The sequence below is a fragment of the Lysobacter antibioticus genome (assembly GCF_000731095.1).
GTDB lineage: Bacteria > Pseudomonadota > Gammaproteobacteria > Xanthomonadales > Xanthomonadaceae > Lysobacter > Lysobacter antibioticus_B.
Map to the genome: position 1 here is coordinate 1 of NZ_JMTZ01000003.1, position 57,671 is coordinate 57,671.

Below are 57,671 nucleotides of genomic sequence, written 5' to 3' on the forward strand. Positions count from 1 at the left end.
GTCGCGATGCCTGCGTTGTCCTTCTGCAGAAATTCGAAGTTGACCGTATTGCCGGCGCCGAAGCTCAACGCCCCGGCGTTATTGAGCACGACCGTATCGCCGCCGCCGGCGCCGCCGTCGAGCACGCCGCCGAAGCCGCTCAGGTCGGCACCGTCATTGAGGGTCAGGGTGTCGTCGCCGTCGTCGAAGGCGATCGCGCCGCTGCCGGCAATCGCACCGGACACCGTCATCGTGTCGCCGCCGGCCGTGCCGGCGAAGTTGCCGTCCACGTTCAAGGTGGCGCCGTTAGCGACCGTGCTGGTGGCTACGCCACTGACGCTGCCGGCGACGCCGATGTCGAGCGTGCCGCCGTCGACGTTGACGGTGGTGAAGTCCGACGCGGCCGGGCCGTCGATGTTCAAGGTACCGGTGTTGGTCTTGGTCAGGGTCTCGAAGTCGGTGGCGCCGCCGAGGGTTGCGTTGCCGGCGAAGTCGGCGGTCAGAGTGTCGATGCCGGCACCGCCGTCGATCGGCGTGGCCAGGCCGCTCATGTCGGCGCCATCCTGCAGGATCAGATGATCGTCGCCGTCGAGCATGTCGATGACGCTCGATCCGCTGACGTTGCCGGCCACGGTGAAGCTGTCCGCGCCCGTAGTGAAGCCGAAGGCGCCGTCGACGATCAGGTTCGCGCCGTTGGCTACGGTGGCGGTGTTGACGCCGCCGATATCGCCGCCGGCGCCGATGTCGAGGGTGCCGCCGTCGACGTTGACGGTGGTGAACGCCGAGACGGCCGGACCGTCGACGTGCAGGGTGCCGGTGTTGGTCTTGGTCAGGGTCTCGAAGCCGATCGCCCCGCCGAGGGTCGCCGTGCCGGCCAGATCGGCGACGAAGGTATCGCTGCCGGTGCCGCCATCGACGGCATTGCTCAGTCCTGAGAGATCGGCACCGTCCTGGATCGTGAACGTGTCGTCGCCGTCGAGCAGGTTCACCGCGCCGTTGCCGGCGACCGTGCCGGCGACGGTGAAGCTGTCGTTGCCGGTGGTGCCCAAGTAGCTGCCATCCAGGTTCAAGGCCGCACCGCTGGCGATGGTAGTGTTCTGTGCGACCACGCTGCCGGCGGCGCCGACGTTCAAGCTGCCGGCGAGCACATCGACGGTGACGAAGTCCGAACCCGCCGGGCCGTTGATGTTCAGCGCGCCGACGCCGGTCTTGCTGAGCGTCTCGAAGCCCTGTACCGCACCAAGATCGGCGCTGGTGGCGATGTCGGCGTTCAACAGATCGGTGCCGGCACCGGCCGCGACCGTGCCGACGATGTTGGTGCCGTCGTGGATGCTCAGGGTGTCGTCGCCCGCGCCCAGGTCGAATACGCCGCCGTCAGTGTCGAGGCTGCCGGCGACATCGAGGACGTCGCTGCCATCGCCCAGGTCGCCGTTCGCCGACAGGCTCGCGCCGGCAGCGACGTTGACGGTGTTGCTGCCGGCGCTGCCGCTGATCGCCGTCGCGGCGCCGCCTGCCGCCTGCAGGCTGCCGTCGACATTCAGTGTGGTGCCGTCGCCCATCGTCAGGGTCGGCGTATCCAGGCTGTCGGCGACGGTCAGGGTGCCTCCATTCAAGGCGGTGCCGCTGCTGAACCCGTGTGCGCCCGTGAGGAGCGCCTCGCCGCCGTTGTCCTTCTGCAGCGCTTCGAAATTGGCGATGTCGCCGCCGTCCAGCGTCAGCAGGCCGGCGTTGTCGAGCACAACCCGGTCGTCGCCGGCATCGCCGTCGATCGGATTCAGCAGCCCGGCGATGTCGGCGCCGTCGCCCAGCATCAGGGTGTCGTCTCCCCCGCACAGATTGACGCTGCCGCTACCGCTGACCGTGCCGGACACGCTCAGAGTGTCCGCCTGGCTGCCGCAGCCGAAGGCGCCATCCACGTTCAATGTGGCGCCGGCGGCCACCACGGCATTCAGCGAATTGCCCGCGGAGGCGACGATGCTGGCGCCCGCATGCACGTCCAGGCGGCCTTCGAGCACTTGCACATCCTGCAGGTCGGTGGCGCCCGGGCCGGTGATATTGAGCACGCCGGTGCCGCTCTTGGTCACGCCCTCGAAGTTCTGCAGCGCACCGAGGTCGGCGCTGGTGTTGATGTCGTAGGTGCGGGTATCGACGCCGGCGCCGCCGTCGATCGTGCCGATCACCACGGTGCCGTCGTGAACCACGAAATTGTCGTCGCCGTCGCCCAGCGCGAACACGCCGCCCCCCGTGTCGAAGGTGCCGAGCACGTCGAGCACGTCGTTGCCCGCGCCCAGGTCGCCGTTCGCCAGCAGCGTGCCACTCGCGCCGACACGGACAGTGTTGATGCCGGCATCGCCGGTCAGCGCGGCCGCACTGCCGGCACCGGCCTGCACGGTCCCGTCCACGTTGAGCGTGGTGCCGTCGACGAGGGCGACGGTCGGCGTCTCCAGCGTCCCGTCCACGTCCAGCGTGCCGCCGTCGATCGTCGCGCCGCCGGCGAAACTCTGGCTGCCGGTCAGCGTCGCGGTACCGGTGTTGGTTTTCTGCAACAGTTCGAAACCATCGGTGTTGCCGGCATCGAAGTCGAGCTGGCCGGCATTGTCGAGTACCAGACTGTCGTTGCCGCCCAGGCCGCCGTCGATGGCGTTGTTGAGCACCGCGCCATCCTGCAGGGTCAGGCGATCGTCGCCGCCGCACAGGTCGATGGTGCCGGTGCCGGCCACGGTGCCGGCCACGGTCATCGTGTCGTTGCCGCCACCGCAGCCGTAGCTGCCGTCGACGACCAGGGTCGCCCCGTTCGCCACCGTGGTATCCAGCGTGCTGCCAGGCGCGGGGACCACGCTGCCGGCCGCGGTGATGTTCAAGGTGCCCGCAGCGACCGTCACCGCCGTGAAATCCGAGCTCATCGGCCCGTTGATGTTCAGCACGCCCGAGCCGGTCTTGCTCAGCGTCTCGAAGCCCTGCACGGCGCCCAAGTCGGCGACCGTGTCGATATGGGTGTCGAAGGTATCGTTGCCGGCGCCGGCCGAGACGGTGCCGATGATGTTGGTGTTCTCGTGGATGGTCAGGGTGTCGTCGCCGTCGCCGAGCGCGAACACCCCGCCGGCGGTGTCGAGGCTGCCGGCGACATCCAAGACGTCGTTGCCGGCGCCGAGGTCGCCGTTCGCCAGCAGCGTTCCGCCCGCGCCCACGCTGACCGTATTCGCGCCGGTACTGCCGCCGATCGCGGCGGCGGGGCCGACGCTGCCGCCGACCGTGCCGTCCACGGCCAATGCGGTGTCGTCGGCCAAGGTAATGGTCGGCGTCTGCAGCGTGCCGTCGATATCCAACGTCCCCGCGTCGATCGCGACGCCGCCGCTGAAGCTCTGGCTACCGGTCATGCTGGCGGTACCGGTGTTCTGCTTGGTCAAGGTCTCGAAGCCGGCCGTCTGGCTGCCGTCGAAGACCGTCGCCGAGGCGTTGTCCAGGATCAGCCGGTCGCTACCGCCCGCGCCGGCGTCCACACCGCCGGAACCGCTCTCGATAACTGCTCCGTCCCGCAGCGTCAGCACGTCGTCGCCGGCGCCCAGGCCCAAGGTGCCGGCGCCGGTGCCGAGCAGTCCGGCCAGGGTCATCGCGTCGTTGCCGTCGCCGAGGTCGCCGGCCGCGCGTAGCGTGCCGGTGAGACCGACATCGATCGTGTTGACGCCGGCGCTGCCACTGACGGCCGTCGGCGTGTTGCCGGCGGCTTCGACGATGCCGTCCACGTCGAGCACGGTACCGTCGGCCATCGACAGGGCCGACGTCTCCAGCCGGCCGTCCACGTCGAGCGTGCCGCCGTCGAGCTCAGTGGCGACGGCGAAAACGTGATCGCCGGTCAGAGTCAGCGCGCCGGTGTTCTGCTTGGTCAGAATTTCGAAGGTGTCGATGCTGTCGCCGTCCAGGGCGTAGCCGAGCGCGGTGTTGACCACCAGGGTATCGGTGCCTCCGCCGGAGGTGCTCACGCCGCCGCCGAGCATTTGCGCGCCGTCGTTCAACACCAGCGTGTCGTCGCCGTCGCCGAGCTGCAACGTGCCCGTGCCGGTATCGAGGATGCCGGTAAGGGCGATCGTGTCGTTACCGCCGCCCAGGTCGCCGGCGGCGCGCAGCGTACCGGCGGTGCCGACGGTGACGGTCTGAGCGCCGGCATCGCCGCTGAGCGCGACCTGAGTGCCGCCCGCGGCCTGCACCGTACCGTTCACCCTCAGCGCGGAGGTCCCGGTCATGCCCACCGTCGCCGTCGCCAGACCGCCGTCCACCTGCAAGGTGCCGGCGGCGATGGTGGTGGCGCCGATGCTGTTGCCGGGCGAGGTCAGCACGCTGGTGCCGCTGCCGATCTGGGCCAGCGTGCCCGGCCCGCTCAGGGTGCCGCTGAAGGTGAAGGTGTCGTTGCGGTTGAGCGACAGGGTCGACGTCGGCGAATCCACGATTACGTTGCCGACGCCGGCATTGCCGGTGGTGCCGCCGTTGCCGATCACCAGGTTGCCGTTGTTGATGACCGTATTGCCGGAATAGGTGTTGTTTCCGGTCAGGATCCAGGTGCCGCTGTCGTTCTTGGCCAGGGTGGTGGCGCCGGTGCCGTTATTGCCGATAGTGCCGCCCATCGTGTTGTTGCCGGCATTGGTGCCGCCCAGGGCGATGGTGCGCGCGGTGTTGGTGCCGCTCAGCGTCACCGGCCCGGTGTTGGTGAACTGCAGCGCGCCGGTGCCCGAAGACTCGATGAAGGTGACACCGGGAGCCAGAGTGAACTGTCGGTTGGTGCTGTCGCCCGCGCCGGTGTAGCGCAAGGTGGAACCGTTGCCGATCACCAGGTTGGCGGCGGCGGCGGACGAGGCGCCGATGCTGCTGGCCAGACCGCCGTCGGCCATCTGGTCGACGCTGAGCACGCCGCCGCTGATGGTGGTGATGCCGGTGTAGGTGCTGTTGTTGTTGCTCAGGCGCCAGGTGCCGGTGCCGGTCTTGGTCAGCGAAGTGACGCCCGCGCCGTTGTTGTTCAACTGCGCGGCGAACAGGTTGTCACCGGTGTTGGTGCCGGTCAGGGTGAACGTGCGGGCGACGTTGGCGCCCGCCAGGGTCACCGGCGCGGTGGAGGCGAAATGGGCGATGCCGGTGCCGGACGCGTCGAGCGAACCGCCGCTGGTACCCAGAGTGAATTGCCGGTCGGTGCTGCTGCCCGTACCCACGTAACGCAGGGTGCCGCCACTGAGCGTCAGATTGGCGGGGTCGGCGGCGGAGGCGCCGATCGAGCTGTTGACCCCGCCGTTCTCCAGGCAGTTGACCGCCAGCACGCCGGCATTGATCGTCGTCGTGCCGGTGTAGCTGCTGTTGCAGCCTGACAGTGTCTGAAGACCGGGGCCGTTCTTGATCAGGTTGCCGGGGCCGGCGATCGCGCCGGCATAGATCTGACTCAAGCCGTCGCGGATAGTCAGCGTGCCGGTGCCCAAGGCGATGTTGCCGCCCAGGGGGCCGCCGCCGGTCAGAGCGCCCGCGTTGACGTTGAAGTTATTCAGATCCAGCAGTACGCCGGCGCCATTGGTCATCACGAAGGCGTTGGTGGTGCCGAAAGCCGTGGCCGAGCCGGCGCGCAGGGTGCCGCCTCTTACTTGTGTGTTGGCGCCGTAGGCGTTGTTGCCGGACAACACCAGCGTGCCGGGGCCGTCCTTGTATATCTCGCCGCCGCCCGTAACCTGGCCACCGAAGCCGAGCGTGCTAGCAGCGTTGGTCACGTCGATGACGGCATAGCCCGTCAACTGAAAACCGCGATCGATGCTGACGGTCGCGCCGGTGTAGTTCAAGTTGCCGTTGCTGAACACCAGATTGGTCGACGCGCTGCCGGAGGCACCGATGCCGCTGGCCTGACCGCCATTGGCCAGGCAGTCGGTAGTCAGGCTGGCGGCTTGCAATGTGGTGGCGCCGGTGTAGGTATGGTTGCAGCCGTTGAAGATCTGTACGCCGCCGCCCGAACGCCAGACGCCGCCGGTGCCGCTGATCGTGCCCGAGTAATTGCCGTTACCGCCATTGATGCGCAACGTGGCCGAGCCGAGGGTGACGTTGCCACCGTTGGCGCCGCCGCCGTTGAGCGGGCCGATCATATTGTCGAAATTATTCAGATCTAGGGTCACGCCGGCGGTATTGGACAGGTTCATGGCGCCACCGGCGCCGAACGCATTGGTCGCTGTTCCTGCACGCAGCACGCCGCCGGTCACGTTGTTGGCGCCGGTATAGGTATTGGCACCCGACAGCACTAGGGTGCCTGCGCCAGATTTGGTGAATGCGCCCGCCCCCACCGCCGTGCCGCTGACTGTCAGCGTCGTAGCCGAATCGCTCACATCGATGCCAGCGCCGCTCGCGCCCAGGGTGAAACCGCGATTGATGCTGGTGGTCGTGCCGGTGTACTGCAGGCCGCCTCCGTTGAGCACCAAACTGGCCGAGGCGTTGGTGCCCGCGCCGATGCCGCTGACCTGGCCTCCGTTGGCCAGGGTATCGACGGACAACAGGCCGCCCGTGACCGTGACGATGCCGGTGTTGTTGTTGGTGTCGTTGGCCAGGGTCAGCGTACCGGCGCCGCTCTTGGTGAAATCGGCGCCGTCGGCACTGGTCAACAGGCCTTGGAAGGTGAGATTGGTCGCGGCATTAGTCACCTCGATGCCGCTACCCAGGATCGCGCCGGACTTGCCGATGGTGAAACCGCGATCGCTGGTCGTGGTACCGCCGGTGTAGCGCAGCGTGCTTCCTTCCAGCACCAGATTGGTTGGACCGGCCGCGGATGCGCCGATGCTGCTGGCCGCGCCGCCGTTGCCGATGTTGTTGACCGCCAGCGTACCCTGCACCACGCGGGTCGGACCGGTGTAGCTGTTGCTGGCATTGGTAAGCGTGACCAGTCCGGTACCGGACTTGGTGAAACCCGTGGCCCCGCCGTTGTCGACGATCTGCGAGGCGATGGTGAAGTTGCCGGTGCTGTTCTGCTGCACCGCCAGGTCGCCGCCGCTGGCGCCCGTCAGCTGTCCGCCGGTGATCGTCTGATTGGTATTGAGCACCGTGGGCGCAACGATGATGGTGCCGTCCACGCCGAGAGTGTTGCCGGGCGACACGGTCACGGTGGTCGACACCGGACGGGTATAGCGCAGTCCACCGAGCTGCTTGGTGCCGGTCACCGTGCCGAAGAAGCCGGCGGTGTCGGTGATGAACTCGTTGTCGAGCCAATTGGCGGCATTGTCTTTCTGGGTGTAGTCGGCAAGGGTGAAGGCGGTGATGTTGCCGCCCACCACCTTGGCGTAGTCGGTGCCGTTGACCGTCGCCCAGCCGCCCAGGGCCGTGTTGGTGGTGGTGATGTTGCCGCTGGTCGGCAGGTTGAAATTGATCAGGCCGCCGGTGCGGTTGATGGCGCCCAGGTTGAGGGTCGCGCTGCCGCCGCTGCCGGAGGTGACGCCGATGGTGTTGTTGCTGGCGGTGACGTTCAGGCCGTTGAAGGTCTGGGTATTGGCTTCGCCGGCCGCGCCTGTCACGTTGAGCGTACCGCCCATCATGTTCAGCGTGGAGGCGCCGGCGATGATGCCGCTGGTCGGGCCTCCCGCGGTGCTGAAATCCAGGCGCAGCGTTCCGCCACCGACGGTGGTGGCGCCGGTATAGGTACTGGCACCGGTCAGGGTCTGGGTGCTGGCCCCCAGTTTGGTCAGACCGCCGCTCCCGGTGATGCTGCCGGCATAAGTCGAGGTAACACCCGTGGCACCGTTCAGAGTCAGGAGGGCGCTGTCCAACTCGACCGTGCCGCCGGTGCCGGACAGCGTGTCGAAAGTCCTGTCGAACCCGTTCAAGTCCAGCGTGCCGCCGTTGACCTGGGCCGCAGCGGACGCGCCGAAGGCGGTAGCGGTGCCGGCGCGCAATACGCCGTTGTCGACGATGGTGGTCCCGGTGTAGGTATTGGCGCCGGTGAGCAGCCAGGTCGCGGCGCCGCCGCTGCGCAGGCTGCTGTTGCCGGAGATCACGCCGGTAATGACGTTGTCCGCGCCGGTGTAGCTGCCGGCAAGGGTGGCGCTGGTGGTGAGGGCCATCGAGCCGCTCAACGTCAGTGCGCCGGTGCCATCGTTGGCGAGCGTGCCGACGCCTATCTGCCAATCGCGATCGCTGCTGGCACCTGCACCGGTATAACTCAGGGTGCCGTTCGCACTGAGGTTGACGATGCTGCCGGCGCCCAACGAACTGACGACGCCGCGGTCGGCGAGAGTGTTGACCACCACCCGCCCTGCATCGCGGATCACCGCCCGGCCGGTGAAGGTGTTGGCGTCGCCGAGGCGAACGGTGCGGCCTGCCTGGGCGACGAACCAGGCATCGCGGGCGTTGTTGCTGCTGATTACGCCCAGCAGTTCCATGTCGGCGGTCAAGGCCTGGAACTGAGCGGAGTTGCCCGAGCCGCCGCCCAGGGCGATGTTGCCGGTCAGGGTCAGAGTGCCCGTCCCGCGGTTGCGCAGATACGCAGCCTCGCCGCTCGGACCCGCCGGCGGATTGATTTGCCAGCCGCGGTTGGAGGTGTCGCCATCGCCGAAGTAGTCGAGAACGGCGTTGGTCTGGCCTGGAGCACCGATGGTAATGATGCCGTTCGCGACGGTGGTGGGCGCTCCGAGAGAACTGGCGATGCCCAGGTCGGCGATGGAGGTGAAGCTGGACGCGGCCCCACTGGAGAAAGTGGTCCTGCCCGTGTAGTTGCTGAAGTTGTTGGTCAGTGCCAAACCGAAGAAATTGGCGTTGCCGCTGCCGGTATAGAAGCCGCTGCCGGCGCCGCCACCGGAGATCGCGACGGTCCCGGTGAGCGAAACCGTCCGTCCTGCCAGACCGCCCCCGGTGGTGCCCACGCTCAGTTGGGTAGCGTTGGCCATGTTGACGACATTGGCGATGTTGCCGAGGGCGCCGTTGCCGCTCGCGGTCAAGCTGCCGGCGTTGACATTGACCGCGCCGGTGAACGTGTTCGCACCACTCAGGGACAGGCTGCCGGTGCCGGCCTTGGTCAGGCCGGCGCTGCCGGCGATGACCGAACCGATGGTGGTGGTGACGCCGGCATTGGTCGTAACGGTGGGCGTCGCGCCGGCCAGGGTCAGGGTGCTGCCGGTGAGGGTGTAGCCGTTGCTCAGGAAGGTCAGATTGTGAGCGGTTATCGGCACGCCCAGGGTTACCGTTCCGGCGGTTCCGCCGAAGAACGCATCGTCGAGCGCAGCGTTGCTCCAGGCGCTGAAAGGACCGCTGACGCCGTCGCTGTTCGGGCTCCAGAACGGACTGGCGAGGTTCCAGGTTCCGCTGCCGCCGGTACCGACCGCCGTGCCGTTGAAATCCCAGTACCGGTCTGCCGCCCATGCTGGCGCATACAGCGCCAGCAAGGCGAAGAACACGCCTAGCTGCAACGGCCAATGGCGCGCCGGCGGCGTGCCCTCGACCTGGTCGCGGTCGAGCGTCAGCGCCAGCGCGCCCGCGCGCTTGCGCTGGTCGACCCCGCCCGCGCTCTTGCGGCGGGACGTGGCGAGCTCGGAAACGACCACCCAGGTGTTCAGTGCCTGCGACCAGAGGATGCGGAAGATGCGGTTCATGTGTTTCTCCATGTGAGTCGCGTGCGCGTGCGCATAACGGACGAGGCGCCGTCGGCTACGTCGGTGACCGTCTTGCAGATACGGATAAGTCGATGGCCGGTGAGGCCGGCACGCCAGGGTGAATCAAGTCGGCGAAGTGCGGCTACAGCGAGTCAGGTGCGGCGATCACGGCAGCGGCCTGAGCAAAATTAGCGACAAGCAAAAGCACGATGCACGGCACCGCAACGGCACTGGCCTCCCCTGCCAGGCGTAATCTCTTGTTGTTGTCGAGCTTGCGACACTTGCAAAATGGCAAGCGTCGAAAGCTCGCGTCATGCCGAATTTAAATCAATAACGATCCAAGACACGATGCCGACCGTCGAACGCCAACCACCGTCAATCCTCGCGGTGAGAAAGCGTTATTTTCGGTGAGCGTCGGATAGGAATGCGCCCGACGCTGCAACGAGATGGTGCAGAACAGCGATTCATACAGCCCCCTCCATCAGTCTCCATATCCGATGGAGCCGCGATGTTGTTTCAGTGCTCGAAATCTTCGGTATGGCTCAATAGCGCGGCGATGACCGGCCGATGCCGGGCATAGGCGGCAGCGAAGCGTTCGCCCGCGACTTGACGCAGTTCCGCGGCGACCTTGGCGCCATCGTGTTCGGACAACTGCAGACAGACGGTGTGGATGCGCTGCGACAGTTCGCTGACGACCTGCCATTCGTTGGCCGCGGCAGCGCCCTCCAGCCGCTGCACATCCGCGGCGACGCCGCGGTAGAACACCCGTGCCACATGCCGGACCTTGTCCGGGTCGTGTTCGAGCAGTTCGCAGAACTCGCCCATCTGTGCGGACATCGCTACCCCCGACACGATCAGTTTCGTGCCATTGATCACATTCTAGGCAGGCGGTCGGCGACCCCGGAATAGGGAAAAGTCTTAGAGCCAGGGGCTTGGAAGTGTCGGCAAACCACTGGCGCGGTGTCGTCGAGGAAAGCCCGCTGCGCTCGGCTTAGCCCCTTATCGCCGCGGACTGCACCGGCATGGGCGAAGCCGTTTGCAGCGGACTTTCATCGTTGACCTCGACCAGGGCGTGCGCAGCCGGCCGAGACTCTACGGACGCGATCAGTGCCTGATGCTGCCGACGCCAAGCGAATCGGGCGGCGACTTCCGCTCGGCGATGCCGCGTCCTACGAACTCCTCGGCGCGATCCAGGGTCCGCACGATTCGCGGCCGCCGCTGGCGATAAGCATCGGCGAAGCACTCGCCCGCAGTGTGGGTCAGGCCGGCCGCCGCTTCCGCGGCGTCGTGCTCGCCTACCTGCAGACAGCTGACTTGAATTCGCCATGCCAATGCACGAACGGTCGACCACTCATTGGCGGCCGCAGCCTGCTCCAGGCGGTGCAGATCCTTGATCGCCGAACGGTAGAACTCCCAGATCACCCGCCGCACTTTGTGCTGGTCGTTTTTCAGCAGTCGGGCGAGCTCGGGAAAATGGACGGTCATCGCCTGCTCCTGGGGACATGAGTGGGCCTGCGTCCGCTGCCGATGAGCCTGGGGCCCAGACGAGTCCGTCGTCCGGCCTGCCAGGCACCCGAAGCATGATGAATGCAGGGCCCGGCGGCGGGAATTAGGAAAAATCTTAGTGCTCGGCAATGCCGGCAGGTGATGCACGGACCTCAGGAAGTGCGGCTCGATCGCGCCGCCATCGGTGCGGCATGCGCGGCATGCGCGGCGTGCGCGGCATGCGCGGCATGCGCGGCATGCGCGGCGTGCGCGAGTCCGGGCCGAGCGCGGCGATCTCTATAACAGGTAGTCGAGCCCATGCTGCTCGAGATAGTGGCCGAGCTCGTCCTTGGACCTCAAGCCGAGCTTGCGCAACGCGTTGTATTTGTGCGTCGTCACGGTTTTGTAGCTGCGATTGCTGTCGATGGCGATGGCTTGCAGGTTCTCGCCCCGCGCCAAGGCGATCATCACCGTCCGCTCGCCCGTGGTGAGCTGGTGCCATGGATGCTTGCGCGCGATATCGAGATCGACCAGTGGGTCGACATAACTGTTTCCAGCCACGACCGCGCCGATGGCGTCGATCGCCACTTGCGGGCCGCTGGCCTTGGAAACGAAAGCGCGGGCGCCGAGATCCAGCAGCGCCTGGGCCAGACAGGGATGCTCCTCTCCGGTGTAGATCACCACTTGCAGCGAGGGCTGCGCGGCCAGGATCGCCTGCAGCAGCGGGGCGCTGTTCAATCGACCCGGCATGCGCAGGTCCAGGACCAGATATTCCCAGGATTCGGCCTGCAAACGGGACAGCAGGCTGTCGCTGTCGGTGACCGAATCGACCAGAACGCGGCCCTGGCCGAGCGCGGTTTTCAGCATTTCCGCAAGCGCGACGATGATGATCGGGTGATCGTCCGCGATCAGTATCCTTGCCGGCAACGCGTTCGCCTTCATGTTTCACCCGCCTCATCCGGATACGCCAGGTACGCGAGGACGCGCATCATCACCCTATCCAGTTCGTCTCGCGTGCTTGCGAATGTTTGTCCGAGACAGTCGCCCGGAGAGCCGGCGGACACCGCCCGTTCGATCGAGGCTAACCCCTGCGCTGCGGCCGTCTCGCCGATCTGCAGGCAGCCCGACTTCATCTTGTGCGTCAGCGCCCCGATCGTCGCCCAGTCGCGGCTTGCCCAGGCCCGGTCCAGTCGCTGCAGGTCCTCGCCGGTACAGCGGGCGAAAACATCCAGCACCCTGCGCACCCGGGCGGTATCGCCTCGCAACAGACGGCTCAAGGGCTCGAAATTGGAGGCCTTCATCGCAATCCGAATCCGCCTCCCGCCCAGGTTGAGAACGGTGCATGATATAGGCAAGTCGTCCGTTCTTTGATCGCTGCGCGCATATGCTGGCGTTCTAAGACAACTCGTCGCGATTGTCCATGACGGAGACCACGTTTGCCCAACTCGCCGTACCCGGTCGGATTGAGGGCTCTGGTCGTCGACGACGATCCGGTGATGCTCGAGATCATCTCCGCGCTGCTCGGCGACGCCGGGCTGCTGCTTCCGGAAACCGCGGACAAAGGCGAGCTCGCCCTCGAACGGTTGGCGGCCCGCCCCTTCGACCTGCTGATATGCGACCTCAACATGCCAGGCATGGACGGGATCCGTTTGCTGAGCCATGTTGCCGCGCTGTCGCGCCACCCCGCGGTCATCCTGCTCAGCGGCGAGGATTCCCGCGTGCTCGACGTCAGCCGGCAGTTCGCCGAAGCCAAAGGCTTGACGATACTCGGGGTGCTGGGAAAACCGGTCGATCTGCAGTCCCTGACCACGGTGTTGGCGCGATATCGTCCGGCGGAAGGCCGCTCGTGGCAGGACGCGCCCGACGTGGCGATCGACGGCGACGCCATCCGTGGCGGCATCGACGGAGGCGCGTTGCATCTGGCCTATCAACCCAAGCTGGAACTGGGCAAGCGCTCGTTCGTCGGTGCCGAAGCGCTGTTGCGCTGGCAGGACCCGAAGCTCGGTGCGGTTCCACCGTCGGACGTGGTGCGGGCCGCGGAAAACGCGGGCCTGGTCGATCTGCTCACCCTGGCCGTCCTTACCCGGGCGGTGGCCGATCGCGCCGCACTGATGCGCAACGGCATCGACATCAATCTCGCCTTCAACGTATCGATGCATAACCTGCACAACCTGTCGATCATCGACCGGATGTCGGAGATCGTCGCCGCGGCCGACGATCGGCCGGATCGTTACACCCTGGAGGTCACCGAGACGCACCTCATGAAGGAGCCGGCGCATGTGATCGAGGCCTTGATCCGCTCTCGCCTGCGCGGCTTCAAGGTCGCCATCGACGATTACGGCACCGGCGCGGCGACGATGCAGTTTCTGATGCAGCTGCCGAGCACGGAGTTGAAGATCGACCGCAGCTTCGTCGCCGCCGGGCCGCGCAGCGAGCACGGGCGCGTCCTGTTGCAGTCCGCCATCGAACTGGGCCTTAGCCTCGGTCAAACCGTCACCGTCGAAGGCGTGGAGACCGATCAGGAGGATAGGCTGGCGCGCGAACTCGGTGGCCATCTGGGCCAAGGTTACCTGTATGGGCGTCCGATGGAACTGAGCGAACTGATCGCATGGGCGTGTACGCATCCGGTCGGCGTTCCTGCGAACCCAGGCTAGGTCCGTGCGCCACCTACCCTGGGATCAATGAGCGTATCTGCGCAGACTTGAGCGAGACGGAACGGGGCGCCTATGCGGACATCACCCGCCCGTCTGCTCACCGGCCGTCATCACGACGGGCGCTGACCGTGCACGACATCCTTGGAACGCGGTCAGTGCACTCGATGCCTGCAGAGGAGTCCGAATCAGGAACAGCCCTCGCCGGGGGCATGGCAAGAACTGCTCATCGAGTGCGGGGCCACTCTATGCGGCGATCGCAGTCGCAGATAGTCCCGCAACGACAACATCGGGTTGACCGTTCGCGAACGCTCGCGGGATGCGATCTTGATCGCACCGAACGATCCACCGGCATCGCTGCTTCGGCCTTGCGATCGACTGCGATGTTTCGCAAGCCCTGCATCATGCAAGCGCGATCGGCGCGCGAACGAGGCTGTCGTGGGCGAGCCGCTCGCTGAGGAACCCGATCAGCGCTTGTACCTTTAGCGACGATCGCCTGCTGGAGGGATACACCAACGACACCGGGCCGGCGGGCGGCGCGCAGTCGGGCATGACGACCTTCAATCGACCGGTGGCTATCGCATCGGCAATCACATAGTCGGGCAACAAAGCCAAACCCAGACCGGAGCGCGCGGCCTGTAACAGTTGGAAGCAACAAGGGCTGCGGATGCGTTCGCGAACGCGGGCCGTCCTCAGCTCGCCCTCGACCAGTAACTGCCATCCAGCCGACGTCCCGTTGCCCGAATTGACGAGGCAGTCGTGATAAGCCAGTTCGCCCGGGAGTTTCGGAGTACCTCTCGCGGCCAGGTACTCGGGGCTGGCGCAAATCCAAGAGCGCGTCGCACCCAAGCGTTTGGCGAGCAGGCTCGAGTTCGCGAGGTGACCGATGCGTATCGATAAATCGTAGTTCGTGCCGTTGCCGCCCGCATCGCATTCTTCGACGCCGAGGTCGATCCTGAGGCCGGAGTATATCGAAGCGAATTCGTTGAACAGCGGCGCCAACACCTGCGCGCCGTAGAAATGCGGCACCGAGACCCGCAGGGTGCCGTGGATCCCTCCGTTGAAGCCGGCGGCCAGATCGTTGGCGGCCTCCACCGATTCGATGATCGACACGCAACGCTCGTAGTAGGCATTGCCGACGTCGGTAACGCTGATCCTGCTGCCGCTGCGATCGATCAGTTGAGTTCCGAGCTGCAGCTCGATCTCGCTGATGCGGCGACTGATAACGGATTTCGAAGTGCCGAGCTGGCGCGCGGCGCCGGTAAAGCTGGTCGCGTTCACGACCGCGACGAACGCGAGCATCTCGGAGAAGCTGATCAGCGCAGGGTTTCTGCGCGGGGCGATCTCGTAGTTCACGTTCATTGCGGCATCCATCGAATGAGCGGAAGCCGGTGCAGCCCTGCCCGGCGTCTCGCTGCGGCGATGCTTCTTCATTCTTCATAGAAGCAGCAGACAAGGCGGAACGCTCGTGACCGAACGACGAATCGTCGCGATCGATTCCGATCGGATTAAGTGCCCCGCATCGCCTTCACCGGTGCAAGCGACGGTCGGCTTTGTTCCGACCCGCCTGTCAGCGAATTCTTAGTTCGAGCGGATACTAATGCGATGAGCATCACGATTTGAATTGGGAAAATTCTTAGGCGATCCCCGTCGCCAGTGCACATGCGCCGGCCACGGCGCGGCTGCGAATCCGCCAACCGGGTGTTGCCGATGCTTGGCCAGGCAGCCCGGATACCCGTTGCCACGTGGAAGTGGCGTGCCGGGGAGCGCTGCCGGCGCGATGGCGGCAGCATCTGCCGTTGGCGTCACCTTCTGCCGATCCATTCGGCCAACAGGTCCAACAATTCGTCGGGGTCGATCGGTTTGGCGACGAAGTCGTCCATGCCCGCATCGGCGCAGCGTTTGCGGTCTTCCTGCATCACGTTGGCCGTCATCGCCAGGATCGGGACTCTGGGCTGCGGCATCAGCCGGCGGATTTCCCGGGTCGCGGTCAGCCCGTCCATGACCGGCATCTGCATGTCCATCAGGATGATGTCGTAAGCCTGGGCTTGGGCCATGCCCACCGCGATGGCGCCGTCGTCGGCCACGTCGACCCGCAGTCCGGCATCGCTCAGGACCGCCCGCGCCACTTCCTGGTTGAAATCATTGTCTTCCACCAGCAGCACGCGCTTGCCGATGAGCGCGCCGTGCCGGCCCTCCTCTTGGGTCGGCCCCTCGGAAGCCTCTTCTTCGGAGGCTCCTATCATGCCGACCACCGAATCGATCATCTGCGAAGGTTCGATCGGCTTGATCAGCCGCACACCGCCCACGTCTCCCGTCTGCGCTACCGACTCCATGCGCTTGGCGCTGGCAACCGCGATGAGACGGATCGTTCGCGACGGTGCGTAGGCTCTGATGCGTTCCACGACCGACGGCCCCTCGAGGCGCGGGATATCCAGGTCCAGGACCACGACATCGAACGGTCTTTCGGATTCCACCGACGATTTGAAAGCGGCCAGCACGCTCCTGCCGTCGCAGACGGTCGCGACCGTGAACCCCAGGCCGGTCAACATTCTCGAGAGTTCGCCATGGCATTCGGCGACCAGGATGCGCCGGCCCCGTACCGTCGCAGGCAGTTCCTCGGCGTTGAGCTGCAACTCGCCGCGCCCCAATCGTGCGGTGAACCAGAAGGTGCTGCCTCGGCCGAGCTCGCTGTCCACCCCCACCTCGCCGCCCATCAGCTCGACCAGGTTCTTGCAGATCGCCAGGCCAAGTCCGGCGCCCTCGTACTTGCGCGTGGTGGAGCTGTCACCCTGCTGAAACGCCTCGAATATCAAACCGACTTGATCGAGATCCAAGCCGATGCCCGTATCGCGTACGGTGAAACGCAGCAGCATGTCGCGCTCATCGCGTTGATCGACTCCGACCGATATCCGGATCCCGCCACGGTCGGTAAACTTGACCGCGTTGGTGGCGTAGTTGATCAGCACCTGGCCCAAACGCAAGCGGTCGCCCATGAGCGCCGCGGGCACGTCGGACGCCACATCGAATTGGATCTGCAGCCCCTTTTCTTCCACCTTGTCCCCGACCACGCTCGCGACGTCGCCCAATAGCTGCGATAGCGTGAAGTACGATTGCTCGATGGTCAGCTTGCCGGCCTCGACCTTGGAAATATCCAGGATGTCGCTGATGATGCTGAGCAGGTGCTGGCCTGCGCGCTGGATCTTGTCGAGGTAGGCGCGCTGTCCCGGGTCGGCGCTGTCCTTCAGCGCGAGATGCGACATGCCGAGAATGGCGTTCATCGGCGTGCGGATCTCATGGCTCATATTGGCGAGGAACTGGCTCTTGGCCGCATTGGCCGCATCGGCCATGGCCTTGGCCTGTCTCAGATCCTCTTGCGCCCGCACCAGTGCGGTGATGTCCTGGGTCGTGCCGCTGACCTGCAAGGGAGCACCGTCGAGGTCGGAGTACACGCGGCCGCGCGTAGTCAGCCAGCGCGTGTTGCCGCCCGGCAAGACCACGCGGTATTCGACCGAAAGGCGTCCGGCCCGCCGCGCATCGTCGACCGCGGCCTGCAAGTGCGCGCGGTCATGCGGGTGAACCAGCTTGAAGAACGCCTCGATCGAAATAGGCGTCCCCTGAGGAATGCCGAACATCGAGAAATTCCGGTCGGACCCGGTCAACAACCCGGTCCTCATGTCATACTGCCAAGTCGCCAGATCGCCACCCTCGATGGCCAGGCTCAGGCGCTCCTCGCTCTCGCGCAATGCAGCTTCGGCGCGGCGGCTCTCGGTGATGTCGTCCAGGGTGAACTGCAGTATCTGTCTGCCGCGATGGCTGAAGGCCATCAAGTGAACCATGGCATCCCAGGTCTGGCCGTTCGGCCGCCGATGCCGCCACTCGAAGGTCTCCATGCCCTTGGTGAGCGCGGCTTGATCGTAATGCTCGATGGCCGTCGCCGAGTCGGTCCCATCGTACTGAGTCGGGTCCGATACATCGAGCGGCGTCTTGCCCAGGAGTTCTTCGCGGCGGGCATAGCCATACACCTTCACCGCGGCTTCGTTGCAGTCGATGAAGCCCGCGCCGTCGGGGTCGTAGACCACCATCGCCCGGTGCGAGCCCTGGAACAGCAGTTTGTTGAAGGCCTCGCTCTCTTTCAACGAATCTTCCGCGAGTTTGCGCCGGGTCACATCGCGCACGATCGCCAGCACGCCGTCCTGATTGCGCAGTTGTATCCCGTGCATCACGATTTCGGCGAAGAACGGCGTCTTGCCGCCGCGCAAATGCTGCCACTGCACGTGCACTACATCGCCTTCGATGTGTGCGGTCAGGCCCTCCGGCAGCGGCGGATCGCCCCCGCTCACCAGCCGCCCCAGCACGAAAGCGCGCGTCCTGTTGCCTAGCTCGATGCTGTCCTGACCGCCCGGCTGAGTCGCCGGGGTGATCAGCGGATCCGACAGGCGACGACCGATCAGATCCGTCTTCGACGACACGCCATATAACTTCACCGCCGCTTCGTTCACATCGACGATGCCTTCGTGAGTGATGAACAGATAGCAGTCGGGCGATCGATCCCATAGCGCACGCAATTGCTCGGTGGCTTTATCGGCGCATTTTTCGGCTTCACGGCGATCGGTTATGTCGACGGCGATGCCGCAGATCGAATGAGGGACTCCGGCATCGTCGGTCAAGGGGAACTTGGTGCTCTGGAAGATGCGCGGCCCGTCGGCTCCGAGCACTTCTTCTTCGACTTCCTTGACCTGGCCGGCCGACAGCACTTCGGCATCGTTGGCGCGCACCCGCAGGGCGGCGTCGCGCGGAATGATGTCGAAGTCGGTCTTTCCGAGCGCTGCGCCGCGCGCAAGAGCGAAGAATCGCTCATAGGCGCGGTTGGTGAGGATCAGGCGGCCGAGCATATCCTTGACGAAGACGATGGCCGGATACTCGTCGATTACCTCCTGGATCAGTCGCTGCGAAAATCGCTGCTTGCGCAAGGCCCGCATCAGCAGCCACGACAGCATCATGCCGACCAACAGGCACGCGAGGATCGAGATCGTAATGACCGCGACGACCACTACGAAGTCCTGCCGAGCCGCCCGCTGCTGTTGCCTGGCGACTCGCGGTTGCAGTTCGATCAAACGATGCAGATCGGCGATGAGCGCATCCAGGGATGCGCCGAACCTGGCCGTCTCGGAATCCGGCTCGCCTCGACGCCGGCCGGCAAGGACGACTGCGTCGGCGTCGCGCACCAACACGCCGACTTGCCGATCGGCCTGAATGGCCAACCCCCGCTCCTCCGCGGTCATGCGGGTGGCCATATAGTCGCGCCAACGTTCGCTGCGCAAACCAATCAACGCGCCCGCTTTGGACGAGGAAGACTCGGCCGCCGGCAGCTCGCCGTGGAGATGAACCCTCAGGGCCTGGGCGCTTTCCAGAACCGCGGACAGGTGCCCAAGGGCCAGTGTCCGGTCTTCGTAGACGGTGTCCAGCCGCTGCATCACGCTGCGCAGCCCGACGATGCCCGCGGCCCCCGCGATCATGACGAACAGACACGAGACCGCGACCAGCAACCTGAGCCTTGTGTCGATCTTCAACTGATTCAAGCGACCCCCTTGGCCGGGATGTCGTCGCCCCCGCTGGCGATAGCGGGCAGCTTCGGCACCCTGCTTGGTTCAGATAGCGCTAGCGCAGCACCCACGGTCCTCTCTTATGGCAAACCATCGCAATTGTCCAGGCTCGATCATTCAGGCTGGATGGCCCAACCGTGGCTATCAGCGCCGGGGGCGCGGCACCGCAGCGTCCGCGAATCGGCTGCGCTTCGCCAGGGTGGGTATCGACACGGCCGAATTGGAGAGCTTGTCGACCGGCCATGGCCCAGGCCGGTGCTGCCCCACGATCCGCGCCGACGGCCTGTAGTAGCCTAACGCCATGCGCCTGCTCGTCCTCGAAGATCAAGCCGATTTGCGCCGGGCCGTTGCCGGACGCCTGCGCTCGCACGGGCATGCGGTCGACGAGGCGCCCGATCGCGGTACGGCGGAATCGTTCGTGCGCTCGTATGCCTACGATGCCTTCGTGCTCGACCGACTGCTGCCGGATGGCGATGGCCTGTCGCTGCTGCGGCAGTGGCGCGAACGCGGCGTGTCGACGCCGGCCTTGTTTCTCACTGCCTGCGACCGGGTCGAAGACCGTATCGAGGGTTTCGCGAACGGCGCCGACGACTATCTGGTGAAACCCTTTTCGATGGACGAGCTGATGGCGCGCATATCGGCCATCGCCCGCCGCAGCGGCGAAATCCGCCCCAGCATCGTGCGCGTGTCGGATCTGGAGGTCGACCTCGGCCGTCGTGAGGTCAGGCGCCGCGGGGTGCTGTTGCCGCTGCGCCCGAAAGAGTTCGCCTTGCTGCAGTTGCTGGCCGAGCGTGCCGGCCGCGTGGTCTCGCGCAGCGACATCATCGCCGCGTGCTGGGGCGAAAGCCAGGAGCCTGCCTCGAACGCCGAGGAAGTGATCGTCGCGGCGCTGCGCCGCAAGCTCGGCGCTCCTGCGCTGCTGCGCACGATCCGCGGCGCCGGCTATCTGCTGGAAGAGCCGGATGCCGCAACGAAGCCGTGAGCAGGTGCTGCGCAGCCTCCACCTGCGTTTGACCGCAAGCTGGACCCTGGCCTGGCTGCTGTGCGTGGCGACGCTATGCATCGTGGCCATCAGCGTGCATGCGCGTCTCAGTCAACTCGATTTCGAGTCGCGGATGCAGCTTCGCGCCACGGCGATATACGGACTCACCTGGTTCGACGAGCGCGGCGCCTTCCATGATGAAGTGTTGCGCAAAGAGCCCGGCGTGCTGGATGCCGGCAGCGACGTCTGGGTCATCGCTCCCGGACCGCCGGACCGGATACTGCTGCAGCCTGGACAGCCTCGTTTCGATCCGGCTTCGCCCACCGCCCTGGCCGCCTCGGTCCTGCGCCGCGGCGATTTCGCCGAGGACGGGCGGGATCGTCGCGGCAGGTCTTATCGATTGCAGGCCAAGCTCACCTACGATCATGCCGACCGGCCCATCGCCGCGATCCTGGTGCTGGCCGATCCGGGCGCACGCGATGCCGCACAGGCCGCCTTCGTGCGCTGGACCTTGCTGGCTGTCGCCGTGCTCGCCGCGGTCGGCGTGCTGGTCGGCAACGCCCTCGCCCGCCGTTCGCTGCGGCCGGTCGTGCAATCGTTCGAAATGCAGGAGCGCTTCATCGCCGCGGCGGCGCACGAGTTGCGCACGCCGGTGGCCGGCCTGCTGGCGCTTTGCGAATCGGCCGACGCCGGCGAGGCGCCTCCGACGCAGACGCTCGGCCGCGTCAATCGGATCGCCGCGCAGACCGCGGGCCTGGTCGACAAACTGCTGTTGCTGGCGCGACTCGATTCGGCGAACGCCCAACTCGCGAACGAACAGGTGCGTCTCGATCTGCTGGTCGAGGCGGTCCTGCCCGAGGACGGTTCGGTGTCGCTGGATGCCTGCGAGTCGGTGATCCGGGCCGACCCGCGGCTGGTGCAGATCGCGGTACGCAATCTGGTCGAGAACGCCTTGGCGCATGCAGCGGCCGACGGGACGCGCGAGCCGATCGCGGTGACTGTTCGCGACCGGACCGTCGTCGTCGAAGACCGCGGCAGCGGTTTCCCCGCCGAGCTGATGCAGCGGCTCACCGAGCCGTTCGTGGCCCGTGCCGCCAGCCCGGGCTCCGGGCTGGGCCTGTCCATCGTGCAGCACATCGCACAACTGCATGGCGGCCGGCTGCGCCTGGAGAACCGCGCCGGCGGAGGCGCCCGGGCGATTCTCCAGCTTTGACCTGGTATCAGCTGGATGTCAGGTTCGCCGCGTAGATTGCCGCTCCAGACGCCCCGCCCGGGGCCTGGAGACCATCGCAATGCAAGCCGATCCGCGGTTTTCGAACCCATCCGCCCTGCCCGTCCCAGGCTGGCACAAGCTCATGGCCGGCGCCCTGCTGGCCGTCGCCCTGGCGACTGCCGGCGCCGCCCACGCCCGCACGGCGTCGGGCTACATGCCGGACGAGACGGCGCGTCATGAAGGCACCTGGCTGCAGTGGCCGCATGCCTATACCTATGGCCGGACCTATCGCGACCGGATCGAGCCGACCTGGATCGCCATGACCCAGGCGCTGGTACGCAGCGAGAACGTGCACATCATCGTCTACGACGCCGGCGAACAGACGCGCGTTCGCAACAAGTTGGCGGCCGCCGGGGTGTCCCTGGCGAAGGTGAGCTTCCTGATCCGCCAGACCGACGACGTGTGGGTGCGCGACAACGGCCCGATCTTCGTCTACGACGCGAACGACCGACTCAAGATCACCGACTGGGGCTTCAACGGTTGGGGCTTCGATGCGGCTTACCGTAAGGACGACGCCGTTCCGGTCACCGTGGCCGGGCAGTTGGGCATGGCGCGGGTCGATCTCAACGACGTGATTCTGGAAGGCGGTTCGATCGAGACCGACGGGCGCGGCGTGCTGATGGCGACCCGCAGTTCGATCCTGGAACCGAACCGCAACCCGGACATCACCGAGGCGGAGCTGGAGGCCGTGCTCGCCGACCAGCTTGGCGTCGACAAGTTCATCTGGTTGGACGGCGCGCCCGGCGGCAAGGACGACATCACCGACATGCACATCGACGGCTTCGCCCGTTTCGGCACGCCGCATGCCATCGTCACCATGAGCCGCAGCGACTTGAGTCATTGGGGCCTGCCGGCGGGCGACATCGACCGCCTTTATAGGGCCACCGATATCGACGGCGCGCCCTACGATTTCGTGCAGCTGCCGCTGACCGCGCGCGATGTCGTCACCAGCTATGGCTACAAGCTTGGCTACCGAGGCTCGTACGTGAACTACTACGTCGGCAACACCGTGGTGCTGGTGCCGGAGTACAAGGACCCGAACGACGCCGTGGCGAAGTCGATCCTGCAACGGCTCTATCCGGGCCGCAGCGTCGTCGGGATCGATGTGCGCAACTTGTATCGCAATGGCGGCATGGTGCATTGCGTGACGCAGCAGCAGCCTGCGGCGTTGTGAGGCACTGACCACGGCTACGGCTGTCGCGTCGGCTTATGGCCGGCGCGATGGCGAGGGTTACTTCGCCTTAGGAGGCGGCGGCCATTCCAATGTAGGAGCGGTGTGAGCCGCGACCGCGCTGTAACGGTCTCGCGGCGTCTCGTTGCCGCAAGATAAAGATCTAGATCAAACGCCAAAAGCTTCCGCCACTAAAGCGGCGGGTTACTTTCTTACAACAAAAGTCCGTCTGGATTCCCTTCGGTCAAAGGTAACCAAAGAAAAATGCTTTGTTTTGAATCACAGGCCCGCGCGTCCGATGCCGTCGCAGGGCTCTACATACGGGACATCCCTGTCCCGATGAAAAACGGCCTGCATCCCTGCAGGCCGCCCTCCGGGTCTTCTGTTGCCTTCGCGAGTGTTTCACGACGCACAGCAACAGAAACAGAAACAGAAACAGAAACAGCAATCCTGCAGCCACGACGACTCAAAGGGTAGGAGCGACGCGAGTCGCGACCGCGTTGCAACGGTCTCGCGGCGCGTGGCCGGTTTCTCTGCAGGAGCGGCCTGAGCCGCGACCCGCGCGGCGTCGCATCTATGAAAAAAGCCGCCCTCAGAAGAACCCCGCCGGCATCGGCGGTGTGGCGTCGTCCAGGAACGACACGGTCGCGGCCACGACGGTCTCGGCTTCGGCCATGATGCCGATATGGGAGGTGCCTGGCAGGACCAGCAGGCGGGCCGGCGGCGGGGCCGACAAAAAGCCTTGCGCCGCCAGCGCGGGGGCGCCGCCGCCGCGCATGCGGAACATCTCCACGCCGTGTTCCGGGCCCATGATGTCGTAGTCGCCCATGACGATCATGGTCTTGTGCTTCAGCGCCTTCATGCCGCTGCCCCAGTCGAAGGGCGTGGCATCGAGCACTTTCAGTTTTTCGACCAGCACCGGGAAATCCTCTCGCCTGGGCGCGAGCCGGTCGTATTCCTTCCTGATCGGCGTGTTGTCGAACACCGCAGGGGTGATATGTCCGATGCCCGCCAACACTTCCTTGTAGGCCGCGTCCAGGCGGGTGCCCGCCGAGGCCGTGACCAGTTTCGCGACCTTGGCCGGATGACGGATGGCGAGCTGGATGGCGGCGCCGCCTCCCATCGAGTAACCGAAGACGTCGGCTTGCTTCACCCCCGCTGCGTCGAGCACGGCCGCGGCATCGTCGGCCAAGGCTTCATAGGTGATCGGGCCTGGGCCATCGCCGGTGCGGCCGTGGCCGCGTTGATCCAGAACGATCACCGGACGGGTGCGGGCGAAACGATCGACGATGGCGGCCATGGTATCGGCCGACATATAGGCACCGTGCAGGACCAGCAGCGGGGCCTTGGCCGATTTCAAGTCGCCGACGATGTCGTAGTGAATGGCCAGGTCGTCGCGTTTGACGATGGCGGCACGTTTGGCGGGCGCTGCTACTTGCGACGGTTCCGCCGCGAGTGCGGTGACGGTGGGCGCGGCGAACAGCGCCAAGCCGGTCAACACGGCCGCGGCCAGCGATCGACAACCGGAATGAGACAGGGACATAGGGGCTCCTTTATTGGTTCGGTGAAAGTATTGGGTGGATGTGCCGGTTCATCGGGGACTGGATCGGCAGCGCCGTCGTCGGCCATCCAAAACGACCGATCTATGGATTAGACGAACGAGGAATCGGCGATTCGACATGCCTTCGATATTCCGGGTCATCGGCCAGCCGATGCCCGGGCCGTTGCGACGGCCCGGGCTGGACGGCGGATCTTCAAAGTTTGCGTTCGGGCGTCAGCGCCAGCGAGTAGACCGCAGGGCCAGGCAGGAACGGCGAGCGCCGCCCCTGCACCCAATCGTCGTGCCCGCGCCCCCAGAACGGCGAGAACACGTGCCCGCTCTGCCCTCCCGGCATGTGGGCGATACCCGAGTCTTCGTGCCCGGGCGAGACCACCATGCGTTCGGTGGCGCCGAAGGCCGGGCCCTGCACGCGCGGCATGCCGCTGTCGCCCGGCAGCGGATCGCGTGGCATGCACAGCAGGCGCTTGCCCAGCAGCGGTACGGCCGAAGCCAAGGGGTGACATATCGCCGCGGTATTCCGCTCGCCCCAGGTGCGCTGCGCCAGCGCTCCCTGGCCGGACAACTCCTGCCGTACTTCCTGCGCTGCATCCTCGAATAGCGCCTCCCAGGACGGATAGCGCCTCGACAACAGATGCTTCGGCTGGGCCGTGGCCAGGGGCCAGGCCACGCCTTCGAACTGCGGCAACTGCGGCATGACGAAACGATGCTTCATCCTCGCCTGGGCCGGTGCCGTCAGGCCATCGAGGATGCGCGCATGCACCGCCAGCCGCCATGCGCGTACCAAGCGGTAACTCACCGAGTCGGCGCTCGCGCGTCCCTCCCAGCGAGCGGCCGCCTGGGCCATTGCAGCCAATGCGGAATCGCTGCGGCCACGACGCGCCTGGGCCTGCATCAACTCCCACCATGGCGTCAGCATCAACGCCCGGTCGTCGAGCTGGACCGCCAGGAGATCGGGCTCGGCGAAAGTTCGCCGCTGCTGCAAGGCATCGCGTATCTGCCCGGCTCGTGCGCCGTGCGAATAGCCGCCATCGCCTATCCGGTTCAGCGATGCGGCATCCAGGGTGCGGTTGTTCGCGGTCCACAGGCGATGGTCCGGCGGGTCGATGATAAAGGGCGGGATGGAAGGCGGCGCAGCGTATTCGGCCGAGGCGTCCGGGCAATTTCTCTGCATCGAACTGTCCGGGCCGGCCTTTGTCGCCGCTCGCTCGCTCGACGCTCGCTCGGTGCCGGGCCATCGGCAATCGCTGGAGTCATGCGCGGGTATCGTCGGGCCGATCAGGGTCCAGGCAATCCGGCCGCGGCGATCGGCCAGCATCAGATTAGCCGTGGGCAGGCCCACCGTGCGCGCCTGGGACAATGCCTCGCGCACGTCGCGGGCGTGGTGAAGCGTCGCCAGATCGAGGTTGAGGCCTTCGGGGCGATAGGCCGTCCAATGCAGTTGCATCGGTGGCTGGCCGACCGCATCGACGATCAAGGGGCCGCGTTCGTCATCGAGCACCCGCAGCACGACCGGGTCGCGCCCCTTGACCCGGATGATTTCCACCGCGGGTTTGCGTTGCAGCAACGCGGCGCAGCTGCTCGCCTCCTTGCCCCCGCAATGCGGATCCCAATCGAGCGTGTCCGCATAGCCGTTGGTGAACCCCCAGGCGACCTTGCCGTTGCTGCCTGCGATGACCACCGGCAAGCCCGGCAGGGTGAACCCGGAAACGTCCACCCGCCCGGTTTCGTGACCGTAACGCAGCCGCGCCCGGAACCACACGTTCGGAACGCTCAGCCTGGAGTGCATGTCGTCGGCCAGGATCGCGCGGCCATCGCTCGTCAGCGCCCCGGCGACGGCGAAGTTGTTGCTGCCCGGCGTGCCGCTGCTGTCGATTGGGGCCGGGCGCGGCCGAACCGGGCCGGGCAGTTTGCGCAGATCCACGGCATCCGCATCCGGCAACACGGCGTCGCCGCGGGCTTGTCCTTGCATCGGTGCATCCCAGCGCGTGCCGTCGCGCATCAGCAGATCGAACACCGCCGCAGGCAGGTGCGGCCGCATGGAACGCAACGCAGCTTCGCGCCCGTTCGACGCATCCTGCAGGTTGACGTACATCGCGTATCCCGCCAGCGCCGAGTCCTCGGCTTGCCACGGCTGCGGCGCTTGGCCCAGCAGCAGATAGGGCCACGGCCGCACCTTCAGATGTGCCAGGCCGGCATTCACGCCCTCGGTGTAGGCACGTAAGGTCTCCGCGTGACCGCCGGCGAAGGCCTCGGAGTGGAGCCTGGCGCGATGGCGAAAACGATGGATCCGATGTTTGCGGTCGGCCTTGAGCATGGAGGGGCCGAGCAGCTCCGCCAATTCGCCGGCGGCGGTGCGCCGCATCAGATCCATTTCGAAATAGCGCTCCTGGGCATGGACGTAGCCCAAGGCACGCGCGGCGTCGGACTGGTTGGAGGCATCGATGGTGACCACGCCATCGCGATCGCGCTCTACTTCGACTGCGGCGGAAAGCCCGGCCAGGTCCAACCGCCCGTCCAGGGTCGGCAGGCTGCCGCGCACCAGCCACCACGCCGCGAACGCGAGCAAGGCGAACAGCGATGCCAGCCCCCACAAGATCGACCGCAACCGCTTCGCCATTTCGCCTCGCCCATCGGGATGTCGGTCCGCCGCTGCGGCGGAGAGGAATTATTTTGCGCCTGCGCACCGGAGCAGACCACGCATGGGCCAGCGCCGCCCCGCCCATAACGGACTAAGGCTGCGGCTCCGACTCCGAGCCGGCCTGTAGCCCCTGCCTGGATAGCAGGCTAGTTCGCAGCCACTGCGCCGTCGCCGGGTCGGCCGGCAAGAAGGTCTCGACGGCGAGTTCGCACAGGCTCAGGTCCAGCGGGTTCTTGAACATCGTGGTGGTGCTGATGAAGGACAACACGCCGCAGGACGCGCGCAATCGCAGGGGGACGACGAAGCCGTGCGCGGCCGATGCGAGCGCCTCTGCCGCCGGTCCGGGGTAATCGCTGAGCTCTCGATGCAAGGCTCGAAGCATGGGGTCGGCGGTGGCCTCGGCCTGCCGGCGCAGGCGATGCAGCAGATGCGCACGCCATGACCCCAGATTGAGAATCCGCGGTGCCAAGCCTTGTGGGTGCAGGCTCAGACGCAGCACGTTGAGCGGTGCCTGCAACAGGAACGGGGCGATGCCGCCGTCGTGCAAAACACTCAGCGCGCGATTACGCGCCAACAAGTTCCAGTTGCGGTCGACGGCGATCGCCGGGTACGGCTCGTGGCCGCGCAATACCAGCTCCACGGCCTCGCGCGCCGGTTCGAGTGCCGGGTCGTCCTGGATGCGGCCCTCGGAATAGATCGCCGACCACCCGCCTGCCCGCATCAGCAGATTGCGTTCGCGCGGCGGCACGTCGAGGCGGTCGGCCAGGCGCATCAACATGGTCCGGCTCGGCTGCGAGCGACCGGTCTCGATGAAGCTCATATGGCGCGCAGAGGTATTCGCAAGCTCGGCCAGGTTCGACTGGCTGAGACCACGGCGCTGGCGCCAGTCGCGGATGAGTTCGCCTACGGGTCGGATCGCGTTCATGCGGCCACGATAGTCAGGGCGCAGGGCTTGGCCATTACCTGTGGGGTAAACGACGGGGCCGGCTTACCGTGTCCGTTCGCTTGCCGAAACCCCGTAGCCGATAGAGCCGCCTGGTCCGGGCGGCCACCGGTATGCCGTGGCCGCGCTCGACGTGCGCCGCGCCGCTCCGCGATGAAGCCCCGACCATCATCGTGGTCCAGCGCAAGCCTGCGCCCTGACCCGCCCGTGCGCTAGAAGCTCGCGCTGAGATTGAAGCCGAAGCTGATGTCGGCGGTCGGATAGCCGCGCGGTTTGGAGATCGGCGCGCCGGCGAACAGGTCGTAACTCAAGCGCTTCCAGCCGCCGCGTGCGCCGACCACGCCGCCGGCGAGGTCGCGGCCGATCAGCTCGGCGACCGAGCGGCCGCCGACGCGGCCGTAATCGATGCCGACATAGAGCTCGGTGCCGCTCTGGCCAGGGACCCAGCCGAAGTCGTTGCGGATCAGCCAGCCGCGGTCGCTGACCAGGCTGGTTTCGCCGTCGAAGCCGCGCACCGAATAGCGGCCGCCGATCGCGAAGCGGTCCTGCGGGGTCAACGGCGTGCGGTTCCATTGCGCCCGCAGCAGGCCGACATAGCGCAGCCGGCGCTCGCCACCGGCGAGCTTGAGCTTGAACGGTGCGGTAAGGCTGACTTCGGCGGTATACAGCTTCATCCGCGAAGTGCCTTCGCCGAAGCTCTCTTCGGGAGAGACGATGGAACCGAAGGCGCCGGTGCCGCGCTTGTGGGCGAGCGTGGCTTCGAGGGTCGCGCTGCCGACGAACTCCTTGTGGTTGAGGCTCAGCTCCCAGCCGCCGACCACGCGGTGCTGCACTTCGATCTCGGTGTCGTCGACGAAGTTGCGCGAGGATCGACGGAAGGCCTTGAGCGCCATCGCAGTCTTGCGATGTTGGTCGCGGTACAGCAGGCGCGACAGCTTGACCTCGCCGTTGCCGCTCTCGCCCGAATAGACATAGGTCTGGTTGAGGCCGGCGACGCGCTGGTGATACTCGCTCTGCGATGCGGTCAGGGCCAGCGCCCAATAGCCGTACGGCAAGGAATAATGCGCAGTCTGGCTTTCGTTGCCCTTGGCGGCGCCGTGGAACAGCGGGCTGGCCACGCCGTGGTTGGCGCTGACGTAGAACAGGTCGTTGAGGCCGAACGGATTATCCAGCGACAAGGTCGCGCCGCCCTGGTTGCGGCCGGTCGAATCGGTGCCGCTGTCGTCGAGGTTCAGGTTCACCCGCCAGTGGCGCGGTTGCACGTACTTGACCACCAGATCGCTGTCGCCGGGCCTGGCGTCCTTGGCGCTGGACGGCTCGATCTTGATGTCGGCGTCGGCGGTCGGCGCGCGCTTGAGGTTCTCCAGGCCTTGTTCGATGTCGCGCAGGTTCAGCAGGTCGCCGACGCGGGCCGGAATCGCGCTGAGCAACAGCGCCGAACTGCCGAGCAGCGGCGACGCCGAATCGGCGCCGAGCCGGATCGCGGCGATGCGGCCCGGCAACAGGGTCAAGCTCAGCGTGCCCTGGGATAGGTCCTGCGGCGCCGCGAGCACACGGGTGGTCACCCAGCCCTTGGCGATCACCGCGGCCTGGACGCGTTCCATCACCACGTTGACGCCTTCAGTGCCGAGGCAACGGCCCAGCGCCGGGTCGTCGCCGTCGGGGCCATCGAGATGTCCGAGGGCCCATTGGAAGGACTCGGCGCCATCGCCGACCAGCAAGACACGGTCGATGCGGAAACACGGCGACTCGGATGCGGGAATGCGCTGGGTCGGCGCCGCCAACGCGGTCGGCAGGCGCTCGTCGATGCTGCGTTCGTTCTGCTCGCGCAACGCCCGCTCGCGCTCCTGCTGGCGTTGCTGCTCGATGATCGGTTGCGGCGTGGTGGCGACCTGGGCGGCGCAGATCGCTGGTGCGGCGACCGCGCAGGCGATCATCGTCGCGTGGGTGGTGGCTCGCATCGCCTTGCGACAGGGATTGTTCAAAGCGCTTCCTCTGGGAAATCGTCCATGTTCAAGCAAGCCGCAATCGGTGCCGGCGAAAGCCCGCGAACTCAGCCGGGTTGAAACCGGTCTACTCGCTGATCAATCCGATCAACGCTTTCATGCCGGGATCGACAGGTCTATCGAGCAAATAGCGTTGCTTGATCGTCGCCAGCGCCAGGCGCAGTAAAGACCAACTCGACGAAACGATGGCGTCTCCGCGTTGCGCAGCCTCATGCGAAGCCGCTCCGGTCCTGAGCAACGAAGTGGGGTGTCGCGCCTCGTCGAACAGCGAATGGAACTGCAGCCAAAGCGTCGAGTCGGAAGCGACGCTTTGCCCCGCAGGAACCGCCAGAAGCGCATCGGCCAGACCCCGCGCCCAAGCGTGATAACGCGCGGTGTACGAGAACGGGCGCCGGACCTGGAGGATCGAATGAGCCAGGTCCGGGCGTCCCCAAGCCAGCGCGACGACCGCGCATTCTATGAATCTCGCCTGGTAGCCATCCTGCCAATCCCGATCGGGCAACAGCGCATACTCTGCGGCGCTTCCTTGCAGCGCATCGAAATGGAGCGGCTCCACCGCGAACGCTTCGCCGAGCAGCGACCGGCTATACAGCTCGACCCTCACGAAGTCGTACCACCGCGCAGCTTTCAGCGTCGAGGTTCCCCATCCTCCTGCCCCCCCGCGCTGCCATCGCTCTGGCTCGGCTTCGGCGCGCTCGATCTGAGCGCGTACATAGCCCAGGAATTTCGCCGCCAGGTCGCTTTCGTCCGGAGCGCCGCAGAGCAGTTCCACGGCGCAGTCGAGATAGTGCGAGCTGACGGGCACGTCCATCCGAGACCAGAATCGGAACAGCCCTTCCCCGTCGATACGCTCGACCGTGCCCGGATAGCCCTCCGGCCCGAGATTAGCAGCCACGAACTCGCGCCATGCCTGCTGGGTGGATACCGCATTCATCGTTTGATCGGCTCTCTCACGCGGGGCAATACCGTGATGTTCGTCAGGGAGAATTGGTTGTTGGTGAGCTGGCGTATGTTGTCGAGTTGGGCGAGCGAAGGGTTGGAGCTCGGTCCGACGAAGAGCTGGACCAGGAAGGTCCTCCTGTCGATCTGATCCAACGCCGATATTTTGGCCAGATTGGGAATCGTCGGGTCGTTGAGGATCGTATCGCGCATGGACGCCAGGTTCTTGATGAATTGAGCCTCGCCGTTCTTGCCTTCGCCGAACGCGGTGATCTTGGGCATCGACCCCGATTTGTCTTCGACGATGACCAGTTGGTAGTTCCCGTTAGCATCTCTCTTGATGTAGGACGGATCGAAGCCGTTGTTGTTGCCTCGTCTCGCATCGACCATGCTCACGACGTCCACGGTCGAGCGGATGAAGCGCTCCGCGGCGCGCTCATGATCGACGTTCTGCGAACCGATGAGATTCTTGGGGTCGGTCGGCCCCCAGGCGAATTTATCGCTCGCTATCACCACCGGGATCGAGGTGCCGCTGGAATCCTTCATCGGCATGATCACGTAGCCGGCCGGTGCAGGCAGTCCGATCGGCGGCGCTCCCGGCAACGGCGGATTCTGCGACGGCAGGCTCGGCACTTCCGCGCCGGCCCCGATCGGCTCGTAACGATCGGTCGCCGGGTTGTACCGGCTCACCGTGCCGTTGCGTTCGATGATGTCGACATCCTTGTCCCCGATCCGGATGGTCGTGGACTTGCCGGCCCCCACCTCGTCGGTGACCTGCCTGTTGCTCTTCCCGGGCGATACGTTGGACAGCATGGTTCCGAGCGCACTGACGAAGGTCCCGCGCCGCAACAAGGCCAAGGCGTCGGCTTCGTCCTTGGTCAGGTAACCGTTCGCGTATAGCGTGGCCGGCGTGGCGTAGGTCGAGCCGAGTTCGTTGGCGCCGATCGCCGCGAGCCGTTCCAGGTTGGCCTGGTACAGGGCCGCGACCTGACTCAGGTTGGTCCATTCTTCCGAGGTATAGGGATTGATGCCCTTGCCGCTGGCGTATTGCTTCAGCTCCAGCAGGTCCTCGCGCATGTCGTCGAGGTTCGCCCGGCACTGTTCCGGTGCCTGCATCGTGCAGCTCATGTCGATCTGGCGGTTGCGTTCGATGCTGACCTCGTTCCAATACGCCTCGCGCGCCTCGATGCAGGGCCCAAAGCCTCGGCAAGCAACGATTTCCTTGTTCTTCTGCACGACCTCCATGTGCTTGAGGTAGTTGTTGGAGGTGGCGGTATTGGCCAAATCCGCACCCAGGCCCGCATCGCCCAAGGCAGCGCCGACTGCGGCGCCCAACAGCGTCGAACCTGCCTTCACCAGGGCCTTGTAGGCGTCGCTCTTGGGGTCCAGGCCCTGACTCTTCAGGTACTCGCCGATCATCGGCGTCAACTGCTCGTTGATCGTGCCGACGGCGAGTCCGAGCAGCGCACTGCCGTCGCCGATCTTGGCCTGGATCGCGCCGGCCAATCCGTGCAGCAGGGTCTTCTCGATCGAGCCGTCCTGCCAGGCGGTGACCGGCCTGGGCGGCTCGCCGGCCGCTTCGGCGCGCTTTCTTTCGTCTTCCTGCGCCTGCTTGTTGAGTTTTTCGCTGACGTCGCCGATGACGCTGTTGACCACGCCGCCGACGATGTCGAGCGCGCGCTGGCGCTCTTTCGCTTCTTGCTGGCGCTTCGGAATCTCCTCGGCCTGTTGCAGGGTCAGGGTATTGACGAGCGCGCCGTTCGCGGTTTCAGGGTCGCGCACGGTCAGGGTGGCGACGTTCTCGCGGCTCTTGTCGTCGATCTCGGCGTTGCCGGTGCCGGTGATCTTGATGTTGCCCGGGCTGATCACGCTGAGCGTATGGCTGCTCTCGTCGTTTTTCGCGGGCAATCCGGCGCCGCCGGTGAGATTCGCCAACGCCGTACTGGTCGCGCTCGATATCGCATTGCCCGCCAGGCTGGTGCCCTGCGAATACGCATTCGCCCCCGAGCTGAAACTCATATTCAGGCTCGAACTCGACGAATTGGTCTTCTGCTGGTTGACCAGGTCGCTGCTGGTCAGGCTGGCGGTGGTCAGGCTGTTCTTGTCCGGCGCCGCGGTGCTGGTGATGGCGCCGCCCTTGAGGTCGGTGTTGCCGCGCACGACGATGTCGTAGCCGCCGTTGCCGGCGCTGATGCCGCTTTGCCCCGTGGCGCTCTGGTAGAGGTGATTGACGCGCTGGCTCGAGGCACTGACCGAGCCCGAGACGTATTCGCCGTAGCAGATCGGCGGGATGCACAGGCTGAGGCTGAAGCCGCTGCTGCTTTCGCGGCTGACGTAGCTGGTGACGTCCTGCAGCGACTCGATGTTGAGATTCCGCCCGACGTTCATCTCGACACTGTCGCCGGCCAGCTGCGCGCCGCGCAGGTTGGTGTCGCGGCCGCTCTTGACCTTGAGCGAGTCGGTGGCGGTGACGAGGGTGTTGTCGTGACTGACCTCGAAGCCGGTCTGGCGCCCCGACTTGTTGCCGGCCTCGACCTGGATGCTGAAGCCGTTCTGCGAGCCGAAGCCGAACGTCACGCCGCCGCCGAGGTTGCTGCCCGAACTCGTGCCGAGGGTCGCGGCGGTGTTGCGCGCGGCGTACAGGTTGATGTCGCGCTTGGCGTCCAGGACGATGTCGCGTGCCTGCAGCTTGCCGCCTTCGACATTGATGTCGGACTCGCGGGCGGTGATGTCGATGCTGCCGGCCTGGATGTTGGTTCCGCGCTGACTGGTGCTGACCTTGACCGTGTCGGAACGCTCGCGCGTGCGGCTTTCGCTGACCGCGATGCCGAACGCCGCGCCGGACGGATTATTGGCCAGGGCCGCCTCGCTGCTGCCGGCGGCGACCGCGGAGGCGACCTTGGTCGGGTCTTGCGCCTGGCCGAAGCTGTTGACGCCGTTGGCGATCTTGTCGCTGCTCACCAGCTTGTAGGCGTCGTAGCCGGATTTCAGCACCAAGGCGCCGCGCAGGCGATCGTCGCTGGTGGTGCGCGCCGATTCGACCCGCTTGTACAGGCTGGTGATGGCGCTGCCGGCATAACCGGTGAGTTCGGCGCCGATGGTATGGCCGCTGCTCTCCTTGTGCTTCTTGCTGGCCTCGGTCGAAGTCGCGGCCATCAGGTTGACCGCGTTGCCGGAAATGCCGACCCGGTTCTTGGCCAGCAGGTTGGCGCCTTCGGTGGTGACGTTGCCCTGCCCGGTGCCCGCGTACTTGGGATCGGCGCCGGCATACAGGCTGAGGTTGCCGTTGTTGGCGCTGATCAGGCTGGTGACCGCGGTGCTGGACTGGCCGGTGCCGTCCTCGCCCTTGCGGGTGCGGCTGTAGAAGGTCTGCTTGGGCGCGTAACCGACGCGCAGATTGAGGGTACGGTCGTTCTTGTCGCTGGCCGAAATCGTGTCGCTGGTGTCTTGCGCGGCCAGGATGTCGATGTTGCGGCCGGCGGTGATGCCCACGTTGCGGTCCGCGATGACGTTGCTGGCGATGATCTGGGCATCGCGGCCGGCATCGATGCTGACGTTGCCGCCGTTGACGCTGCTGCCGACCTGTTCGGTGCTGCGGTTGATCTCGAACTCGCTGCGCGAGCTCTTGCTGTAGGTCAGACCGTCGGTCAGGTTGCGCTTGAAGCCGCTGCTCTTGCTCGAGGCGAAGCTCGCCGACTGCGAGTGCTCCTGCGCGCTTTCGATGCGCACGTCGCGACCGGCGCTGAGCACCGCCTGATTGACGGCGGAGACCTCGCTGCCGCGCACGACCAGGTCGTTGCCGGCCGACATCACCACGTTGTCGCCGCTGAAGCTGCTGCCGATGACCCGGGTTTCGCTTTCGCCGTCGAGCTTGTCGCTGCTGCTGCGCGAGAGCAGCTTCTTGCTCGAAGTATGGCTGACCGCGAGCATCGCGCTCGCGGACTGGCCGGCGTCGATGCGGATGTCGTTCTCGGCGCTGACCGCGAGGGTACCGCCGGCGGCCACCTGGGCCGCGCGCGCCTGCACGTCGTGGCCGGCGCTGATCGCGACGCTGCCGCCGCCGACGATCTGCGAGCCGACTTCGCGGCTATGCGCGGCGATGCCGCTGGCGGTGGTGTCGCCGCTGCTGCCGCTGACATGGGCCGAGGTGGAGAGCGTGACCGTACCGAGATTGACGTCGCGGCCGGCGTTGGCCAGCGTGCGGCTGCCCTGGCCGACATTGGAAAGGATCGCGCCGGTCAGGTTGAGGTCGCGCTCGGCCGAGGCCAGCAGCACGCCGCCCGGATCGGTGACGTAGACGCCGGCGATGCGGTCGATGTTGCTGCCGGTCAACAGACCGGTCGAGTTCTGGGTGGTGGTGCGGATGTTGATGTCGCGACCGGCAGTCAGCACCGCCGAGTCGCGTGCGGTGATGCTGCCGCCGATATTGTTGAGGTCGTTGCGCGCGTCGATCGCCACGTTGGCGCCGGCGATGCGGCCGCCGAGGTTGTTGACGTTCTCAGCGGTGATCGACACCAGTGCGCGACCGGCGATGGTGCCGGTGTTGACCACGTCGCCGGCGCTGCCGATGCGTACCGCGTTGCCGGCGAGCAAGGCGCCGGAGCCGTCGATGTCGCCCGGACGCACGCGCACGTACACCTGCGGCACCAGCACGCGCTGGGTGCCGCCATCGGGCAGGCTCACGGTCTGTTCGACCAGCCAGACGATGTCGCTGGTCAGCTGGGCCATCTGCGCGGCGGTCAGGGCCACGCCCGGGCGCAGGCCGTATTGCTGGGCGAAGGTCGCACCGGCGTTCATCAGCGCGGTGTACTGGGTTTCGTCGCTGCCGAAGCCGTCGAGATAGCGATAACCGGTCAGCTGGGCGACCTGCTCGCGGATCAGTTTCTGCTCGTAGAAGCCGTCGCCGAGGCGCTTGAGCAGGTGCTCGGGCTGGAAGCCCATGCGGCTCAGCAGATAGTCGCTGCTCAACCACTGGCGGTGGTTGGCGAAGCGCGGGTCGGTCTCGATCAGATACCGGCTGCCTGCATCCGGGCGCAGGCCGAACAGGCTGGCGCGCGGCACCGTCGCATTGGGCAGGCTTGTGCGCACGACCATCGGGATGGTCTCGTTGCTGCCGGTGCCGTCGGCGCCATTCGCACCGCCGGCCGTGCCGGCGCTGGCGCCCGAGGCGCGGATCACCGCGCCGACCTGAGCCGGCACTTCGACCAACGCGCCCGGACCGGCGCCGCCGTTCACCCCGCCTGCGCCGCCGCCGTGGGCGTCGACGTTGGCCGTGCCGGCCGCGCCGGGGTTGTAACCCTGCACCGCGTTGACGTTCTGCAGCGGGGTGTATTTCTCCAGGTCGATGGTTTCGTTGATGTCGGGGTGGCTGACGCTGCCCTGGATCTCGCCCTTGTGGTTCATGACGATCGTCGAGCTGACGATGCGGCGGTTGCCGGTCAAACCTTCATTGGTCACGTCGCTCGCGGTCAGGGTGCCGCCGGCGATGATCTTGCTGCTCTTGTTGTGCACGGCGCCGGACAGCGCCATGTCGCCGCCGGCGACGATGCGCGAGGGGTCGACATCTGTCGCGGTGTCTTCGGTGACCGCGTACGAGGTCGTCCACAGGCCGAAGCCTTCGACCGTCAACAACTGGCCCGGTGTGCCGTCGGGGTTGCGCAGATAGACGATCGGCGAGCCCATGACGAAGATGACTTGGTCGAGGGTGTAGAAGCCGCTGCCGCCGATCGGCGCCAGCAATACCGTCGGAGCCTTCGGCGGCATCGCCTGCGGCCCCTTGCGGATGTGCACGTCCCAGTTGTTGATGCGGCCCATCGCGATCGACAGGTCGCCCAGCGACTCGATGTCGGCGCTGAAGTTGTTGAGCGTGCCGCCCTGCCCGGTCGCCTCGCGCTCGCCGTTGAGCGCACCGCCGATGAACAGGTCGCCGGCGCTGAAGATCAACGCGTGCTCGCGGTTGTTGAGGGTGCCGGCGCCGATGTCCAGGCGGCTGCGCGCGGCAATGGTGCCGGCCTTGATCGTGCCGCCTACGTTCTCGGCGTCGTTGTTCACGGTGCCGGCGCCGATCGAGACGAGGTCGCCGTAGACGCGGCCGGTGCCGATGTTGTTGAGGGTGCCGGCGTCGAGACGGGTGTCGTGGCCGTCGATGAGGCCGCGGTTGGTCAGCGTGTCGGCGGCGCGGACGATGGTGGTGCCGGCGCTGATTTCGGCGCCGGCGGTGTTGTCGACGTTGCGCCCGGCGACGGTCAGGGTCTGGCCGGCAACGAGCTTGCCGTGATTGGTGAAGTTACCGGTCGTGGTGTAGCTGACGTTGCCGTTGGCGCCGACCTCGCCGTTGTTCACCACGTCCTGGGTCAGGGCGATGCTGAGGTCCTTGCCCGACACCGCGCGGCCGTCGCCGCTGAAGCGCGCGGCGTCGATCTTGAGCAGCTTGTCGGCGACCAGGGTGCCGTTGCCGTTGATCAGGTCGAGCGTTTTCGCCGCCGGATTGGCGGCGTTGGGATCGACGATCGCGACGGTGTCGCCGGCCGATATCAGACCACCGCGGTTGTCGACGGTGCCGCCGCTGGCGATGGTGACGTTGGCATCGGCGCGGATCGCACCGGAGCGGTTGTCGAAGCCGCCGGTGTTGATCGCAACGCTGCCGCCCTCGATGCCCAGGTTCGCGCCCGAGGTGCCGGCGTTGACGACGTGGCCGGCATTTAGGGTGGTCTTGCCGAGCGAGCGGATCAGCGCGCCGCTGTTGTCGAGCGCACCGGCGCTGATCGTGAGATCGCCCTTGGCCTGGGTACGGCCGCCGCGGTTGTCGTAGGTCGCGCCATGGGTGTCGATGCTGACGCCGCTTTCGCCCAGCACCGTGCCGCCGCTGTTGCTGACCGCGCCGGTGCTGGCGACCAAGGCCTGCTTGGCGCCGATGAAGCCGGCGTTGTTGTTCACCGTGCCGGTATTGAGGGTCAGGGTATCGGCGCTGCTGATGCCGCCCTGGCCGTTGCTCGCGCCGGCGGCGTTGGTGTTGATCAAGGCCTGGCCACCGGTATCGATGCTCATCGCCTTGCCGGACTGGATCACGCCGCTGTCGTTGTTCAACAGGCCCGATTTCAGGGTGACGGTTTGGGTGGCCGCCAACGCGCCCTTGCCGCTGTTGTCGAGGGCATTGCCGCGGGTATCGACCGACAGGCTGTCGCCGAACACCTTGCCGCCGCGATTGCTCAAGCCGCCATTGGCCAGCATGGTGCGGGCGCCGGCCTGCAGGCTGCCGCCGTCGTTGCGGGTCAGGCCGGCGGTGGCGATGTCGAGGTTGCCGCGCACCGCGGCGACGGTGCCGCCGCTGTTGTCGAGGCTGGCCGCAAGGATGCGGGCATTGCCGTTGCCGGCGATGGTGCCGCCGATGTTGGTCGCGGCGCCGCCCTGGGTATCGACGGCGACGTCGCCGACCGAGGTGATGCGGCCGCTGTCGTTGTTCAAGCCCCCCGCGCGCAGGTCGACGTTGCCGCCGGCGCCGATCTCGCCCTTGAGGCTGTTGTCGAGTAGACCCTCGACGCTGAGGCCGAGTGCCGAGCCCTCGGCTGCACGCAGGGTGCCGGCCCGGTTGCTGAGGCTGCCGGCGGCGACGCGGGTCTGACCGTTGCTGGCGATGATGCCGCCGCTATTGTCGAGCACGCCGCGCACGCCGATGCGCGTGTCGGAGGCGCCGGTCTGGACGATCTGTCCGCCGCGATTGCTCAGCTCGCCGGCCTCGATGGCGATCTGCTTGGCGCTGGTCTTGCCGCCGTCCTGGTTGAAGGCGTCGGCCAGCTCGACGAGCAAGCCACCGTTGCCGGTGATGTGGCCGTTGTCGCCGTCGAAACGGCCGCCGGCGATCTTCAGCGCGCCGCTGCCGGCGTGTTCGATCTTGCCGCCGCGGTTGCTGATTGCCGCGCCCTGCAGCCCCAGGTCCTGGCCGTTGCTGGCGATGCGGCCGCCGTCGTTATTCAGCGTACCGCTGACTGCGAGCGTGCTGGCCGCGGTGCCGGTCTGGACGATCTCGCCGCCCTGGGTGTTGGCGATGTTGGCGGCGCGGATATCGAGTTCGCCGGCATTGAGTTTGCCGGCTTGGTTGATCAGCGACTGCGCGCCGTTCGTGTTGGCGACGACGCTCAAGCGGCCGGCCGTGGCCACGGTGGCGCGGCTGGTGTCGACGTTGCCTTGGGTGGCGGTCAGCGCGATCTCGGCTGCGCTGGTCTGGCCCGCGGAAATATCCACGCTCGCGCCCTGCAAGCTGACTTTGCCGGCGGCGAGCTGGGTGCCGTGGGCGACCAGGGCGCCACTCGTGGTGACCTGCAACTGGCCCGCCCCGGCGAGTTTGCCGTCGGCCTGGATGCCGGCGCCGAGCACGCCGCTGCCGCCGCCTTGCAGGCTGCCGGCGGCGATCAGTGCGTTGCGACCGGCGGTGATGCTGCCGTCGTTGCCCAACACGCCGCCGGTCGTGATCGTGACGTCGTTGGCGCCGCGCAGGCTGCCGCTGTTGGCGAGGCTGCCGGCTTGCAGATGCAGGTCGCCGGCCGCGCCGATCTGGCCCTGGGCGTTGCTCACGGCGCCGACCACGTTCAAGCGCGCGCCGGCCTGCGCCGACTGGATGCTGCCTTTGGCGTTGTCGAGCGTGGCGGCGGTCAGGCCGACATCGCGATTGGCGATCAAGGTGCCGGCGTTGTTGATCGCCGCGCCGCTCACCGCCGCGGCCAGGACACCGGTGGCGGCGATGGTGCCGCCGCTGTTGTCGAGCGTTCCGCCGACCGCGAGCTGGGCGTCGCTGGCGCTGGTCAGCGTGCCGCCGCGATTGAGCAGGTCGCCGCTCGCGCTGATGTTCAAGCGTCCGGCGTTGAGCTTGCCGCCGCTGTTATCGAACTGTTCGACCCGGGCGTTGAAGACGTTGCCGATATTGAGCGTGCCGCCGCGATTGTCGAAACGCGGCTGATCGACCGTCATGTCGGCGACGCTGAGGCTGCCGCCCTGGTTGTCCAGGTCCGCGCTGTGCAACGCGATCGCGCCGCCGGCATAGATGCGCCCGCCGTCGTTGCGCAGCGTGCCCGCCGCGGCGATCAGGCCTGGCGACGGCGGCTGGTACGGCGGCGGCACGACGCCACCGCCTTCGCCGCTGCCCGGAGTGCCACCTCCGTTGCCTGGTGTACCGCCACCAGGCGTGGTCGGTGGCGTGCCGCCATTGCCCGGCCCGGTGCCCGGTGTCGGCGTTTGCGCGATCGGCTCCAGGCCGATGTTGCCGCCGCGGTTGCTCAGGCTCGGCGCGCTCAAGGCCAGCGCCGCGCCGCTGGTCTGGCGCAAGGTGCCGCCGCGGTTGTCGAGGTCGCCCGCGCTGTTCAACTCCAGGCGCGAGCCTTCGAGCGTGCCGCCTTGCTCGCCGATGCGATTGTTGAGGGCGCCCTGGGTGGCGATCTTGAGGTTCGCGCCACTGGACACGCGGCCGCTGTTGTCGAACGTCGATGCGCTCAGGCTCGCGTCGGTCGTGGCCTGCAGGGTTCCGATGTTTTCCAGGCGCCCGGCGCTGGTGACGACGAGTTGGCCGGCGCCGGCGAGCTGCGCCGCCGACGTCGACGCCGCCTGCACCGTGCCGGCGTTGCGCACACCAAGGCCGGCTTCGGTGCCGACCAGGACGATCTTGCCGGCGTACATGCCGCCGAGTGCCGCCACATCCAAGGCATAGGTCGGTGTGCTGCCGGAGGCGCCCGCCGCGGCGACCTGGGCGTGATCGGCGGAAATCTGATTGGCGCCGGTAACGACCTTGAGCTCGCTGGCCCAGATGCCGGCGTTGGCCTGCACCGCGCGGGCGAGGATCGCGGCGTAGTCGGTCTTGCTGGCGTCCAGGCCCTTGCCGTCGATGGTGATGGTGCCGCCGCGAACCAGGAAGCTGTCGAGGCCGCCGAAGGAATTGAACTGCGGCGTGCCTGTGGTCAAGGTGGCGCGGCTGGCGTTGATGAAACCGCCGCCGTCGACCGCGATGCCGGCCGGGTTGGCGATGATCACTTCGGCGCGTTGGCCGCCGACTTCGAGGTAACCGCGCAGGCGGCTGGCGTCGCCGCCGTTGACCTCGTTGAGGATGATCCGCGCCGGCCCGGTGGCCAGATTCGGATTGCCCTGCACCCAACCGCCGAGTTGGGTCTGGACGTTGCCGCGGCTGTTGTTGAGGATCGCGCCTTCGGGACCGACATTGAACTGCTGGTAGACATTGCGGCTCACACCGGCCGCCGACGGTGTCTGGATGTTGACCAGGGGCACGCCGTTGGGCGCGGTCAGCAGCACCGGGCGCTGCGTCGCGGGCGCTTCCGGCGCCGCGATCATTTGTCCCTGGCTCGGCGAAGCCGATAGTGCGGCGACCAGGACCACCGCCGCAGTCAGCGGTGTGGTGGCGCGGTGCGCGCACGCGCCCTCGCCGTCCTTGGCGAGTGCCGGCTTCGTCCCGGAAGCCGACGCGTTCGGTTGCGTGCCGTGAGCACGCGCACGGGCGATGCGAGGCGGAAGGCGGGTCATGGTCTGTCGTCCTTGAAAGAATGGCGCGTCGCCGCCGTTGGCCTCGCACCCCGCAGGGCATGAGCTGGCGTTCGCCTATAGAGACGAGGCAACGGCGGCGATCCCTACCCCGCCCCCTGCAATCGCCGTGACGTGCGACTCAGGTCACACTATCGCGCCGGTAACGGCGTGGAGACGAAGGCCCATCGCACAGCCTTCGCGGCCGTTCGGCCCCTCCGAACAGGCCGAGAGCCGCAAGCGAACGAGCGCCGTCCGGCCGACGACTGTGCCGTTATCCGCATCCGGAGCGCGTAAGCGATGCAAGCCGCGTCGGCGCGCGGGTCCGACCATGGCCCGGGTCCTGTCCGGAGGCGCCATGCCCGTCGTCGAATTCGTCAGCCGCTCGCCCTCGCCGCTTGAGGCACTGTCGTGAATCGCCCGAGCCTCGAGGTCGCCCTGCTCTGGTCGGCCCTGGCCTTGTTGGCGCTGGCCTATGCCTGGCGCTGGTACGCGCTGGAGCGCGCCCGCCGCCAACGGGATCGCGATGCGGACGCGGGTGTGTCGCCGTGGCCCCGTCCAGGCGATGGGCTGACCGGCTTCGTCGCGAATTTCTTCGACACCCTCGGCATCGGTTCTTTCGCCACCACCACCGCGATCTTCAAGTTGCGTGGCCGGGTCGCCGACGATCGCATTCCAGGCACCTTGAACGTCGGCCACGCGCTGCCGACCATCGCTCAGGCCCTGATCTTCATCGCCGTGGTCAGCGTCGACTTCGTCACTCTGGCCGGGATGATCGCCGCCGCGGTCGCCGGCGCCTGGGCCGGCGTGCGGGTGGTGGCGCGGCTGCCGAAACGCGCGATCCAGATCGGCATGGGCATCGCGTTGTTGGTCTCGGCGCTGTTGTTCCTTGCCACCAACCTGCAATGGCTGCCGGGCGGCGGCGACGCCTTGGGCCTGCACGGCGCGACGCTCGCCTTCGCCATTGCCGCCAGCTTCGTGCTCGGCGCATTGATGATGCTCGGCATCGGGCTGTACGCGCCGTGCCTGATCCTGGTCAGCCTGCTCGGCATGAACCCGCTCGCGGCGTTCCCGATCATGATGGGCGCCTGCGCGTTCCTGATGCCGGTCGGCGGCGCGGCCTTCGTGCGCAGCGGCCGCTATGACCTGCGCGCGGCCTTCGGTCTGACTTTAGGCGGCATTCCCGGGGTCTTGATCGCGGCCTTCCTGGTCAAGTCGCTGCCGTTGGAATGGCTGCGTTGGCTGGTGCTGGCGGTGACGCTGTACGCCGCTGTGCAGATGCTGCTGTCGGCGCGGCGTGCGCGAGCGGAGGCATCGGGTTCGCTGAAAGCCGACCGTGCCTGAGCGGCGGAGGCCTCATTCCGCCAATAGCGCCACCACTCGCGCTTCAACTCGGATACGAACCCATCGCGCAAGACCTGCGTGCAAGCACTTCAGTTAGCCGGCGAGATCTCGTGACGCCAACCCGGCGACCCGGCACGGGCCGGGTCGCGCAGGCCGCGCCGGCGGCTAGGGAACGTTGCACTGGAAGACGAAAGTGACTTGGTTGCTTCCGGGCGCCGCGGACAAGGTGCCGAGCGTCACCCCAGCCGACAGCATGCCGAAGGTCAACGGCCCTGCCGGGCACGCGCCCGGTGGTCCGCTGCAAGTGACTGCATTACCGGCCGGACAAACGATACCCGGCCCCGCCGCGTCGCTGACGAGTGCTCCCACCACCGGATCCGGGCCTACGTTGGTTACGACCACGGTATAGGTCGTCGGCGCTCCTCGCGTCACCGTATCGCCGACCTGGTCGACATCGCCGTTCACGCCTGGCGTATTGGTCTTGGTGATCCGCAGGTCCGCTTGCCGGCGGGTATTGGTGATGGTGCAGACGATCGCGGTGTCGTTGTCGCCGACGGTCAGCGTGTTGCCCGACAAGCCACTGGTGCCGGTGCAGGCCCAGGCGCTCGGGTTGTACAGGCCGACGTTGCCGGCACCCAGTATCTCGGACAAGGTGAATACAGTGCCGGTATCGACCACGACCGCCGTACCGGTGTCGGTCTCGTTCGCGCTGTTGGCGACCGACGTCAGCGTCGGGTTCACGATGCCGCCGGTGGCGCTGAGGCTGGCACTGTCGTTGACGACCGCGCCGACCCAAGTCTTGGCCAGCGCCACCGACGCGGTCTTGCGCACGTTGGTGAAGCTGCAGGTGAAATCGGTGCCGGCCACCACGTCGGCGGAGGGAATGGTGAAGGTGGTGCCGCTCAAGCTGCCGACGTTGGCGATGCCGTTGCTGCAGGTCGCGCTGGCGAGCTGATAGATCGCCGGCAACGCGTTCTCCTGAATCGTGATCGCCGTGGCCGGCGCGACGATGCCGAACGGTTGGATGCCCGCGGCAGCATTGCCGTCGACTTGCGCCGTGCCCGATGCCGGCGTGCTCACCGTCGCGGCGGTCAGCGCGGTATTGGTCAGGGCGAAACCGAATGTCGCTGCCGCGGCCGGGCTGGTGGTCTTGCTCAGGGTCAGGCAACCCGGGTCCACCACCGCCGTCGCGGTGTTGTTGGCGGTGCCGCCTGGCGCGGGCGTGACGAACAAGGCCTGCGCGCTGGTGGCTTCCTGGATCGGCGCGACCACCGCGACCGTGCTGGTGTTGGTGGTCGCCGCGCACTGCGCCGGGTCGAGCGTGCCGGTGATCGTGTAGGTCAAAGTGCCGCCCGCGGCCGCATTACCGGCCGGCAAGGTCGCGGTCGCCGCGATAGCGCCGGTGCCGCTGGCAGCCGGACACACCGGCGTGGGCGTGCCGCTGGCAGCGCAGGTCCACGAGAACGCGGTGAAACCGGCCGGCAACGCATCGGCAATCGACACTTGCGCGTCGTGCGCAGCGAGATCGCTGCCCGTGCCCACGGTCGGACGCGCGGTGTTGTTCTGGTAGGTCACGGTGAACACCGTGCTGCCGCCGGCTGCGGGGCTGGCGTTGCCGACGGTCTTGGTGGTGCGCGTGTCGACGTCGTTGTCGAGGATGGTATAGGTCGAGGTCTGCACGAACGGCGGGCCGCAGGTGGACGTGCTGGCGATGGTGTAGACCGCGGGATTCGGCTGCACACTCATCGTGATGAATTCGTTGTTCTCGACGACGGTGTCGTTGACGATGACGATGCCGGTCGGGAACTGGCTGCCGACGTTGCCGTCGTAGTTGCCGGCCGGGATCGTCATGGTGAAGGTGTTGGTGCCCGACGGCGTGGTGTAGTCGCTGCCGAGCGTCGCGGTGCTGGCTGCCGTGACTTGGATGGTCACGTTCACCGGCGCGGCGATGGTGCCGGACACCGCAACGACCGGGCCGCTGCCGGTGGTGACGGATTCCGATCCCGAGTTGGTCGCGGTTTTGAACTCCAGGTACGGGGTCAGGAAGATCTGGATCTCATCGAGCAGATTGCCGACGCTGTTGTTGCCGGTGGAGGTGCTGATGGCTTCGAAGCCGAAATCGTGGATCGCGGACGTACCGGTCCAGGTGAAGGTGCCGGTGTAGTCGGCCCAGGTATTGGTCGTCGTCGGCGCAGCGCAGCTTGCGGTGCCGATCAGCCCGCCGCCGCAGGCCTGCACGGTGCCGGCACCGGTGGTGTTGGTCGCGAAGCGGCCGATCTGGTTGACCGTCGAATCGATGTTGAACGCCATCACGTCGAGGCCGGTGCCGCCAGGGTCTCTGGCCCGGTGGCTCAACTGCCACCGCACCTGCTCTCCGGTGACCAGGCACACGCGCTGAAACAGGCGTGAGGCGGTTTGGGCATTGAGCTCGGCGAGGTTACTGCCGGCGCGCGACGGCACCCCGAGGAAGCCGTTGCTCCACAGTTCGATCAGCGGGCCGGTCTCGCCGCTCGGAGGGCTGGTGCAGCCGCCCCCGCCGGTACCGACCGGATGGGTGGTCGTCCAGCCGGTCACCCGCGAATCGATGGTCTGGGTGGAGCAGCCCGCGGGCACCAGGATGGGCTCTTCGAAGCCGAGATTGATGAAGCTGCGCTGGATCTGCGCAGTCGCCGGAAACGCCAACAGCGGCAGCAATGCCAAGGCCACTGGACAGGCAAACAGGCGCCGGCCGCGCGTACTGGCGGACAGGCATCGACGACGATGGTTGAACAAACGGCACCCCCTCGTTGCACAGGCCAATCAGTGAGTCAGCGTCGAGCAACAACCGTGCAGCTCGATACGTGCGCTTCAGGACAGCGCTGCCACGGAGCCCCCAGGGGCGCAGCGACTCTCGATTGGTGACTTGCCCAGGCGTCCCGGTCACGGGCATTTCTGTGACTTATATCTCAGTTTTGCACCCCTCTCAATCACGAAGTGCCTTTCTTTAGTCGATTTACTTCATTCGGTGTGCTTTTTGCGCAAAGACACACGGAGTAAACGACCGGTCATCGCGGATGGACGGTCGTCCTTGCCTTGCTCCCGTCCGCCTCCCCGGTTTCGATCGAAGCCCGTCGCCGGCCCGAACGCCCGTGGAGGCCTGGCATATCGGCCCGAAATCACCGGCGACCCCATCTGTGTATCGATACCTGCTTCGACCGACGGTGCCACACCTGCCAGCTGAAGCCTGCACCGCCCGTCGGCGCCCGCTCCCCCGTCGACGCCAGCCGAGTCCTAGCGTTCCTGCGGGTCGGCCCACGGCGCCTTCTCGAACTTGCGCACCAGGTAATCGATCAGCACCTGCACGCGGGCCGGGCGGATGCGGCCCGGCGGCGTGACCACGTGCAGGGCGATCGGCGGCGGCGCCCATTCCGGCATCACCACTTCGAGCTTGCCGTTGCGCAGTTCGCGCCAGACCAGGAACTCGGGTTGCAGCGCCAGACCCTGCCCGGCGAGCAAGGCCGGATTCAAGGCTTCGGCATTGTTGACCCGCAACGGCGTGGCCACGCTGATCGAGAAATCGCCGTGACGCTTGTGGCTGAAACGCCAGGCGTTGCCGAAACGCGAATAGGTGTAGAACAGCGCGTCGTGATCGGCCAGTTGCCGCGGATGCTTCGGCCGTCCGCGTCGTTCCAGATAGGCCGGCGACCCCACCAACAGGATGCGCACGCCGCACAAACGCCGCGCCAGCAGGCTCGAATCGGCCAGGGTCGAAATCCGCAGGGCCAGGTCGTAGCCGCCGCCGATGAGGTCGGTGACGCCGTCGTCGAACACGATCTCCAGGGCGATGTCGGGATAGCGCGCCATGAACTCAGGCAGCAGCGGCGACAGGTGAGCGATGCCGAACGACATCGGCGCGGCGATGCGCACCTGCCCGCGCGGGCTCGCGGCCTGGGCGGTGATCTCGGCCTCGACCGCTTCGCCCTCGGCGAGGATGCGGCTGGCGCGTTCGAGCGCGCCGCGGCCGCTCTCGGTCAGCGACATCTTGCGCGAGGTGCGATGGAACAACACCGTCTTCAGCCGCGTCTCCAGGCGAGTGATCGCCTTGGACACGGTCGCCTGCGACAGGCCGAACTCGGCGGCCGTACGTGCGAACGAGCCGGTTTCGGCAACCTTGGCGAAGATCGCCCAGGCTTCCAGGTCGGGCAGTTTCTGCATGGCGGGCGTCCATATCAATTTTGGAAAGAATGACTTTCTATTGGTTCCATTCTAAACCTGATCGCATCGGCCTATCGTTCTCCTCAAGCCACACGGCACTCATCCACGAGGACACGGACATGATCGAACTTCGCCCCTACGACAGCCTCGGCGGCGCCGACCACGGCTGGCTCGACGCCAAGCATCACTTCTCGTTCTCCGGCTACCGCGACCCCGAGCGCATGGGCTGGGGCGCGCTGCGGGTCTGGAACGACGACACCATCCAGGCCAACACCGGCTTCCCGCCGCATTCGCACGCCGACATGGAGATCATCACCTACGTCCGCGACGGTGCGATCACCCACCAGGACAACCTCGGAAACCGCGGCCGCACCGAAGCCGGCGACGTCCAGGTGATGAGCGCGGGCACCGGCATCCAGCACGCCGAATACAACCTCGAGTCCGACACCACCCGCATCTTCCAGATCTGGATCATTCCCGATCAGCGCGGCGGCGCGCCGACCTGGGGCAGCAAGCCGTTTCCGAAAGGCGACCGCGCCGGTCATTTCGTCACCCTGGCCAGCGGCATCGATGGCGACGAGGACACCTTGCCGATCCGCGCCGATGCGCGCGTGCTCGGCCTGACCCTCGCGGCCGGCGAATCGGCCGAGTACGTTTTCGCCGACGACCGCTATGGTTATCTGGTGCCGGCCAAGGGCAGTGTCGAGGTCAACGGCGTGCGCCTGCAGGCTCGCGACGGCGCGGCGATCCGCAACGAGGGCGCGATCCGCGTCGTCGCCATCGACGATGCCGAGTTGGTCCTCGTCGACACCGCGCCCTGATCTCGGTTTTCGCAGTTGACGCTACGCGTTCAAAACGACTCCCTGCGACACCGGTCAACGCCGGTGTCGCCCGCATCGACCACACTCCCTTCTTCCCCACCGCACAGGAGCGACACCATGGGCACTTTCACCACCAAAGACGGCGTGCAGATCTATTACAAGGACTGGGGCCCGCGCGACGGCGAGCCGGTGGTCTTCAGCCACGGCTGGCCGCTCAGCGCCGACAGTTGGGAAGCGCAGATGCTGTTCCTGGCCGAGCACGGCTACCGCACCATCGCCCACGACCGCCGCGGCCACGGCCGCTCCAGCCAGCCCTGGGACGGCAACGACATGGACCACTACGCCGACGATCTGGCGCAATTGCTCGAGCATCTCGACCTCCAGGGCGCGACGCTGTTCGGCTTTTCCACCGGCGGCGGCGAAGTCGCGCGCTACATCGGCCGCCACGGCACCAAGCGGGTCAAGAAGGCCGGTTTGATCTCGGCGGTGCCACCGCTGATGCTCAAGACCGACGCCAACCCCGGCGGCCTGCCGAAGGACGTGTTCGACGGCCTGCGCGCCGGCTCCATCGCCGACCGCTCGCAGTTGTACCAGGACCTCGCCGGCGGCCCGTTCTTCGGCTTCAATCGTCCCGGCGCGAAAAAGTCGCAGGGCATGATCGATTCGTTCTGGGTCCAGGGCATGCAGGGCGGCCACAAGAACACCTTCGACAGCATCAAGGCGTTCTCGGAAACCGACTTCACCGAAGACCTGAAGAAGTTCGACGTGCCCACCCTGATCCTGCACGGCGACGACGACCAGGTCGTGCCGATCGACGCGGCGGCGCGCGCCTCGGCCAAGCTGGTCAAGAACAGCAAGCTGGTGGTCTATCCCGGCGCTCCGCACGGTTTGACCGACACCCACAAGGAAAAACTCAACCAGGACCTGCTGGACTTCCTCAAGTCCTGATCGTCCGCGCCGCACCGGGTTCGGGTGCGGCACTGGCCACTCGATAAAAGAGGGCCTGGTCTCAACGAATCGGCCCGGCTGCTTAGCCGGGCCGATTCGGTCCTTCGAGCATAGAAGCGGGCACTTACACCGACGCGCGGCCGATGCCATTGGCATCGATATAGGCAAGGCTGTTGGCTTGCCACATGCCTACCGATATCGTCTGCACGTCCTGCGCTGCCGCCATCGATGCGACGCCATCGCCGTAGCTGCCCATGGCTGCGATGAGTGTCTGCAACTCCGAACTCGTCGTCGCCCCTCTCTCCGGCGGACCAACCGAAGGCACCGCAGCACCGGACGGCGCAACGCCGGCGGAGCGATACTCGGATAGGTCCGAGCGCGGCGGTACGCCCTGCAGCAAGATCGACGCTGGGCTCTCGGCCGACATCCAGGCATCGGTCGGCAGCGGCGGTTGATCGGGCAACATGGCCGAGACCGCTTGCACATCCCAGACTGTGCCGTCGGCGAAGCGGATTTCCTCGACCCGCCCATCCCAGTTCGAACTTGAGGGATCCTCGGCGAAGTATCCGACGATCTGCAGGACATCGTTCGTACCGGAAATGGCGATGTGCAGGTCGTTGAAAGAGCGCTGCAGACTCACATCGCCGGTCTCGATATCCGCGCCCAACTGGATGACATCGACGTCCTGCGAGCCGTTCTCCTGCGGTTCGGCCGTCTGCGGCAGTTCGATAACCCCTTCCGGAGTCGGGCCGGACGATCGGCCGAGTTCGTAGATCACGTCGCTTCCGCTCCCGCGACCGAAGCGGTAGATATCCCCGCCGGTACCGCCCGACAGCACATCGTTGCCGGCTTGCCCGTCCAGCACATCATTGCCACCGGCGCCCGACAGTTCGTCGTCGCCCTCGCCGCCCAGCAACAGATCGTCGCCCTCCGTACCCGACACGATCCGCGGCGCGCCAGGTACCAGGGCGACCACTTGCTCGGCACTAAGCGAACTGCCGTCGGCGAACTCGAAACGATCCACTTCGAAACCGGTGGCGACCGACCCGGCAAAGAAGTTGAAGACCTGCGCGATACGGTTGCCCTGGGTATCGGTGACGACCAGATGTTTGCCGTTGGCCGAAAACGCGATGTCCTCGCGCTGCCAGTCCGGCCCGAACTTGATCGTATCGGTTTCCGTCAGGTCGTCGTTGCGGGCGTCGAAAATCGTCCGCTCCGAGGCCAGGCCATTGACCAGGTAGACATCGTCGCCCGCGCCGCCGTTGAGTACGTCATCGCCGCCGCCCGCGCCGATACGGTCGGCGCCGTCTCCGCCGAGTATCGCTTCGGCGCCGGCGGTTCCGTTCAAGACATCGTTGCCGAGGAAGCCGATGTGGCGGGTACGGCTGCCAATGAGGTTTTGGCTCAGGAAGTCGTCGTCCTGTCCTAACAGCAGGGCCTCGTCGATCGTCCACGACGAGCCGTCGGCCAATTCGACGCGATAATTTCCGCCCCGCTCGAAGCGGATCGAATCGCTGCTGCCGGCAACGTGCAAGGTGCTCTGCCGGCCTATCTGCCCGCCCTCGCCGTCGCCTTCGCCGGGCTGCACCACCAGATACAGGCTGCCTGGATCGGTGAGGTGAGCGAAGCGCAGCGTCGATGTCGTGAAACTGTTGCCGGTGGCAAAAAGATCGTTGCCGAACTGAGCATCGAACTTGTAGACAGCGTTGCTCTGGTGCAGCACGTCGTCACCGCCTCCGCCTTCGACCAGGCTGCCGCCGGTGATGGTGTCGTTGCCGTCGCCGCCGATGGCGATATCGCCGGTTCCCGCCTGGAGCGTGTCGTCTCCCGCTCCCCCATCCAGGGTCGCGCCGGAACCGTCGCCCCCCAGATTGTCGTCGCCATTGCCGCCGAACAACTGGTCCGCGCTGCTACCGAACAGGGTGTCGTTGCCGTCGCCGCCGTAGAGCCGGTCGATCCCGTCCGTGTCAGCGGCGGAATACAGTACGTCGTCGCCAGCCCCGCCATGCAATTCGTCGGAGCCGCTCTGGCCGTCGAGCAAGTCGTTGCCGACGCCGCCGTGGATGACGTCATCGCCGCTGCCGCCAGCGATGCGGTCGTTGCCGGCGCCTCCGTCGAGGACTTCTGAGTCGTTGCCGCCGATCCTGTACACATTGACCGGGACTTCATATTCGCTGCCATCGGAGAACAGGATCTGACGGATGCTGAAGTTCGAGTTGTAGTAATCGTGCAGGGTCAGGGAGTCGTCGGCTCCAATATTCAGGACCAGGTCGTCGCCGACGCGCACGGCACTGACATCCGCTCTGGCGATGCCGGCCCCGAAGCGGACACTGTCCAACTGCTCGTAGTCTTCGGCGGCGCTGCTCCAGATATGGTCGCGCCCGAAGCCCTGTTCGAATACGTAGGTATCGGCACCGGCCGATCCCATCAGACTGTCGTTTCCGCGTCCGCCGTCGAGCCAGTCGTCGCCGCCATCGCCCTGCAGAGCATCGTTGCCGATGCCGCCTTGCAAACGGTCATGTCCCCTGCCGCCGCTAAGGCCGTCATCGCCTTCACCACCGTCGAGTTGGTCGTTGCCATCGCCGCCTTCGAGCCAATCGTTGCCGCTGCCCCCCAATAGACGATCAACGCCGTAATCGCCGATCAGGTGATCGTTGCCTTCTTCCCCAAGCAGGGTGTCGTCGCCGCCGCCGCCGTCGATCGTGTCGTTGCCAGATCCGCCCAGAATGACGTCGTTCCCGGGTTTGAACCAATTGCCACCGAACCGCCAGTAGTCGCCATCGCCGTTCAAGATGTCGTCGCCGGCATAGCCATAAAGAATGTCGTCGCCGGCGCCACCGTAGATCTGGTCCCGGCCGTCGCTGCCGCCGATCAGATCGTTGTTTTCCGTGCCCAGCACATCCGTGCCGGTCGTCGGGACGCTTTCGGGCACAGACACATGCTCCTGGATGTCCGCCGCATTCCACAGGGACCCATCGGAGAAGCGGAACTGGTGCCGTTCCGGCGCGGCGTAGTAGCCGCGCAACGTGACGCGGTCGCTGCTGCCGGAAACGGAAACCACCAGATCGTCGCCGACCCGCAGCAGCCTCAAGCCTTCCTTGGCAATGCCGTCGCCGAATTGCAGGATATCGACGACGCCGATTTCCGCACCAACGACGATTTCGTCGTCGCAGAATCCGACTTCGAAGTGGTAGACGTCGGCACCGAGTCCGCCATCCAGCTTGTCGTTGCCCGCATCGCCTCGCAACGAGTCGTTGCCATCGCCGCCCAGCAAAGAATCGTCGCCTGCGCCGCCCACCAACGCGTCGTTGCCGCCGTCGCCGCGAACGTAATCGTTCCCGCCGCCGGCCCAGATCGAATCGTCGCCGCTACCGCCATTGATGCGATCGTTGCCGCTGAAGGCGCCGGCATCGTCGTCGCCGTACAGGATGTCGTTGCCGGATCCGCCGAACAGCAAGTCGTCGCCGCCGAAACCGTAGATCACATCGGCGCCGTCGCCGCCGTCCAGGGTGTCGCGGCCGTGATGTTCCGGCGCTACCGAGAGGCCGTCTCCGTCGAGGTAGTCGTTGCCCGCGCCACCGGCGAGCGTGTCGTCGCCCTCGCCGCCCCAGGCCTGGTCGTCGTCGTCTCCGCCGTCGAGCCTGTCGTTGCCGCCGTTGCCGTACAGCTTGTCCTTGCCGGCACCGCCGATGACGGTGTCGTTTCCGTGCGCCGACAGCTCGACGTCTGCCACATTGGCGTCGCCCATCAGGACGTCGTCGCCGAGGCCGCCTTCGACGACGTCGTTGCCGCCCTGACCGAAAGCGATATCGTTGCCGGCACCGCCGCGAAGCAGGTCGTTGCCATGATAGGCCGTGCCGAGCGAAGCGTCGTCGCCGATCAGGGTATCCGCACCGTCGCCGCCATCGATGATGTCGTGCCCGCCCATGCCCCACAACTGGTCGTTTCCGACGCCGCCGTCCAAGGCATCGTTGCCGTGCAAGCCACCTGCCGTGACGGCATCGTCGCCTACGACGATGTCGTCGCCATCGCCGCCACGCACCGTGTCATGGCCGGCATTGCCCTCGATCCGGTCGTTGCCGCGGCCGCCGTCGATCAGATCGTCTCCGGCTACGCCCGGGTTGCGCGCATCCGATTCCGGTTCGCTGCCGATGCGGTCGCCGCGAATGACGTCGTCGTCGTCGCCGCCGTCGATCACGTCGTCGCCGCCCTGGCCATAGATCACGTCCGCGCCGGTGCCGCCCATGATCACGTCGTTGCCGGAAATATTGGCGTCGGTCGAAGCGGCCCAGGTGCTGCCGTCCAGTGCGGTGGCCGTGCCGAGCAGCACGTCGCCGAAGATGACGTCGTCGCCGGTACCGCCCTGGATGAAGTCGTCATCCTCGGCACCGATCAACAAATCGTTGCCGCTGCCGCCGTCGATGGTGTCGTCGCCCTCGCCCGAACGGACCACGTCCGAGCCGGCGCCGGCGTCGATGACATCGTCGCCGCTCTGGTTACCCGCGTTCGGGTCGAGATGGACGAACGGGCTCGTGGGTTCCCGACCGGGGTCGGCATTGACTTCATCGGCGGTCATGCCGCCTTTTTGGGCGTACATGTCGAGTCGGCGCAGGTAATCGCGCGCATCGACCGCCGCGGAATCGCTGGGACCGAAAAAGTACCAGCCATTGCCTGCCGCCAATTCGCTGCCGGGCCCGGTGGTGTCGACCCAGGCCCAGGGATGCGTCACGTTGGCCGGATCCGACCATTGCTGCCAGTACATCACGGTGGAACCGTCGAAGATGAAGTCGTTGCCGTCGCCGCCGCTCAAGGTGTCGCGGCCGGGCCCGCCCATCAGGAAATCTTCGCCGTCGCCACCCTCCAGACGATCGTCGCCGTAGCCGCCATCCAGGCCGTCGTTGCCGGCCATGCCATAGATACTGTCGCTACTGCTGTGGTCGAGCAAGGGATTGCCGTCGCGGCCGAAGAGGTCGTGGAAACCGGTGAGCGATTGTCCGGTCGGCAAGCTGATGCCGCCCGGATCGGGCAGATCGATACCGAGATCGCCATTGCTCCAGTTCTGCACCACAATGCGCGCATTGGTCTCGCGATGGACCAGGATCAGGTTCTGCGAGGCCCCCTCACCGACCAGCAGCAAACGGAACAGTTTATCGGTGGTCAGCCAACTGAAACCGTCCTGGGTGACTGAGGCGAACGGCGAATCGGCGCCGACGGCAAGGCCCTCGTAGCCGATACGGCCATTGCCATCGGCGTCGACGATAATGTCCTGGGTGCGTCCATCGAAGAAATCTTCGCGGGAGAAATCGTAGTAATCGTGTCCCGCCCCGCCCTTGAGCGTGTCGTTGCCGACCCCGCCGATCAAGGTGTCGGAACCGGAGCCGCCGAGCAACATGTCTGCGCCGTTCTGGCCGCGCAAGATGTCGTCGCCTTCGTCGCCGGCCAAGTAGTCACCGAGTGCGCCACCTTCGATCGTGTCGTTGCCGGTGCTGCCGACGATGGAGTCGCGCAGGTTCGAACCTAGAAGAACATCGTCGCCTTCGGTGCCTACCCGCACCTTGTAGTTCATGTTCGGGAACGTGACTCCGCCATTGTCGAACTCGGCGAAGACGCGCGATATCAATGCGCCGATATCCTGATCTTCCTTTTCGCCGAATAGCCCGGCGAAGAATTGTTCGGCCTCGTCCTGGACGCTCGCGCCGACGACCGTCGCCGTGGCTACCACGATGACCGAAGCGGCCAATGCGACGGGCGCGCTGATCACGCCTGCGGCAGTCGCACCGCCGATGACGAAGCTCCCCAGCGTCGATACCGCCTCGCCCGCGACGAAACCGGTGACGATACCGGCCAGTTTCGCGCCGTCATGATTTGCGACCGCCGCGATCATGTCGGTGACGGTCAATAGGTTGCTCGTCCACCCCAGTACCTTTCCGAACTTCGCGCCCTCGGCGAAGCGTCCGAGGCTGAAATTGAGGTTGACATTGAAATGATCGACGAATCGTTGCAGGCGTTGGATCGGAAGAAGGCTTTCGTCCTCCAACAACCCGACCAAGCGGATGTAGTTGAAACTTTGCTGCGCCGCCATGCGTTTACGCAGGGAATCCGCCCGAAGTTCGGGGCTGTTGGCCACTTCCATCGCCCGCTCTGCGGACAATTGTGCGCTCAGGATCAGGGCACGCACCATGGCGGCCTCTTTGTCCACGTCGTAGATGTCGCCGTTCTGCAGTTTTTCGGAAACGTCGGCGAGCCCCGCCAGAAACGAAATCATCGCCTCGCGCGTGTCCTGGGCGATGTTCGCCAAGTCTTCCCGCGTTGCGGAATCAATACCTTCGATGCCTTCCATGCCCCATCCTTGTTCGTTCGTTTGACCCCGACTCCGGGGAATTCGCCAGTAACCGCCCCTGCCCCACGCGGATCGCCAGGCATTCCAACTAATGCTGCCCCACGCCTGTATCCGCAGATGAGATGTTACCGATGGAGGCCTGCCTCCACCACGGGCGCGACGAAGCCGCGAGCAGGAAACGGTTCGCCTGTGCCGGCGGCGTTCGGTGAGCCAGGCTTAGACCGCCGGCGCCGCCAACGCCGTCGCGATCCGCACTTCGCCCGACAGGACTTTGTGGATCGGGCAGGCATTGGCGACCTGCAGCAGGCGTTCGCGCTGCTCGTCGCTGAGTTCGCCGCTCAACGCAATGCGGCGGCGGATATCGGTGCCCTCGGCCGGCTTGCCGTCGGGGTTGAAGCTCAGTTCCACTTCGACGGCGCTCAGCGTCCACTGCTTGCGCGCGGCATACATGCGCAAGGTGATCGCGGTGCAGGCGCCGAGGCTGGACAACAACAAACGCTCCGGCGACGGGCCACTGTCGGCGCCGCCCTGTTCGGCGGGTTCGTCGGCGAGCCAGCGGTGATCGAGGTCGTCGCTGAAACGGACCTGATACGGCGCGCCGTCGCTGGCGGCATGGACGGTGGCGATGGCGGGCATGCAGGGCTCCGGAACGATGGAAGATCGAGCGGTTATCGCACGCGCCCCGCGAAAGCAGAAGGGTTCGCGGTGGAACGCTGCATCTAGGCTCGAGGGCTTGGCAGGCGTGGCGTAAGGAAACCCGCTAGCGGAATCGAGCCTGCTACATCGAGTGCACGGTTCGGCGCGAACCGGCTGCTGGCGGGAACCGCCGGCATCGAGCTCGCCGGCGCAACTAGACGGGGCCGAAACGCCTCGGTTCTGGCCGTTCGCGCCGACCAATTGCGTACCCCTTCTTGGCGGCCGCGACGAGCGCGGCGAATCCATGCGCCCGACCGGCGCGACACTCGGCTAAGAGGACAACGGCATGACCCAGGACAACAGCACGGGCAATTCCTTGATCGAGAATTTCGGAACGCGCGACATCGTGCTCGAAGTGGTCGCCGACACCGCGACCCAGGACGGAGCGCCCGAGGTCCAGGTGACCTTGCTGGTGGCCGGGGTGCTGATCTCGGGCACGGTCGTCAGCTTCAAGCGCTACGCCCAGCATCACCCGATCACCGCGCGCATCCACGAAGCGGTCGAAGGCCTGGCCGCGAGAGCCTCCAACGAAGAAGGCACGGTCCGACCGGGGCCGCCGCTGTATCTGCATCTGAAGGATGCGATCTACTACACGCCCGGTGCGCCGCAGGCGTTTCCGTCGGACCGCGGCGTGTTCTGCCGTGTCGCCTTGAAAGACGTGTCGGCGTTCAACTTCGGCAATGTCGTCTGGCCCGAACCGAGCTGATCGGGCGGATCGACCGCGCCTTGCCCCGCGTCAAGCGATGAAGCGGCGATCGTGCCCCGGGCGTATCAGGGATTCAGCCACGGCGCCGACACCGTCCAGAAAATGATGTCTGCGCCGAGATAGTCCTGGGCAAAAGCGCTGAACTCCTCGCGGGTGAACGGCTTGCCGGTTTTATCGTTGTTGTAAGTCAGGGTCGGCTCCTGGACCGCCATCGCGACCAAGGACAGTTGCTCCCGATAACGATGAAAGAACGGATAGGCGTTCTTCATCTGTCCTTTCTTGTAGGGGACGATGTCCGGCCCACCGAGACCCACGCCGTGCTTGGCCGCGTACTCGAACAAGCGGCCCATGTAGTCGTGGTCGTTGTTCCACTCACAGGGCCAGAAGTTGACGTACTGAACCACATGCGATTGCTTGAACGCATGCCGCGCCGCGGCGAGGTTCTCCATCTCCGCAGCGAAATATTTGTCGCAGGTGAAGCTGGTCTTGTCGCGTTTGTAGTCGATGTCGATCGCGGTTTCGGGCAGATTGATGCCCTGGATACGGCCGTCGTAGCGGGCGGCCAGGGCTTGCAGGAGCTTCTGGAAGCGGGCCCTGACCTCCGGGTTCCATTGCTGCGTCGCCCAACCCGAAGCCGGCGGCTTGTTCTCGCCGGGGTTGTCGATCTGGGCCACGAGGCCGCCACCGAAAGCGGGATCGGTCAACAGATAGGCCGGGATGTTTCTGGCGCCCGGCTCGAAGAAGCGATCCTGGATCTGGATGAACAGTTTCTTGTGCAGGCGCTCGACCTGTTTCAGGTCGGCGTCGATGCGGCTGAAGTCGTATTCGCCCTGCCCTCGTTCCAGCTGTTTCCAGTTATAGACGATCTGTACGCCCTCGATATCCGCACGCGCGAGGTAATGCTGGTGTTCGGCGAAATCGCCGGCGCTGGTATAGATGTAATCAGCCGGCGCCTGCGCCGCATGAGCGAGCGAGCCTGTGGCGATCAAGGCGAACGCCAGGGCACCGGACCGGAACGGGTGTTGGGACATGCGCTGCGACCGGTTACGAACCATGCCACGATGGTACTAGGCGACCGGCCGGGCGAATGAATCGATGTTCACACGCGATGCGCCAGAGGTTTGTAGCGCCCGCGCCGCAGCACGCCGCTCAGAACGCCGGCGCGCTATGCCATTGCCACGCGCTGTCGATGATGTCTTCCAGGCGGGTATAACGCGGGGCCCAACCCAGTAGCGATCTCGCCGCATCGCTGGCCGCGACCAGCACCGGCGGGTCGCCGG

At 66.3% G+C, this 57,671-nt stretch carries 27 protein-coding genes (1 of these 27 running past the window's edge); 8 read left to right on the plus strand and 19 right to left on the minus strand.

The window, feature by feature from the left end:
- The 5 genes from EX88_RS0100795 to EX88_RS0100815 all read right to left on the minus strand — a co-directional run.
- A partial coding sequence (locus tag EX88_RS0100795) for an autotransporter-associated beta strand repeat-containing protein (protein WP_051884272.1) occupies positions 1-9,569 on the minus strand: 9,569 nt, incomplete at its 3' end.
- A gap of 516 nt (positions 9,570-10,085) precedes the next feature.
- A complete protein-coding gene (locus EX88_RS0100800) occupies positions 10,086-10,406 on the minus strand; it encodes a hypothetical protein (RefSeq protein WP_152566007.1) in 321 nt (106 codons plus the stop codon).
- Positions 10,407-10,673: 267 nt separating this feature from the next.
- Positions 10,674-11,054, minus strand: coding sequence for a hypothetical protein (locus EX88_RS0100805; RefSeq protein ID WP_031370128.1), 381 nt, complete (start codon positions 11,052-11,054; stop codon positions 10,674-10,676).
- A 297-nt stretch (positions 11,055-11,351) separates the two neighbouring features.
- Entirely contained in the window at positions 11,352-11,996 is a 645-nt protein-coding gene (locus EX88_RS23345; RefSeq protein ID WP_051884273.1) for a response regulator transcription factor, read from the minus strand.
- Positions 11,993-12,355, minus strand: a complete 363-nt coding sequence (locus EX88_RS0100815; protein ID WP_031370130.1) for an Hpt domain-containing protein — start codon at positions 12,353-12,355, stop codon at positions 11,993-11,995. Before EX88_RS0100815 ends, EX88_RS23345 begins: the two co-directional genes overlap by 4 nt.
- Before the next feature lie 135 nt (positions 12,356-12,490).
- On the opposite strand from EX88_RS0100815, the gene EX88_RS0100820 reads away from it, so the two are divergent.
- Complete coding sequence (locus EX88_RS0100820; RefSeq protein WP_161786054.1) at positions 12,491-13,708, plus strand: EAL domain-containing response regulator; 1,218 nt, start codon at positions 12,491-12,493, stop codon at positions 13,706-13,708.
- Between the two features lie 399 nt (positions 13,709-14,107).
- On the opposite strand, the gene EX88_RS0100825 is transcribed toward EX88_RS0100820, so the two are convergent.
- Complete coding sequence (locus tag EX88_RS0100825) at positions 14,108-15,067, minus strand: LysR family transcriptional regulator (protein ID WP_051884274.1); 960 nt, start codon at positions 15,065-15,067, stop codon at positions 14,108-14,110.
- A 443-nt stretch (positions 15,068-15,510) separates the two neighbouring features.
- The gene (locus EX88_RS24180) at positions 15,511-19,287 is read right to left on the minus strand and encodes a response regulator (protein ID WP_081930511.1); all 3,777 of its coding nucleotides are present in this window, start codon (positions 19,285-19,287) and stop codon (positions 15,511-15,513) included.
- A gap of 325 nt (positions 19,288-19,612) precedes the next feature.
- Here EX88_RS24180 and EX88_RS0100835 point away from each other — a divergent pair, with 325 nt between their 5' ends.
- The 3 genes from EX88_RS0100835 (at position 19,613) to EX88_RS0100845 (ending at position 22,740) form a co-directional block, all read left to right on the plus strand.
- Positions 19,613-20,293: a response regulator transcription factor gene (locus EX88_RS0100835; RefSeq protein ID WP_031370134.1), complete on the plus strand. Its 681-nt coding sequence runs from the start codon at positions 19,613-19,615 to the stop codon at positions 20,291-20,293.
- Positions 20,274-21,506 carry a sensor histidine kinase gene (locus EX88_RS24185; protein ID WP_051884276.1) on the plus strand — a complete coding sequence of 411 codons (1,233 nt, stop codon included), beginning with the start codon at positions 20,274-20,276 and terminating at the stop codon, positions 21,504-21,506. The genes EX88_RS0100835 and EX88_RS24185 overlap by 20 nt, the downstream gene beginning before the upstream one ends.
- A gap of 142 nt (positions 21,507-21,648) precedes the next feature.
- A complete protein-coding gene (locus EX88_RS0100845) occupies positions 21,649-22,740 on the plus strand; it encodes an agmatine deiminase family protein (RefSeq protein ID WP_200875780.1) in 1,092 nt (363 codons plus the stop codon).
- Between the two features lie 589 nt (positions 22,741-23,329).
- Here EX88_RS0100845 and EX88_RS0100850 read toward each other — a convergent pair.
- From EX88_RS0100850 to EX88_RS0100875, 6 genes are all read right to left on the minus strand, one after another.
- Positions 23,330-24,226, minus strand: a complete 897-nt coding sequence (locus EX88_RS0100850; protein ID WP_161786055.1) for an alpha/beta fold hydrolase — start codon at positions 24,224-24,226, stop codon at positions 23,330-23,332.
- 265 nt (positions 24,227-24,491) lie between these two features.
- Positions 24,492-26,915, minus strand: a complete 2,424-nt coding sequence (locus tag EX88_RS0100855; protein WP_031370138.1) for a penicillin acylase family protein — start codon at positions 26,913-26,915, stop codon at positions 24,492-24,494.
- Positions 26,916-27,027: 112 nt separating this feature from the next.
- Positions 27,028-27,861, minus strand: a complete 834-nt coding sequence (locus tag EX88_RS0100860; protein ID WP_051884278.1) for a helix-turn-helix domain-containing protein — start codon at positions 27,859-27,861, stop codon at positions 27,028-27,030.
- Positions 27,862-28,091: 230 nt separating this feature from the next.
- The gene (locus tag EX88_RS0100865; RefSeq protein ID WP_235186175.1) at positions 28,092-29,864 is read right to left on the minus strand and encodes a ShlB/FhaC/HecB family hemolysin secretion/activation protein; all 1,773 of its coding nucleotides are present in this window, start codon (positions 29,862-29,864) and stop codon (positions 28,092-28,094) included.
- Positions 29,865-29,952: 88 nt separating this feature from the next.
- Entirely contained in the window at positions 29,953-30,819 is an 867-nt protein-coding gene (locus tag EX88_RS0100870; protein WP_031370141.1) for a hypothetical protein, read from the minus strand.
- Positions 30,816-41,345, minus strand: a complete 10,530-nt coding sequence (locus EX88_RS0100875) for a hemagglutinin repeat-containing protein (RefSeq protein WP_081930513.1) — start codon at positions 41,343-41,345, stop codon at positions 30,816-30,818. Before EX88_RS0100875 ends, EX88_RS0100870 begins: the two co-directional genes overlap by 4 nt.
- A gap of 408 nt (positions 41,346-41,753) precedes the next feature.
- Here EX88_RS0100875 and EX88_RS0100880 point away from each other — a divergent pair, with 408 nt between their 5' ends.
- On the plus strand, positions 41,754-42,686 hold the full coding sequence (locus EX88_RS0100880) for a sulfite exporter TauE/SafE family protein (RefSeq protein ID WP_031370143.1): 933 nt from the start codon (positions 41,754-41,756) through the stop codon (positions 42,684-42,686).
- A gap of 165 nt (positions 42,687-42,851) precedes the next feature.
- On the opposite strand, the gene EX88_RS0100885 is transcribed toward EX88_RS0100880, so the two are convergent.
- Together EX88_RS0100885 and EX88_RS0100890 are read right to left on the minus strand one after the other, a co-directional pair.
- Positions 42,852-45,392, minus strand: a complete 2,541-nt coding sequence (locus EX88_RS0100885; RefSeq protein ID WP_031370144.1) for a beta strand repeat-containing protein — start codon at positions 45,390-45,392, stop codon at positions 42,852-42,854.
- 564 nt (positions 45,393-45,956) lie between these two features.
- On the minus strand, positions 45,957-46,880 hold the full coding sequence (locus EX88_RS0100890; protein WP_031370145.1) for a LysR family transcriptional regulator: 924 nt from the start codon (positions 46,878-46,880) through the stop codon (positions 45,957-45,959).
- Between the two features lie 119 nt (positions 46,881-46,999).
- Here EX88_RS0100890 and EX88_RS0100895 point away from each other — a divergent pair, with 119 nt between their 5' ends.
- Together EX88_RS0100895 and EX88_RS0100900 are read left to right on the plus strand one after the other, a co-directional pair.
- Positions 47,000-47,701 (plus strand): pirin family protein, encoded by a 702-nt coding sequence (locus EX88_RS0100895; protein WP_031370146.1) that lies wholly within the window; start codon positions 47,000-47,002, stop codon positions 47,699-47,701.
- A gap of 117 nt (positions 47,702-47,818) precedes the next feature.
- Positions 47,819-48,649 carry an alpha/beta fold hydrolase gene (locus EX88_RS0100900; protein WP_031370147.1) on the plus strand — a complete coding sequence of 277 codons (831 nt, stop codon included), beginning with the start codon at positions 47,819-47,821 and terminating at the stop codon, positions 48,647-48,649.
- 124 nt (positions 48,650-48,773) lie between these two features.
- Here the strand turns inward: EX88_RS0100900 and EX88_RS0100905 are convergent, their stop codons facing one another.
- Positions 48,774-54,989: a calcium-binding protein gene (locus EX88_RS0100905; RefSeq protein WP_081930514.1), complete on the minus strand. Its 6,216-nt coding sequence runs from the start codon at positions 54,987-54,989 to the stop codon at positions 48,774-48,776.
- A gap of 216 nt (positions 54,990-55,205) precedes the next feature.
- Complete coding sequence (locus tag EX88_RS0100910; RefSeq protein WP_031370149.1) at positions 55,206-55,625, minus strand: OsmC family protein; 420 nt, start codon at positions 55,623-55,625, stop codon at positions 55,206-55,208.
- A gap of 346 nt (positions 55,626-55,971) precedes the next feature.
- Here EX88_RS0100910 and EX88_RS0100915 point away from each other — a divergent pair, with 346 nt between their 5' ends.
- Entirely contained in the window at positions 55,972-56,391 is a 420-nt protein-coding gene (locus EX88_RS0100915) for a hypothetical protein (protein WP_031370150.1), read from the plus strand.
- Between the two features lie 65 nt (positions 56,392-56,456).
- Here the strand turns inward: EX88_RS0100915 and EX88_RS0100920 are convergent, their stop codons facing one another.
- Both EX88_RS0100920 and galE read right to left on the minus strand, forming a co-directional pair.
- Entirely contained in the window at positions 56,457-57,422 is a 966-nt protein-coding gene (locus tag EX88_RS0100920; RefSeq protein ID WP_031370151.1) for a hypothetical protein, read from the minus strand.
- A gap of 118 nt (positions 57,423-57,540) precedes the next feature.
- A protein-coding gene (gene galE / locus EX88_RS0100925; protein WP_051884280.1) for a UDP-glucose 4-epimerase GalE crosses the window boundary here: on the minus strand, positions 57,541-57,671 show its final stretch. Its footprint extends 898 nt past the window's final position; the window shows 131 of its 1,029 coding nt (coding positions 899-1,029); the start codon falls outside the window, past its right edge — the gene reads right to left on this strand; the stop codon is at positions 57,541-57,543.

Bases quoted from the DNA above. Each gene is read 5' to 3' on its own strand.
- EX88_RS0100800 (WP_152566007.1), bottom strand. From the start codon at position 10,406: ATGTCCGCACAGATGGGCGAGTTCTGCGAACTGCTCGAACACGACCCG.
- EX88_RS0100805 (WP_031370128.1), bottom strand. From the start codon at position 11,054: ATGACCGTCCATTTTCCCGAGCTCGCCCGACTGCTGAAAAACGACCAG.
- EX88_RS23345 (WP_051884273.1), bottom strand. From the start codon at position 11,996: ATGAAGGCGAACGCGTTGCCGGCAAGGATACTGATCGCGGACGATCAC.
- EX88_RS0100815 (WP_031370130.1), bottom strand. From the start codon at position 12,355: ATGAAGGCCTCCAATTTCGAGCCCTTGAGCCGTCTGTTGCGAGGCGAT.
- EX88_RS0100825 (WP_051884274.1), bottom strand. From the start codon at position 15,067: ATGAACGTGAACTACGAGATCGCCCCGCGCAGAAACCCTGCGCTGATC.
- EX88_RS0100835 (WP_031370134.1), top strand. From the start codon at position 19,613: ATGCGCCTGCTCGTCCTCGAAGATCAAGCCGATTTGCGCCGGGCCGTT.
- EX88_RS24185 (WP_051884276.1), top strand. From the start codon at position 20,274: ATGCCGCAACGAAGCCGTGAGCAGGTGCTGCGCAGCCTCCACCTGCGT.
- EX88_RS0100845 (WP_200875780.1), top strand. From the start codon at position 21,649: ATGGCCGGCGCCCTGCTGGCCGTCGCCCTGGCGACTGCCGGCGCCGCC.
- EX88_RS0100855 (WP_031370138.1), bottom strand. From the start codon at position 26,915: ATGGCGAAGCGGTTGCGGTCGATCTTGTGGGGGCTGGCATCGCTGTTC.
- EX88_RS0100860 (WP_051884278.1), bottom strand. From the start codon at position 27,861: ATGAACGCGATCCGACCCGTAGGCGAACTCATCCGCGACTGGCGCCAG.
- EX88_RS0100870 (WP_031370141.1), bottom strand. From the start codon at position 30,819: ATGAATGCGGTATCCACCCAGCAGGCATGGCGCGAGTTCGTGGCTGCT.
- EX88_RS0100875 (WP_081930513.1), bottom strand. From the start codon at position 41,345: ATGACCCGCCTTCCGCCTCGCATCGCCCGTGCGCGTGCTCACGGCACG.
- EX88_RS0100890 (WP_031370145.1), bottom strand. From the start codon at position 46,880: ATGCAGAAACTGCCCGACCTGGAAGCCTGGGCGATCTTCGCCAAGGTT.
- EX88_RS0100895 (WP_031370146.1), top strand. From the start codon at position 47,000: ATGATCGAACTTCGCCCCTACGACAGCCTCGGCGGCGCCGACCACGGC.
- EX88_RS0100900 (WP_031370147.1), top strand. From the start codon at position 47,819: ATGGGCACTTTCACCACCAAAGACGGCGTGCAGATCTATTACAAGGAC.
- EX88_RS0100905 (WP_081930514.1), bottom strand. From the start codon at position 54,989: ATGGAAGGCATCGAAGGTATTGATTCCGCAACGCGGGAAGACTTGGCG.
- EX88_RS0100910 (WP_031370149.1), bottom strand. From the start codon at position 55,625: ATGCCCGCCATCGCCACCGTCCATGCCGCCAGCGACGGCGCGCCGTAT.
- EX88_RS0100915 (WP_031370150.1), top strand. From the start codon at position 55,972: ATGACCCAGGACAACAGCACGGGCAATTCCTTGATCGAGAATTTCGGA.
- EX88_RS0100920 (WP_031370151.1), bottom strand. From the start codon at position 57,422: ATGTCCCAACACCCGTTCCGGTCCGGTGCCCTGGCGTTCGCCTTGATC.